Source organism: Shewanella basaltis (assembly GCF_023283885.1).
Taxonomy (GTDB): domain Bacteria; phylum Pseudomonadota; class Gammaproteobacteria; order Enterobacterales; family Shewanellaceae; genus Shewanella; species Shewanella basaltis.
This window is the reverse complement of the sequence record NZ_JAKILA010000011.1, coordinates 1-57,671: the sequence shown is the minus strand read 5'-3', so window position 1 is coordinate 57,671 and position 57,671 is coordinate 1. Positions and strand designations below refer to the sequence as shown.

General features: G+C 42.8%; 54 protein-coding genes, 8 tRNA genes and 1 pseudogene (1 of these 63 running past the window's edge). 35 read left to right on the top strand and 28 right to left on the bottom strand.

What is annotated here, in order from left to right; all coding sequences use genetic code 11:
• From L2703_RS09765 to L2703_RS09750, 4 genes are all read left to right on the top strand, one after another.
• A protein-coding gene (locus L2703_RS09765) for a heparinase II/III domain-containing protein (RefSeq protein ID WP_248970962.1) crosses the window boundary here: on the top strand, positions 1-2,200 show its 3' portion. The gene continues 14 nt to the left of window position 1, outside the view; 2,200 of the gene's 2,214 nt are visible here — the last part of the coding sequence; its start codon lies beyond the left edge, outside the window; it ends in the stop codon at positions 2,198-2,200.
• A 15-nt stretch (positions 2,201-2,215) separates the two neighbouring features.
• Positions 2,216-2,563 (top strand): cupin domain-containing protein, encoded by a 348-nt coding sequence (locus L2703_RS09760; protein ID WP_248970904.1) that lies wholly within the window; start codon positions 2,216-2,218, stop codon positions 2,561-2,563.
• Positions 2,560-3,846 carry an MFS transporter gene (locus L2703_RS09755; RefSeq protein WP_248970903.1) on the top strand — a complete coding sequence of 429 codons (1,287 nt, stop codon included), beginning with the start codon at positions 2,560-2,562 and terminating at the stop codon, positions 3,844-3,846. The genes L2703_RS09760 and L2703_RS09755 overlap by 4 nt, the downstream gene beginning before the upstream one ends.
• 134 nt (positions 3,847-3,980) lie before the next feature.
• Positions 3,981-4,751: a class I SAM-dependent methyltransferase gene (locus L2703_RS09750; RefSeq protein ID WP_248970902.1), complete on the top strand. Its 771-nt coding sequence runs from the start codon at positions 3,981-3,983 to the stop codon at positions 4,749-4,751.
• On the opposite strand, the gene L2703_RS09745 is transcribed toward L2703_RS09750, so the two are convergent.
• Positions 4,752-5,600, bottom strand: coding sequence for a sterol desaturase family protein (locus tag L2703_RS09745; protein ID WP_248970901.1), 849 nt, complete (start codon positions 5,598-5,600; stop codon positions 4,752-4,754). It lies immediately after the preceding gene.
• Positions 5,601-5,652: 52 nt separating this feature from the next.
• The gene (locus L2703_RS09740; protein WP_248970900.1) at positions 5,653-6,678 is read right to left on the bottom strand and encodes a DUF2804 domain-containing protein; all 1,026 of its coding nucleotides are present in this window, start codon (positions 6,676-6,678) and stop codon (positions 5,653-5,655) included.
• A 229-nt stretch (positions 6,679-6,907) separates the two neighbouring features.
• Here L2703_RS09740 and L2703_RS09735 point away from each other — a divergent pair, with 229 nt between their 5' ends.
• The 4 genes from L2703_RS09735 (at position 6,908) to L2703_RS09720 (ending at position 10,536) form a co-directional block, all read left to right on the top strand.
• Positions 6,908-7,474, top strand: coding sequence for a YajG family lipoprotein (locus tag L2703_RS09735; protein WP_248970899.1), 567 nt, complete (start codon positions 6,908-6,910; stop codon positions 7,472-7,474).
• 359 nt (positions 7,475-7,833) lie between these two features.
• Positions 7,834-8,418 carry a peptidylprolyl isomerase gene (locus L2703_RS09730; protein ID WP_248970898.1) on the top strand — a complete coding sequence of 195 codons (585 nt, stop codon included), beginning with the start codon at positions 7,834-7,836 and terminating at the stop codon, positions 8,416-8,418.
• Positions 8,419-8,693: 275 nt separating this feature from the next.
• Positions 8,694-9,020: a hypothetical protein gene (locus tag L2703_RS09725; protein WP_248970897.1), complete on the top strand. Its 327-nt coding sequence runs from the start codon at positions 8,694-8,696 to the stop codon at positions 9,018-9,020.
• A gap of 100 nt (positions 9,021-9,120) precedes the next feature.
• Complete coding sequence (locus L2703_RS09720; protein WP_248970896.1) at positions 9,121-10,536, top strand: AmpG family muropeptide MFS transporter; 1,416 nt, start codon at positions 9,121-9,123, stop codon at positions 10,534-10,536.
• 119 nt (positions 10,537-10,655) lie between these two features.
• Here the strand turns inward: L2703_RS09720 and L2703_RS09715 are convergent, their stop codons facing one another.
• Positions 10,656-11,141: a YajQ family cyclic di-GMP-binding protein gene (locus tag L2703_RS09715; protein ID WP_248970895.1), complete on the bottom strand. Its 486-nt coding sequence runs from the start codon at positions 11,139-11,141 to the stop codon at positions 10,656-10,658.
• Positions 11,142-11,701: 560 nt separating this feature from the next.
• Between L2703_RS09715 and L2703_RS09710 the strand changes: the two genes are divergently transcribed.
• Entirely contained in the window at positions 11,702-12,058 is a 357-nt protein-coding gene (locus L2703_RS09710) for a VanZ family protein (protein WP_248970894.1), read from the top strand.
• A gap of 28 nt (positions 12,059-12,086) precedes the next feature.
• Complete coding sequence (locus L2703_RS09705) at positions 12,087-13,055, top strand: ketopantoate reductase family protein (protein WP_248970893.1); 969 nt, start codon at positions 12,087-12,089, stop codon at positions 13,053-13,055.
• Between the two features lie 200 nt (positions 13,056-13,255).
• On the opposite strand, the gene L2703_RS09700 is transcribed toward L2703_RS09705, so the two are convergent.
• From L2703_RS09700 to hemA, 8 genes are all read right to left on the bottom strand, one after another.
• Positions 13,256-14,128 carry a DMT family transporter gene (locus tag L2703_RS09700; protein ID WP_248970892.1) on the bottom strand — a complete coding sequence of 291 codons (873 nt, stop codon included), beginning with the start codon at positions 14,126-14,128 and terminating at the stop codon, positions 13,256-13,258.
• Positions 14,129-14,288: 160 nt separating this feature from the next.
• Positions 14,289-15,140, bottom strand: coding sequence for a 3-deoxy-8-phosphooctulonate synthase (kdsA, locus tag L2703_RS09695; RefSeq protein ID WP_248970891.1), 852 nt, complete (start codon positions 15,138-15,140; stop codon positions 14,289-14,291).
• A gap of 17 nt (positions 15,141-15,157) precedes the next feature.
• The gene (locus L2703_RS09690; RefSeq protein ID WP_248970890.1) at positions 15,158-16,405 is read right to left on the bottom strand and encodes a DUF819 family protein; all 1,248 of its coding nucleotides are present in this window, start codon (positions 16,403-16,405) and stop codon (positions 15,158-15,160) included.
• A gap of 120 nt (positions 16,406-16,525) precedes the next feature.
• Positions 16,526-17,314, bottom strand: a complete 789-nt coding sequence (locus L2703_RS09685) for a transglutaminase family protein (RefSeq protein ID WP_248970889.1) — start codon at positions 17,312-17,314, stop codon at positions 16,526-16,528.
• Positions 17,315-17,323: 9 nt separating this feature from the next.
• Entirely contained in the window at positions 17,324-17,719 is a 396-nt protein-coding gene (locus L2703_RS09680; protein ID WP_238107267.1) for a SirB2 family protein, read from the bottom strand.
• Between the two features lie 118 nt (positions 17,720-17,837).
• Positions 17,838-18,692, bottom strand: a complete 855-nt coding sequence (gene prmC, locus L2703_RS09675) for a peptide chain release factor N(5)-glutamine methyltransferase (protein WP_248970888.1) — start codon at positions 18,690-18,692, stop codon at positions 17,838-17,840.
• Positions 18,693-18,701: 9 nt separating this feature from the next.
• A complete protein-coding gene (gene prfA / locus L2703_RS09670) occupies positions 18,702-19,787 on the bottom strand; it encodes a peptide chain release factor 1 (RefSeq protein WP_248970887.1) in 1,086 nt (361 codons plus the stop codon).
• A gap of 14 nt (positions 19,788-19,801) precedes the next feature.
• Positions 19,802-21,052 (bottom strand): glutamyl-tRNA reductase, encoded by a 1,251-nt coding sequence (gene hemA, locus L2703_RS09665; protein WP_248970886.1) that lies wholly within the window; start codon positions 21,050-21,052, stop codon positions 19,802-19,804.
• 235 nt (positions 21,053-21,287) lie between these two features.
• On the opposite strand from hemA, the gene lolB reads away from it, so the two are divergent.
• The 3 genes from lolB (at position 21,288) to L2703_RS09650 (ending at position 23,841) form a co-directional block, all read left to right on the top strand.
• Positions 21,288-21,893 (top strand): lipoprotein insertase outer membrane protein LolB, encoded by a 606-nt coding sequence (gene lolB / locus L2703_RS09660; RefSeq protein WP_248970885.1) that lies wholly within the window; start codon positions 21,288-21,290, stop codon positions 21,891-21,893.
• A gap of 36 nt (positions 21,894-21,929) precedes the next feature.
• Positions 21,930-22,802: a 4-(cytidine 5'-diphospho)-2-C-methyl-D-erythritol kinase gene (ispE, locus tag L2703_RS09655; protein WP_248970884.1), complete on the top strand. Its 873-nt coding sequence runs from the start codon at positions 21,930-21,932 to the stop codon at positions 22,800-22,802.
• A 91-nt stretch (positions 22,803-22,893) separates the two neighbouring features.
• Complete coding sequence (locus L2703_RS09650) at positions 22,894-23,841, top strand: ribose-phosphate pyrophosphokinase (RefSeq protein WP_160054061.1); 948 nt, start codon at positions 22,894-22,896, stop codon at positions 23,839-23,841.
• 67 nt (positions 23,842-23,908) lie between these two features.
• On the opposite strand, the gene L2703_RS09645 is transcribed toward L2703_RS09650, so the two are convergent.
• From L2703_RS09645 to L2703_RS09595, 11 genes are all read right to left on the bottom strand, one after another.
• Entirely contained in the window at positions 23,909-24,925 is a 1,017-nt protein-coding gene (locus tag L2703_RS09645) for a patatin-like phospholipase family protein (RefSeq protein ID WP_248970883.1), read from the bottom strand.
• 437 nt (positions 24,926-25,362) lie between these two features.
• Positions 25,363-25,437, bottom strand: a tRNA-Gln gene (locus L2703_RS09640).
• Positions 25,438-25,488: 51 nt separating this feature from the next.
• Positions 25,489-25,573 (bottom strand) — tRNA-Leu (locus tag L2703_RS09635).
• A gap of 106 nt (positions 25,574-25,679) precedes the next feature.
• A tRNA-Met gene (locus L2703_RS09630) sits at positions 25,680-25,756 on the bottom strand.
• Positions 25,757-25,761: 5 nt separating this feature from the next.
• A tRNA-Gln gene (locus L2703_RS09625) sits at positions 25,762-25,836 on the bottom strand.
• A gap of 23 nt (positions 25,837-25,859) precedes the next feature.
• A tRNA-Gln gene (locus L2703_RS09620) sits at positions 25,860-25,934 on the bottom strand.
• Positions 25,935-25,983: 49 nt separating this feature from the next.
• A tRNA-Leu gene (locus L2703_RS09615) sits at positions 25,984-26,068 on the bottom strand.
• A 43-nt stretch (positions 26,069-26,111) separates the two neighbouring features.
• Positions 26,112-26,188, bottom strand: a tRNA-Met gene (locus L2703_RS09610).
• A gap of 201 nt (positions 26,189-26,389) precedes the next feature.
• Positions 26,390-27,481 carry a redox-regulated ATPase YchF gene (gene ychF / locus L2703_RS09605; RefSeq protein WP_248970882.1) on the bottom strand — a complete coding sequence of 364 codons (1,092 nt, stop codon included), beginning with the start codon at positions 27,479-27,481 and terminating at the stop codon, positions 26,390-26,392.
• A gap of 78 nt (positions 27,482-27,559) precedes the next feature.
• Positions 27,560-28,147: an aminoacyl-tRNA hydrolase gene (pth, locus tag L2703_RS09600; RefSeq protein ID WP_248970881.1), complete on the bottom strand. Its 588-nt coding sequence runs from the start codon at positions 28,145-28,147 to the stop codon at positions 27,560-27,562.
• 334 nt (positions 28,148-28,481) lie between these two features.
• Positions 28,482-29,714, bottom strand: a complete 1,233-nt coding sequence (locus tag L2703_RS09595; protein WP_248970880.1) for an FAD-dependent monooxygenase — start codon at positions 29,712-29,714, stop codon at positions 28,482-28,484.
• A 455-nt stretch (positions 29,715-30,169) separates the two neighbouring features.
• Here L2703_RS09595 and miaB point away from each other — a divergent pair, with 455 nt between their 5' ends.
• The 6 genes from miaB (at position 30,170) to L2703_RS09565 (ending at position 36,208) form a co-directional block, all read left to right on the top strand.
• The gene (miaB, locus tag L2703_RS09590) at positions 30,170-31,594 is read left to right on the top strand and encodes a tRNA (N6-isopentenyl adenosine(37)-C2)-methylthiotransferase MiaB (RefSeq protein ID WP_248970879.1); all 1,425 of its coding nucleotides are present in this window, start codon (positions 30,170-30,172) and stop codon (positions 31,592-31,594) included.
• A 161-nt stretch (positions 31,595-31,755) separates the two neighbouring features.
• On the top strand, positions 31,756-32,820 hold the full coding sequence (locus tag L2703_RS09585; protein ID WP_248970878.1) for a PhoH family protein: 1,065 nt from the start codon (positions 31,756-31,758) through the stop codon (positions 32,818-32,820).
• Positions 32,817-33,284 carry an rRNA maturation RNase YbeY gene (ybeY, locus tag L2703_RS09580; protein WP_248970877.1) on the top strand — a complete coding sequence of 156 codons (468 nt, stop codon included), beginning with the start codon at positions 32,817-32,819 and terminating at the stop codon, positions 33,282-33,284. Before L2703_RS09585 ends, ybeY begins: the two co-directional genes overlap by 4 nt.
• 45 nt (positions 33,285-33,329) lie before the next feature.
• Entirely contained in the window at positions 33,330-34,208 is an 879-nt protein-coding gene (gene corC, locus L2703_RS09575; protein ID WP_248970876.1) for a CNNM family magnesium/cobalt transport protein CorC, read from the top strand.
• A 33-nt stretch (positions 34,209-34,241) separates the two neighbouring features.
• Complete coding sequence (gene lnt, locus L2703_RS09570; protein WP_248970961.1) at positions 34,242-35,774, top strand: apolipoprotein N-acyltransferase; 1,533 nt, start codon at positions 34,242-34,244, stop codon at positions 35,772-35,774.
• Positions 35,775-35,917: 143 nt separating this feature from the next.
• Positions 35,918-36,208 carry a DUF6482 family protein gene (locus tag L2703_RS09565; protein WP_248970875.1) on the top strand — a complete coding sequence of 97 codons (291 nt, stop codon included), beginning with the start codon at positions 35,918-35,920 and terminating at the stop codon, positions 36,206-36,208.
• Positions 36,209-36,223: 15 nt separating this feature from the next.
• Here the strand turns inward: L2703_RS09565 and L2703_RS09560 are convergent, their stop codons facing one another.
• Positions 36,224-36,724, bottom strand: coding sequence for a zinc ribbon-containing protein (locus L2703_RS09560; protein ID WP_248970874.1), 501 nt, complete (start codon positions 36,722-36,724; stop codon positions 36,224-36,226).
• A gap of 120 nt (positions 36,725-36,844) precedes the next feature.
• Here L2703_RS09560 and leuS point away from each other — a divergent pair, with 120 nt between their 5' ends.
• The 14 genes from leuS (at position 36,845) to lipA (ending at position 51,239) form a co-directional block, all read left to right on the top strand.
• Positions 36,845-39,436 (top strand): leucine--tRNA ligase, encoded by a 2,592-nt coding sequence (gene leuS, locus L2703_RS09555; protein WP_248970873.1) that lies wholly within the window; start codon positions 36,845-36,847, stop codon positions 39,434-39,436.
• A gap of 139 nt (positions 39,437-39,575) precedes the next feature.
• Entirely contained in the window at positions 39,576-40,070 is a 495-nt protein-coding gene (locus tag L2703_RS09550) for an LPS-assembly lipoprotein LptE (protein WP_248970872.1), read from the top strand.
• Positions 40,070-41,104: a DNA polymerase III subunit delta gene (gene holA / locus L2703_RS09545; RefSeq protein ID WP_248970871.1), complete on the top strand. Its 1,035-nt coding sequence runs from the start codon at positions 40,070-40,072 to the stop codon at positions 41,102-41,104. Before L2703_RS09550 ends, holA begins: the two co-directional genes overlap by 1 nt.
• A 26-nt stretch (positions 41,105-41,130) precedes the next feature.
• Entirely contained in the window at positions 41,131-41,757 is a 627-nt protein-coding gene (gene nadD / locus L2703_RS09540; RefSeq protein WP_248970870.1) for a nicotinate-nucleotide adenylyltransferase, read from the top strand.
• Positions 41,758-41,858: 101 nt separating this feature from the next.
• Positions 41,859-42,188, top strand: a complete 330-nt coding sequence (rsfS, locus tag L2703_RS09535) for a ribosome silencing factor (RefSeq protein WP_188739396.1) — start codon at positions 41,859-41,861, stop codon at positions 42,186-42,188.
• Positions 42,188-42,658 (top strand): 23S rRNA (pseudouridine(1915)-N(3))-methyltransferase RlmH, encoded by a 471-nt coding sequence (gene rlmH / locus L2703_RS09530; RefSeq protein WP_248970869.1) that lies wholly within the window; start codon positions 42,188-42,190, stop codon positions 42,656-42,658. Before rsfS ends, rlmH begins: the two co-directional genes overlap by 1 nt.
• A gap of 127 nt (positions 42,659-42,785) precedes the next feature.
• Positions 42,786-44,642, top strand: a complete 1,857-nt coding sequence (mrdA, locus tag L2703_RS09525) for a penicillin-binding protein 2 (protein WP_248970868.1) — start codon at positions 42,786-42,788, stop codon at positions 44,640-44,642.
• Entirely contained in the window at positions 44,624-45,745 is a 1,122-nt protein-coding gene (gene rodA / locus L2703_RS09520; protein ID WP_248970867.1) for a rod shape-determining protein RodA, read from the top strand. The genes mrdA and rodA overlap by 19 nt, the downstream gene beginning before the upstream one ends.
• A 13-nt stretch (positions 45,746-45,758) precedes the next feature.
• Positions 45,759-46,754, top strand: coding sequence for a lytic murein transglycosylase B (mltB, locus tag L2703_RS09515; RefSeq protein WP_248970866.1), 996 nt, complete (start codon positions 45,759-45,761; stop codon positions 46,752-46,754).
• A 10-nt stretch (positions 46,755-46,764) separates the two neighbouring features.
• A complete protein-coding gene (locus L2703_RS09510; RefSeq protein ID WP_248970865.1) occupies positions 46,765-47,580 on the top strand; it encodes a septal ring lytic transglycosylase RlpA family protein in 816 nt (271 codons plus the stop codon).
• A 343-nt stretch (positions 47,581-47,923) separates the two neighbouring features.
• Complete coding sequence (locus L2703_RS09505; protein ID WP_248970864.1) at positions 47,924-49,135, top strand: serine hydrolase; 1,212 nt, start codon at positions 47,924-47,926, stop codon at positions 49,133-49,135.
• Positions 49,136-49,273: 138 nt separating this feature from the next.
• Positions 49,274-49,540, top strand: coding sequence for a DUF493 family protein YbeD (gene ybeD, locus L2703_RS09500; protein WP_248970863.1), 267 nt, complete (start codon positions 49,274-49,276; stop codon positions 49,538-49,540).
• A gap of 83 nt (positions 49,541-49,623) precedes the next feature.
• On the top strand, positions 49,624-50,274 hold the full coding sequence (gene lipB, locus L2703_RS09495; protein WP_248970862.1) for a lipoyl(octanoyl) transferase LipB: 651 nt from the start codon (positions 49,624-49,626) through the stop codon (positions 50,272-50,274).
• Positions 50,274-51,239 carry a lipoyl synthase gene (lipA, locus tag L2703_RS09490; RefSeq protein WP_248970861.1) on the top strand — a complete coding sequence of 322 codons (966 nt, stop codon included), beginning with the start codon at positions 50,274-50,276 and terminating at the stop codon, positions 51,237-51,239. Before lipB ends, lipA begins: the two co-directional genes overlap by 1 nt.
• A gap of 66 nt (positions 51,240-51,305) precedes the next feature.
• Here lipA and rimI read toward each other — a convergent pair whose 3' ends face one another.
• The 3 genes from rimI to L2703_RS09475 all read right to left on the bottom strand — a co-directional run bounded on the left by rimI (position 51,306) and on the right by L2703_RS09475 (position 53,214).
• Positions 51,306-51,761, bottom strand: a complete 456-nt coding sequence (rimI, locus tag L2703_RS09485; RefSeq protein ID WP_248970860.1) for a ribosomal protein S18-alanine N-acetyltransferase — start codon at positions 51,759-51,761, stop codon at positions 51,306-51,308.
• The gene (locus L2703_RS09480) at positions 51,748-52,119 is read right to left on the bottom strand and encodes a DNA polymerase III subunit psi (protein ID WP_248970859.1); all 372 of its coding nucleotides are present in this window, start codon (positions 52,117-52,119) and stop codon (positions 51,748-51,750) included. Before L2703_RS09480 ends, rimI begins: the two co-directional genes overlap by 14 nt.
• Positions 52,120-52,215: 96 nt before the next feature.
• Entirely contained in the window at positions 52,216-53,214 is a 999-nt protein-coding gene (locus tag L2703_RS09475; protein ID WP_248970858.1) for a permease, read from the bottom strand.
• A gap of 670 nt (positions 53,215-53,884) precedes the next feature.
• On the opposite strand from L2703_RS09475, the gene L2703_RS09470 reads away from it, so the two are divergent.
• The gene (locus L2703_RS09470; protein WP_248970857.1) at positions 53,885-55,168 is read left to right on the top strand and encodes an arsenic transporter; all 1,284 of its coding nucleotides are present in this window, start codon (positions 53,885-53,887) and stop codon (positions 55,166-55,168) included.
• A 142-nt stretch (positions 55,169-55,310) separates the two neighbouring features.
• On the opposite strand, the gene L2703_RS09465 is transcribed toward L2703_RS09470, so the two are convergent.
• Entirely contained in the window at positions 55,311-55,550 is a 240-nt protein-coding gene (locus L2703_RS09465; RefSeq protein ID WP_248970856.1) for a thioredoxin family protein, read from the bottom strand.
• Positions 55,551-55,832: 282 nt separating this feature from the next.
• A tRNA-Trp gene (locus L2703_RS09460) sits at positions 55,833-55,909 on the bottom strand.
• Positions 55,910-56,144: 235 nt separating this feature from the next.
• Here L2703_RS09460 and L2703_RS09455 point away from each other — a divergent pair.
• Positions 56,145-57,247 (top strand): annotated as a pseudogene (locus L2703_RS09455) (IS3 family transposase).
• The last annotated feature ends 424 nt before the right edge of the window (positions 57,248-57,671 follow it).

The following is a 57,671-nucleotide window of genomic DNA, read 5'->3' as shown; positions in this document are numbered from 1 at the left end:
AATGGCGGCAAAACATCCAAACCTTGTTATTAATCAGCAAGATGTTGCCGATATGAAGCAAGCCATAGCGCAACCTGGTGCATTTCAAGATGCTTTTAACGCCACATTAAAGCGAGTGGACCAAGGGTTAACTCAAACTATTGAAGTGCCTGTTCCACAAGATGCCGGCGGCGGTTATACCCACGAAAAACATAAAAGCAATTATCAGCAAATGTACGACACAGGTATTATTTATCAGCTGACGGGTGAGCAAAAATATGCCCAATACGTTAAAAATATGCTGCTGCAATACGCCAAGCTTTACCCAACACTGCCGCTGCATCCAAAACGAAAAAGCAGTAACGAAGGTAAACTGTTTTGGCAAGGTCTTAACGAGGCGGTGTGGCTAGTTCACACCATTCAAGCATATGATTTTATTTATAATGCCCTCACCCCGGCAGAACGTAACAGCATTGAAACGGGCGCGATAATACCCGTGGCGTTGTTTTTATCTGAACAATCGCCGCGGACCTTTAACAAGGTTCATAACCACGGTACCTGGGCTACTGCCGCGGTTGGTATGAGCGGATATGTGTTAGACAAACCATTGTGGGTAGAACGTGCATTGTACGACCTAAACCTCGCTAAAAAAGGCGGCTTTATGCGCCAATTAGACGAGCTGTTTTCCCCTGACGGTTATTACAACGAAGGACCGTATTACCAACGCTACGCCTTAATGCCGTTTGTCACCTTTGCAAAAGCCATTGAACAAAACGAGCCACAACGTAAAATATTTCAGTATCGAGATGGTATCTTACTCAAAGCCATTACTAGTTCGGTTGAATTAAGTTACAACAAGCTTCTTTTCCCGCTAAACGATGCAATTAACAGCAAGGGCATTGACACCATTGAACTGGTCCACGGTATTGCCATTGCTTACGGTCAAAATCCCGATCCCCGTTTATTGGATATTGCGCAGCAGCAAGACAACATTTTACTCACCGGAGATGGTCTTAAAGTCGCACAAGGCTTAGATAAACAATTACGACAACCCTACCCGTTTGTGTCGTCTGTGTATCGTGATGGTCAACAAGGTGATCACGGTGCTTTGGTGGTAATGCGTCAAGGCGGAAAAACCGATCAGGCCATGGTATTTAAAGCTACAGCACAGGGCTTAGGTCACGGTCATTTTGACAAACTCACCTGGCAGTTTTACGACAAAGGCAATGAAATTGTATCGGACTACGGTGCAGCGCGCTTTTTGAATATTGAAGCGAAATTTGGGGGCGGCTACCTTCCCGAAAATAACTCATGGGCCAAACAAACCATTGCTCATAATACGTTGGTAGTTGATGAGCAAAGCCATTTTAACGGTAAGCTAAAAACCGCTAATCAACATCATCCTAAACTGGCTTTTTATGCTTCACAGCAAGACTTAACCATCGCGTCTGCCTCTATTGATACCGCCTATGACGATGTAGCGTTTGCACGCACATTGGCGTTAGTGAATATTAAACAGCGTAATGCCGTTATTGGTATTGATATTATGCGGGTGAGCGCCAACAAACCACACCAATATGATTTGCCAGTGCATTATCAAGGACAATTGATCGACACTAACTTTGAAAGACAAGCGTCACTCAATCAACTGTCGGCCCTAGGTCAGCACAACGGTTACCAACACCTATGGTTGTTAGCAACCGCTAACTTGGCAACGCTCAATACAGTAAATCCACTGGCAAAAGTCACCTGGCTTAATGACAATGGCCGCTTTTACACATTAAGCACGTTAGTCAACGCTAACTCAGTGCAAAACAGTCGCGAGAAAATGCTATTCACCCAATTAGGCGCCAACGATCCCAATATGAATTTACGCCAACAACAAGCGTTCATTCATCGCGTTAGCGCCACAAACCACACCTTTGTCAGCGTAATAGAACCTCATGGTGAATATAACCCGTCAAAAGAGTACACCCTCGGAGCCACCAGCATGGTTGCTGAACTGACACATCACCAACAAGCTGAGTTAGAAGCAATAGAGATTCGTTTCAGCGATGATCAGCAATACCTATTAGCAATTAACCACAGCAGTGACACGGTCACAGAACGGACCCAGAGTGTCATCAACATTAATGGTCAACAATATCAATTTAATGGTCGAGCACAGCTATTTGGGCCAATCAGTACTATCCAGACTAATGAATCCAACAATTCAAAATAAATTAGGAGCGACACAATGAAACAGAATCAACACTTTGGATTTGGTAATAAAACAGAGATCGTAGATATCGGCGGCGGACTAAAGCGCCAAATGCTCGGATACAACCACGAACTCATGGCCGTAAAAATATGGTTTGATAAAGGCGCAGAAGGATACGTGCATGCCCACCGTCACTCACAAGTATCTTATGTGGTAGAAGGCGAGTTTCATGTTAATGTCGACGGCGTTATTCAAATTTTGCATGCGGGCGACAGCTTCTTTGTTCCGCCTCATGTAGACCACGGTGCAGTGTGCCCAACTGGCGGCATTTTAATTGACACCTTTAGCCCACCACGTGAAGACTTTGTTGAGGACTTAGCATGAAAACCAGCCCTTTCAAACTAAACCATCTTCGCTGGTTAGTGGTTAGTTTAGTTGCGATTGCAACAGTCATAAACTATATCGACCGCTCTGCTCTGGCCATTATGTGGCCTGGCATTGCAGAAGACTTAGGCTTAGATAAAAGCGATTACGCTAATATTATTACCGTATTCATGATTTCTTATGCGATCGGTCAATCGTTATTTGGCAAAATATTTGATGCCATAGGCACTCGCCTAGGCTTTTTACTGTCAATTGTTGTGTGGTCGGTATCCATTGCGTTACACGCTATTGCTGCTACAGCCATGTCATTTGCCATATTCCGAGCCATTTTAGGCCTTGGTGAAGCAGGTAACTGGCCTGGGGCAACCAAGGCCAATGCCGAGTGGTTTCCAATTAAAGAGCGCGCCTTAGCTCAGGGTATTTTTAACTCGGGAGCCTCACTGGGCTCTATTATTGCCCCGCCACTCATCGCTTTTTTATATGCGTTTTTAGGCTGGCAAGCCACCTTTATCGTAATTGGTGCCCTCGGGATTATCTGGATTATCCCTTGGATGATTATTTACAAATCGGCTCCTGATGCTCACCCATGGATCACCGACACCGAACGTCAATATATTCTCACGGGGCAAAAGTGCTCAACACAAGAGCAACAAGCAAAAGAATATGTACCCTCGACAGGTCAACTACTGCGCCATCGTCAAGCCTGGGGCGTAATTGCCGCACGATTTTTTATCGACCCTATTTGGTGGCTATTCGTTGCTTGGCTACCACTGTACTTAAATGAAAAGTTTGGTTTTGATGTTAAAGAAATCGGTGCCTTTGCATGGCTTCCATATGTAGGCGCGGCAATTGGTGCCTTATTTGGTGGTTGGTTTAGTGGCCATTTATTAAACCGTGGTTGGACAGTGAATAAAGCTCGCCGTAGCGCGATTGTACTAGGATGTCTTGTAATGCTGCCCTCACTGTTATTAACCTCACAGGCGGCCACACCTTGGCTAGCAATGGGATTAATCGCAATCATTTTATTTGGCTTTCAAACTGCGATTGGCAATGTGCAAACCTTACCAAGTGATTACTTTTCGGGTAAAACCGTCGGTACGCTAGCAGGTATTAGCGGCACATCGGCGGTGTTAAGTGTCATCATTACCATTCAATTAGTGCCAATGATGACTCAAGGCGGCGACTATACTGCCTTCTTTATTTTAGGAGCGGCATTGGTGCCACTCGCCCTAATCTCATTATGGTTAGGCGGAAAGATAGAACCGGTAAAACCCAAGTCGTAATATCCAGCTAAAACGTAAACAGGCTTGTTTGCATTGCGTTAGCAAGCCTGTTTAATCTAGTCCCGACTCGCATACTTGCTTATCACCCTATAATATCATTAGCTATACCATTCCAATAACAAGACACCAACAAAATGGATTACTTAGCCACCAATAAACACGCATGGGATCAGCGAACTCGCCTTCATCTCAAGTCGTTATTTTATGAACTACAACCATTTATCGATGGTAAGTCATCTTTAAATCCCATTGAACTTGCACAAGTCGGCAATGTACAAGGCAAAAACCTGTTGCACCTACAATGTCACTTTGGTCAAGACAGCTTATCTTGGGCACGGCTTGGCGCCGCAGTAACCGGCGTAGACTTATCAAGCGAGTCTATAACAGCTGCAAAAAAACTGGCTAAACAGTTACATTTACCGGCAACCTTCATCAATTCTGACATCTATCATTTTGGTGAAAACAACACAACACAATATGACATTGTCTTTACCTCATACGGGGTACTTGCTTGGTTACCCGATTTAACTCGCTGGGCACAAACCATTGCGGGTGCTTTACGTCCTGGCGGTGAATTTCATTTAGTGGAGTTTCACCCGTTTAATGACGTGTTGACAGGTTATGGATACTTTGCACAGGCACAACCCGATGTTGAAGATGAAGTGACTTACACTGAAAACCACAATAACCAACTCACAAAGGTCGCAACCTGGCCGCATCCCATAAGCGAAGTCATTAGCGCACTTATATCTGCCGGATTAACGATACTAAAATTTAACGAACATCAATATAGCCCATATAACTGTATTGAAGGGTTAGAGTTTGTTAACGGGAAAGGGTATCAGCTTATACATAATAATCACCCTATCCCGCTGATTTACTCCATACACGCTAGGGCCTGTTAACTATTGATGAGTTTTAGGCGGTGAAAATAGTATTTTTATGCGTTGTTTTAACGGCAATTGAGGTTTAGTGGCATCACACCACATCTCGCGCCATTCGCTAAATGTCACCACTAACGGATTAAAGCTGTTTACGGGTTGAGTAATGCCGTATTGCACGGTTTCAATTTCAGGCTCAAAGGTGCCAAACATTTTATCCCAAATGATCAATACACCGGCATAGTTTTTGTCTATGTACTGCCGATTACGTCCATGGTGCACACGATGGTGAGAAGGCGTGTTAAAAATCCATTCAAAGGGCCCTAACGATTTAATCGCTTGAGTATGTACAAAAAATTGTAAGCCTAAATTAAGCAATACCGCAAACACCACCCAGTTAGGGTCAAAACCGACCACCACTAACGGTAACCAAAATAACCACATGCCTGCCAATGGGTACATTAAGCTTTGTCTAAAGGCTGTTGTAAAATTCATGTTTTCTGAGCTGTGATGCACCACATGGGCAGCCCACATCCAACGAATACGATGACTAGCACGATGAAACCAGTAATAACAAAAATCTTGAGCAATCAGTAATAAACCAAATGTGAATAACCTCATGTCAATGTCAAACAAGCGCCAACCAAAAAAGTGCAAATAAATTTTAGCAATCAATACACCTGCAATAATGTCGGCCACTTGATGCATAGCAGCCAACACAAAATTACACACCACTTCAACAGGACGATACTGAGCACTTGCAGGCAAGCGCCTGGTGCGCACACCAAACCACCACTCCAACAACATGCAGCAGAAAAAAATTGGGGCTAATACCAGCAATAGCCACTCAGGGTGATCAATCAATCTATCCATTTGATTATTATCCATTTATTATTATATTGAACACGTTATATTGCTTGGTTGATCACCATTTAGCAAAATGATCTTCTGTTAATCCAAGCTGGTTATGCAGGCGATATGAATGACCATTGTTATCGCAGATTACACCACTAAAATAACCAATATACTGCCTAAAGTTATTTTTCAGCCAAACTAAGTTAAGCTTTTCACTGCGCTGATTAAGCGGCCTAAAGTACAAATCAACTTGACCATCATTCGTGGTAATGTGCCACAAATGTTGTTGTGAATGGCGATTAAAATCAAACTGCGCACCGCCCAATAAATGCCGTTCTCCGTTAATCCACATCACATTTTCAGTTTGCCCCGTTTCATTAACCCCTGCGGCAAGGTTAAGCCCAATAATGCCCGCCTCTGTTTGGGCATTAATAGAGGCCCAGCGCCAACTTGTTTCACGGCGCATAAACCCCGCAGAAAAATCATAACCAGCTAGTGCATATTGTAGGGGTTGTGGTTCATCACGAATGGTTAATTGCCCAGTGACTGCTAAACCATTATGTTTTTGCGTATAAGTCCAGCCGTTATAGCCGGTTGGCGTACACATACTGATGGGTAAACTTAATGGCGCTGGCTGAATGTGTAAATTAGCCTGAATATCTGCCAAATTTATTGCTACATGCCAGTGACCGTCGACAATATCAATCACGACACCTTTTCGTTTACTGCCTATTGCGGCTCGCCCCTGCTTAGGGGAATCACTTAACTGGCAACCTATTCCTAATGGTGTCAGCCACTGAGTTTGGCTGAGCTTATTGGATTTAATGTCGTAAAGGTAACAAAAGCCATTGGCAACATAGCGAATATCGGCAATAGCCAGCCCAATAATATAATGTGGCGTAATAATGCTAACAAATTGAAACTGTTTAAAATGGAAGTGTTTCGACAGTGCAGATGCAGGGTTATCCATGTCATTGTAATAAGCAAATTGCTTTACATTAAATGAATCAACAATACCATCAAAAACACCAAAGACAGGTTGCCCATCTGTGGAGATCAATTTTTGTGGGGCTAATTGTAATTGAGCATGTTGCATTGGTTTTCCTGCTACGACGACAATATTCAATGAAATAGTATTTAACCAAACTAAACTGAATGAATGGCGGCTTCAAGTCAACACGTAAACTAACACCAGAACAATCGCTTGCAGAGTGTATTTGAGCAATCAGCACTTAGCATAATTGTTTAAACCATACCCTATAGCACTGGAATGGTGAACAATTTCTGGTATCCTTTAGCTACCTTTAGTTAAAGATTATTGCCTTATGAAGTCACTCATTTCTGTTTTACTGTCATCATTATTACTCACGGCTTGTGCCAGTTATGAACCTACTCAAATTGGGTTAAATCCAACACTTGGACCAGTTAACTTGCAAACCGAGTCAGATTTGCCTGTACAAGTCGACACCATTGACACCCGCGAAGCGAGCTTTGTTTTACGCATAACTGAAGACGACAAAGCGCCAAAATTGATAGGCACCACAGAGCCTGTTCGCCAACAGCTCGATAAATTATTTCGCAACGGCATGATTAGAGCAGGCTATGTTGTTGACCCTGCGGCAAGAAATTCAATCCAATTTCAGCTCAATTACTTACTAGCTGATGTCACTGACACTACATTCAGTTTTGAATCTAAAACGCGTTTAGTCATTAACGTGCTTGCAAAAAATGCTCAACAACAATTTACTAAATCGTACAGCGCCAATGGCTATCTTAAAGGCTCATTAAGCCCTGATTTTGCAACGCTAGAGTTAGACATTAACCAGTTAATAGATAAGCTTACAACCGAAATCCTTAACGATGATGAGCTGCATCAGTTTATTCAACGTTAACTGGGCATGTTGATCTTTGCTGGTTGAATGTTGTTCGAGTTAAAAACGTGTGAATCGAGGCGAATAGATTGATGCCGAATCATCTAAGCAGCGCTTTATTTACTAAGCCTTGTTCAACAAGGAGTAACGCGTTTTTAGCCGAACCTTTCAGGCAGCATTTGTTGGCTATTTTTACTGGATTATCGACGTTTTATGTAGAATAACCACACCTCAACGTCTCTGCCTTAAAGCCCATATTTAAGTGATGGCCAACAATTCGCTACAAAAACAACCTTGAAAAATCAACAGCCCTAACCAACACAAATTACTTTTTAGTAGAATGCACTACCTAATTTAAGCTCAGCAGAAGGATGCTTAACATGCTCAAATGGATCATCACTAGTTTGTTTATTATCACCAGTTTCACAACCACAGCTGCTGTTGATATTCAAAAAGATACCCTTTACCCACAAGTTGAGTTCGATACCTCAATGGGGAAAATCGTGGTTGAATTAGATCGAACCCGTGCGCCAATCACCATCGATAACTTTTTAACTTATGTGGTTAAAGGTGAATATGACAATACCATTTTTCATCGCGTGATTGCTGAGTTTGTGGTTCAAGGCGGTGGATTAACCACCAAACTAGAAGAACGCCCATCAATGGCGCCTATCGTAAACGAGTCTGGTAATGGGCTGTCTAATGCCATGGGCACGATTGCCATGGCGCGAGATAACGACCCTCACTCGGCCACAAGACAATTTTATTTTAATGTGGCTGACAACAAAAAATTGGACCCTTCAAAACGACGCTGGGGATACACTGTGTTTGGCGAAGTTACCCAAGGTATGGATGTACTTGAAGCCATCTCACTGGTAGAAACCGAACACAACAGCACATTAAATTGGCCAGACGTGCCAGTGAAAACGGTGCTGCTAAAAAAAGCGACACTATTACCTCGTTAACCCACCCTTAACGCGCTTAAACAGCATTCACAATTAAGCGCGTTATCGGCCGGGTGTTTATTTTCTGAACACTTAACGCTATTTTGTTTATAGCATTAGCATCCACTTATACTAAAAAAATCTCAACAAATTGATTTTATTGTTAATTATTTAAAAATTTAACATAAATTAATTTTGTCATATTTCATGTCATGGCTAAAATTTGGGTCTATACTCTAATTTTAATCAGTGTAGACGCTGTTTCATCGGGCATTCATCATCAAGGACATTCTTTTATGACAGCAAATGATTTTATCGAAACCAAGGCGCCGCAACTTGCTTACTACGGTAAAGCTTTCTTAGATAATCAGCTTGATTATAAAGAGATTCAACTTTATATGTGGGACGTGTTAGAAGAGTGGCAAGGTGTATCAGGCAAGCAACTTGACGATCAGCCAAGTGATACTGAAAAAGTATTTTGGCATTTACTCTATTGTTTTGATCATTGGTCAGGCTGGGCCATTAAAGGCAACCAGTATCTTCGCCAACAAATACATGACTGTTGCGATTACATCAATATCGGCGGCAATATCCCTCAAAGCTGTATTGGCATACGACCTTAACCCTTTTTAAGCCAAACTCATTGAATAAACTACCAGAATGGCTTGAACCAAAGCCCCTTGCAACATAAGCTAGAGCCATTCTCCTTTACCCTGTTGTCTTATGCCGGTTTTCATTTCTCAAATCCGTGAAGCCTTGTCGGTTTACTACCACAAACGTGTATTCATTTTACTCTTGCTGGGATTTTCTGCCGGCTTACCGCTTATGTTGGTCTTTTCAACATTAAGCTTTTGGCTTCGTGAAGCTGGCGTTGACCGTGCCGCCATTGGATATTTTAGCTGGATTGCCCTTACCTATGCCTTTAAATGGGCATGGTCACCATTAGTTGACCGCATGTCACTGCCTTTATTTACGCGCTTTTTGGGGCGACGACGAGGCTGGATGTTATTTGCACAGCTTTGTTTGGTCGGGGCTATTTTGGGCATGTCAATCAGCGATCCTGTGGTTAATCTTGAGCGCTTAGCATTATGTGCTTTATTGCTGGCATTCGCGTCTGCAACTCAGGATATTGTAATCGACGCATTTCGAATTGAATCTGCTCCCGAAAAAATGCAGGCGGCGCTGGCTGCGGCATATCAAGTGGGCTATCGCAGTGCCATGATTATTGCGACAGCTGGTGCATTAACCATTGCAGCATGGGTGTCACCAGGAGACGATACTTACCATCTCGAAGCATGGCAAACGGCTTATTTTGTGATGGCGCTATTAATGGGTGTTGGTATTTTAACGACCCTATTAAGCCAAGAACCACAAGTCGATACAAAAGATGCTGACAAAAAAGAGCGCCAACTACGGGATGACTTTGCCGCTAAATACCCAAAGAACATTGCCAACACAATGGCTTGGTTGTATAGCGCCAGTGTCTTACCCTTTATCGATTTTTTTAAGCGTTATGGTAAAAGTGCCATTTTAATTTTACTACTCATTTCCTGTTACCGGATCTCAGACATTGTTATGGGCATTATGGCTAACGTGTTTTACGTTGATATGGGCTTTAACAAAGAAGAAATCGCGTTTATTAGCAAAGTCTATGGCTTAATCATGACATTAGTAGGCGCAGCTTTTGGTGGCGTATTGTTGATGCGTTATGGCACCATGAAAATCTTATTTTTGGGCGCTTTGTTGGTTGCAATAACCAACTTATTATTCGCATGGCAGGCTTACATTGGCTATAACGTGCCCTTTTTAACCTTTGCCATTTCAGTCGACAACTTCAGCGCGGGGATTGCGACCGCTGCATTTATCGCTTATTTGTCCAGCTTAACTAGCAACGGCTACAGCGCGACACAATATGCATTGTTGTCATCCATTATGTTACTGTTCCCAAAGTTTATTGCCGGGTTCTCAGGCTTGTATGTTGATGCATTTGGCTATATCAACTTTTTTGTCGCGGCCAGTGTCATCGGCTTTCCGGTATTGCTGTTAGTTGTATTGGTCAATCGATCACAAAAGCCTTTGATGGTTGCCAATATGACCACAACAGACAACGCAATGGATGAAGGAAAGCCGCCACTCTAAATATAAAAAGTGCTACACCGCAAGATTTTCAGTGACCTAAAAGACAAAAACCGACAAGATTTTCCCCTGTCGGTTTTTTATGTCGCGGTTTAATAATAAGGCCTGTGTCGCATTAAAGATTAGTCTTTAAAGTTATCAAACTGAAAAGGCTGGCCTAGATCTGACTCTCTAGCTAATCTCATCACCGCTTGCAAATCATCGCGTTTTTTTCCGGTGACGCGAACTTTGTCGCCTTGAATCGCTGACTGCACTTTTAGCTTACTGTCTTTAATGGCTTTAACCAGTTTTTTAGCCACTAAGGCATCAATCCCTTGCTTAAAGCTCACTTTTAAACTGAAGGTTTTACCACTGTGTACCGACTTGTCGTCAACCTCCATAGCAGATGGGTCGACATTGCGCTTACTCAGTTGCATGCGCAATATGTCAACTAACTGCTTACAAATAAAGTCATCTTCCGCTTTTAAAGTGACAACATTATCTTTCAAGTCAATTTCAATGTCTTTACCACGTAAATCAAACCGGCTCGACACCTCGCGACGAGAATTTTCTACCGCGTTGCGTAGCTCTTCTTCATTGATTTCTGACACGATATCCATAGATGGCATGTTGCTTTCCTCTTCGATACTTCACGGGCTGTTCACCCAAGCGCTATTCGTTTAAGCCTATTTTACACTAAGTAACCTGAGCTCGGGATAATAAATGCCTTTCAAGCTTGTCCTTTGCCCTGCTCACTGCGTTGAATCGACTTACAATAGGCTAGCTATTGACGCGTCAATTCGCCTTGTTAGCAGAACAAATGACAAGCTTGAAAGTGAGAATAGGTAACATGTTGATTTTAAATAGTATAAGTTCATCCCTTATCCCGAGCTCAGGTTAGGTAGGTTTAACGGGATAGTAAAGCACTAATCTCAGCGGTTTACAGTTGCAAAACTGTGGCAAAGATTTACTTGATTAACAAAAAATAACTAAGTGGATGTTTTTGCCACAAAACTATCATTAAAGCCCAGTATCTTTGGATTTGACTAACCGTAGCTAGCCAGTCTTAAGCCCAAAAAACACGGTAAATGAACAATTATGAACTCGCTTAGAGGTTTATTCGTGACAATATCAAACAGGTTTCTTATTATTAAGCATATTCTCGTTTCACAAGGCTGATGTAACGCTCGTGATCACTTACAAAAATATGTTTAAACTTGCGTTAGTTGTCGCGGTACTTGTGACTAGCTATTTAGTTTTCTCTAAACCTAACTACCCACAAACTTTTTCTCACATGGATAAAGTGGGCCACTTGGGGAGCTTCTTTGCTCTGTCATATCTTGCTCATTATGCCTTTAAGCCAAAGTGGTATTTTTTATGTGCGGCATTAGGAAGCTATGCCATTTTGATTGAGCTTGTGCAATCTCGCTTACCTTATCGCAGTGCATCTGTTGCCGATGTCGCGGCAGACTTTGCTGGTATTGCATTATTTTACCTCCTTAATTTTTCAATATTGCAGTATCGAAAATTAAAAAACAAACCTTAATGACGCCTCAAAATAAGGCTTGCTACCAATGGAAAATACATTAGCCACCTCAGCCTACTTGCCCCACATCGCCATACTTGGTGCTGGCGCAATAGGGCAATTAATGTACCACCAACTTTGCCATGCAAACCAAGCTCAAGCGAAGCATGCGATAGCCTTAATCGGGCGTCAAAACCACACTCAGTTACAACCATTACAGTTTACGGACCATTGCGGTCTCACTCACAACACTAACGCATTAATATTGGCAACCACAGATACTCGTCTTGCTAAGATTCAATTATTACTGGTGTGTGTAAAGGCTTATCAAGTTGAAACCGCCCTGCTACCGCTGTTAAGTCAACTCTCACCCCAATGCCATATTGTGCTGTTACATAATGGTTTAGGCCCACATTTGCCGGTATCTAAAGCCATTGAGATCCATCCAGAGCAAGGTTTAACTCTTGGCACAACCTCTCAAGCGGCCTTAAAAATCAACCAGTGGCATATTAAGCACACAGGGCTTGGTGTCACGCAGCTCGGATATTATTGTGGTCATCAATTAGCCCCAAATTTACAGGCATCGATTCAGGCAATGCATCGCCAAGAGCAACCGCTTGAATGGCATCAGCCAGTATTAGCGGTGTTGTGGCAAAAATTGGCGGTAAATGCGGTCATCAATCCATTAACGGCATTGCATCAATGTAACAATGGCCAATTAGCGGCTGGCAAGTATCGGGAACAAATTAAGATGATTATTCAGGAAATTGTGACTGTTGCGCAATACGATGGGATTAAGCTAGACCCCAAATTACTCAGCACGAGAGTATACAAAGTGATTGAATTGACATCAGCCAATTTCTCTTCGATGTATCAAGATGTTGTTCATCATAGAGCGACCGAAATCGATTACATTAATGGCTATATTTGCCAGCGAGCTCAACATCACAATCTAAATGCCCCCATCAACCAATCACTTGCCGCAGCAGTTGCGGCATTAAACTGCACGCTAGCCTAACTAACCTGATCTCGGGATAAGGGATGAACTTATACTCTTTAAAATCAACATGTTACCCATTCTCACTTTCAAGCTTGTCATTTGTTCTGCTAACAAGGCGAATTGACGCGTTAATAGTTAGCCTATTGTAAGTCGATTCAACGCAGTGAGCAGAGCAAAGGACTGTTTGAAAGGCATTTATTATCCCGAGCTCAGGTTAACTAACTCCACATCACTAAAATTGCAGCGACTGCAATTAATACTAAGCCAGCAACATCGTTTATTTTAACTTTCTCTTTAAGCCAAAACGCTGCAATAACCAGCGTAAAAAACACTTCAACTTGGCCTAATGTTTTAACATAAGGCACGGCTTGCAGTGACATTGCGCTAAACCAGCCAATAGACCCAATACAACTGGTGACGCTAATGGCTAAGGTTAATTTTGGACGTTGCCACAAAGCTTGCAAAGTAGGCTTATCTTTTGCCATTAGGTAGGTGATCAGCACCGCAGTCTGAAGACTAATAACCCACAACAAAACCCAGGCTGCACGGTGAGTAAATGGTCCGTCCAGGGTTAAACTGGCCTCACGTACCCACAATGAGGTTAGCGCAAATGCACTGCCACACGCCAAGCCTAATAACACGGTTTTTATCGATAATTGCTTAAAACCTTGTTTACTGCTTAACAGCATGACGGCGATACCGCCAACCACAACCCCCACCCAGCCTAATAGTGACAATTGTGTACCGAAAAAAAACACCCCTAAAATAGCAGCCACAAGCGCTTCACTTTTTGCCAGCCCTGCGCCTATAGCAAAATTTTGCATTTTGAATAATTTAACCATTAAACCTGTGGCTAAGATTTGCATTGATGATGCGCCAATCACAAATCCCCAAAAAGAGGCACTAAATTGCGGTAAAGCGGTTGGTTGGTATTGATATAAACTGAATAAATACAGCGCTGCGATTGGGCCCGCCCAAATAAACCGTGCTAGGGTAACGCCTGCAACGCTGACCTCTTTACTCAGTTTACTTTGAAACGCATTGCGCCATGCCTGCATAAAAGCCGCGAGAAAGGTAAATAAAATCCACATTGCTACATCCAGAAATACAAAGCCCCGACTTTGTAAAAAGTCAGGGCTTATACACAAGGGATAACCAGATTACTGTTTCCGATAAATAAAAGACACTGATTGTGTGGCAAATTGATTAAAAATCAACTTACCTGCCATTTGGCATCTAATCACGCCATGTTTACTTACTGGTATCAATAAACTCAAATGACTTAACCAACTCATCGACAGCTTTCATTTGGGTTAAATACTTTTCTAGCAAGTGAAGTGGTAACGCACATGGGCCATCACATTTAGCATTATCAGGATCGGGGTGAGCTTCGATAAACAAGCCTGCTAAACCTAATGCCATCCCGCTGCGGGCAAGTTCAGTTGCTTGAGCGCGTCGACCACCAGCCGAGTCAGTACGTCCACCAGGGCGTTGCAGTGCATGAGTCGCATCAAAAATGACGGGATAACCACTTTGCTTCATCTCGTCCATGCCAAGCATGTCGACCACAAGGTTGTTATAACCAAAACAACTGCCACGCTCACATAAAATAATATTGTCGTTACCCGCCTCATTAAACTTAGTCACGATGTGACGCATTTCGTGTGGCGCTAAAAATTGTGGTTTTTTCACATTAATGACAGCGCCCGTTTTTGCCATGGCCACAACCAAGTCAGTTTGGCGGGCTAAAAAGGCTGGCAACTGAATCACATCAACAACTTCGGCCACAGGCGCACATTGATGAACCTCATGCACGTCGGTAATTAAAGGCACGTTGAAGGTAGATTTTATCTCTTCGAAAATACGCAATCCTTCTTCCATACCAGGACCACGGTACGAGTTAACAGACGATCGGTTGGCTTTATCAAATGATGCTTTAAATACATAGGGAATACCCAACTTTTGGGTCACTTCTACATAGTGTTCTGCAATTGACATGGCTAAGTCGCGAGACTCAAGCACGTTCATACCACCAAACAGCACGAAAGGCTTATCATTGGCCACGTTAATATTGTTAGCTAACTGAATAATTTTTTGATCCATTGGAACCTCTTTGCGCATTAACCTGCGACAACTTGTAATAACTGACCACATAGCCAAGCCATGTAAGTACCTAATGCATAACCAAATACGGCCAACAACACCCCAACTGGCGCAAGGGCTGGGTGGAATGCAGCTGCCACAACAGGAGCCGAAGCTGCACCACCAACGTTAGCCTGACTGCCCACCGCCATATAAAACAATGGCGCTTTAATCAGTTTAGCCACAAGCAACATTAACCCGGCATGCACTATCATCCACACAATACCGACGAGGAAATAAATCGGGGTATCCATAATTTTAGATACATCCATGTGTAAGCCAATCGTTGCCACTAAAATGTATAAAAATGCTGAAGCTATTTTAGACGCGCCAGCAGCCTCTAAATGACGAATTGGGCTAAACGATAAACCTAATCCTACCGTAGTCACTATCACCACTAACCAGAAAAATTTTGAGGTTAAGCTGTAATCCTCGGTCCATGGATAATTGGCTTCGAAAAACGGCCCTAAGAAATCGGCAGCAAAATGAGCAAAACCGGTAACCCCAAAACCCACCGCCACAATCATCATAATGTCGCGTAGCGACGGAATACGTGAGTTTTCAGCGTGGTATTTTTCTACTTTTTGTTTTAGCGATTCAATCGCACTGGTGTCGGCACCCGTTTTGGCATCAATCTCTTTGGCTTTTGAAGCCATAAACAGCAACACTGCCATCCAAATATTGGCCACAATCACATCAACTGTAACCATCACTGAGAAAATCTCGCCGCCTACTTCATAAATCTCTTTCATGGCGGCTTGGTTTGCTCCTCCGCCAATCCAGCTACCAGCAAGCGTTGTCATTCCACGCCAAACCGCATCAGGGCCATTATTACCAATTAAGCTTGGGTCAATCATCGACACCAGCAATAAAGCAATAGGGCCGCCAATAACAATACCAAGCGTGCCAGTTAAAAACATGATCACGGCTTTAGGCCCTAGGCCTAAAATGGCTTTTAAATCGACACTTAAAATCAGTAAAACTAAACAGGCTGGCAATAAATAACGTGACGCAACATAGTATAATTGTGATGCATGACCATCAATCACACCGAAGGTGTTCAGTAATGAAGGTAAGAAATAGCACAATAGTAACGCAGGAATGTATTTATAAAACTTTTGCCAAAATGGATGTGGCGATGAACTGGTATAAAACACAAAACCTAAAATAATGGCGAGTAAACCCAGTGCGGTGGCATCGTTGCTCACCATTGCTGACGTGGTCATGCAGTATTCTCCCTTGCAAATGCAATATTTATAATAGTTATAGGTGCGGACTCAAACTGGCTTTTACAGCCTATTATATTGTTTCGCTGCTTAACTTACGTAAAACAGCGCCTTGTAAACTTAATGGTATACCTGTGTATGTTGACTTAATTCTTTTAATTGAATCTTAACCAGCTCAATCACAGGATCATGTGGGCTTAAATCAATAAAATGCTGTAAATCCGAAATAGCCACTTTAATGCAACCTAATTGCTGGGCAATAAATGCCCGTTCGCGATTTAAGTGCACATCATCTGGATGCCATTGCAGCAACAAATTACAACACTCCATTGCCGACTCAAACTTTTGGTTAACAATGCAACCCGCTTTAAGCTCATGCAGCATACGACTAATTAGGCGCTTTAAAGTGGCGGGTTTTAAATGGCTTGGCTTTAACTTGGCCGCATTGCCCATTTCGCCGCGCACTAGGGCGTGTAATTGGTGGCGATTGAGTTCGCTACCCGTTAAAGGATCGTGATACTTAACGACACCATTAACCTGACTTTTCAGTACGGTATTACCTGGAAGTAAGATGGCCTCAAGCGTTAAATCGAGTTGCTTTGCTAATAAAATCAGCAATATTGACAATGTGGTGCTATTGCCTTGACGCTTTAAGACGCAATAACTTAAATCAGCAGCTTCAATGCTAAAATAATTATCTCGGGCACAAAAACCTAAGTCGTTATAAAACCAATTAAACAGGCCTTGTAAACGCGCTTGTTGGTCAACCACATAATGGCTAAGTACTGCCCCGGCCATTTCGTACCATGCCCACATTGCAGGCTTGGATGCTGAAAAACCAAGGTGTTCAGAAAGTTCAAATGCAGTTTCTGGAATAGAAACTGCATCATTAAGAAGATATTTTGCCATTAAAACCAATTAACCCATTAAGACGACTTGTTTAAAATGAGCCAGCTTGGCCGCTAACACTACCCAACCAATTGCGCCGATAAATGCAAAAAACTTAAACAGCTTATTACGATTAGATTTGAGTGCCATAATCCCTAAAGCAATGTATGCCACCACACAGATGATTTTTTCGGTCATCCACGGGTCAACAAACGGATACTGCTTGATCATAAAGCAAAGCGTGAAGCCAGACAGTAGTAAAAAAGTATCAATAACGTGAGGCGCCACTTTAACAAACTTTTTCTCCATAATCGGAGACTGACGTAAATGCAGCACAAAACGCACAATAAAAAATGTCACACTTAACGCGACGAACAACATGTGAGTGTGTTTTAACGCTGGATATAAACTGTAAAATGTTTCCATTACTAAGTCTCTTAAGATAAATAATAAAAAGGCGGCTAGTGTACTCGAACAGCTTAACGTATACCAATATCATGGTGGTTAAAGGTGTGTGGGGAGAGTTTACCGCAAATGTTGATAATCAATCGATCCATTGACCTAAGGTGCAACGGTCGTTACTGCCAAAATCACGCACGGTTGCCACGTTTTGGTAACCCAACTCAATGAGCTTTTCTCTTACTTTAATAGCTTGCTGATAACCATGTTCTAGCAATAAGTACCCACCAGCGAGTAAGTGCGAACGTGCACTGTCGGCGATGTGAAATAAATCCGCATAACCTTCATCTGCAGCAGTTAACGCGCTTTGTGGTTCAAAGCGGACATCACCCATATTAAGGTGTTCATCGGTTTCATCGATGTAAGGTGGATTTGAGACAATTAAGTCAAAGTCACGGTGTTCAACAGCAGAAAACCAGTCAGATTGAATAATCTCAACATCGGGGAGGTTTAAATTCGCTCTATTGGCTTTAGCCAATTCAACCGCGCCAGGCACTTTATCAATCGCAGTAATGCGCCACTTTGGTCGCTCTGACGCCAAAGATAAGGCAATTGCGCCTGTCCCTGTTCCCAAGTCCAATACTTTAGCATTATGACGCAAGGTTAAATTCAGCGCCGTTTCGACTAAAATTTCAGTGTCAGGCCTGGGAATAAGTGTCGAATCATTAACGATAAAAGGTAATGACCAGAATTCGCGCTCACCGATAATGTGCGCCACTGGCAAGCCAGATTGACGCTTAGACACCATTTGGCTGAACGCTTTAAACTGTTCACTTGTGAGTTGCCTTTCAGGCCAGGTATATAAAAAGCTGCGGTTTTTATTCAAACAATGCAATAACAACACCTCAGCATCTACGTGTGCAGATTCTGAGGTGGCCGCTAATTGCGAGTAAGCCCATTGCAGGGCTTCAGCGATAGTTGAATACGAAGACTGAGGCAAAGTCACTCCTTATTCGTCAGCAAGGGCTGCAAGCATGTCAGCTTGGTGTTCTTGCATGATAGGGTCAAGCAACGCATTTAAGTCACCTTCCATCACTTCGTTTAAGCGATATAAGGTTAAGTTAATACGATGATCACTCACACGACCTTGCGGGTAGTTATACGTTCTGATGCGCTCTGAACGATCACCACTAGCAACTAGGCTGCGGCGCGTTGATTCTTCTGCACTACGACGTTTTTCATCTTCAACTGCTTGAATACGCGCGGCCAATACACTCATCGCTTGAGCACGGTTTTTATGCTGTGAACGTTGATCCTGACACTCAACAATAATCCCTGAAGGAATATGGGTAATACGAATGGCAGAGTCGGTTTTGTTTACGTGCTGACCACCCGCACCTGACGCACGGAAAGTATCGACTTTAAGATCTGCTGGGTTGATTGAAATCGCTTCAGCTTCTGGCACTTCATGTAGCACAACCACAGTACATGCTGATGTATGAACACGGCCTTGTGATTCGGTTTCTGGTACACGTTGTACCCTGTGTCCGCCTGACTCAAATTTTAGTTTACCGTAAGCACCATCGCCACTGACTTTAACAATAATTTCTTTAAAACCGCCATGCTCACCTTCATTGAGGTTCATCACTTCCATTTGCCAACGGTTAGCTTCACAAAAGCGCGAATACATACGGTATAAATCGCCAGCAAAAATAGCGGCTTCATCGCCACCAGCACCGGCACGGATCTCAAGAAACGCGTTAGTATCGTCGTTAGGATCTTTTGGCAATAATAAAATTTGTAACTCTTCTTCAAGCTTTTCTAGCGTTTGCTTTGACTGTTTATACTCTTCTTGCGCCATTTCGCGCATGTCAGCATCGTCTTCTTCAAGCATCTCTTTGGCGTACTCAAAATCTTTCTGCGCTTGTTGAAATGCCTTAAAACTACTGACAACGTCTTCAAGTTGTGAGTATTCTTTTGATAACGCACGGAAGCGGTCTTGATCCGCAATCACGCTAGCATCACTGAGTAACGCTAATACTTCTTCATTACGCTCAAGCAAGCCTTCTAGCTTGCGGATAACGGATTCTTTCATTTAGCTCGCTAACCTTAGTTTTTATCTAAACCAAGCGCAGTTCTTAATAAGCCCAACGTATTCAAATCGCCTTGACGACTAGCAGCAGTTAGTGATTGCGTAGGAGAGTGAATTAAGCGGTTAGTTAGCCTATTGGCTAACTCAACGATGACTTCCTCACTATTACCGCCTTGAGACAACTTGTTCAAGGCTCGTTCAACTAACTCATCTTTAATCGCCAAGCTCTGGCTGCGATATTCGCGAATACTGTCGACTGACTCTAAAGAACGGATCCACTCCATAAATAAGTGCGATTGCTCTTCAGTAATTAATTCTGCTTGCTCGGCGGCTTCCTTACGTGAAGCCATATTCTGTTCAATTATGCTATGCAGATCATCGACAGTATAAAGGAATGCGTCGTCTAACTCACCGACTTCTGCTTCAATATCTCTCGGAACTGCAATATCAACTAACAACATCGGTTGGTGACGACGTTGTTTTAACGCTTTTTCAACCATTCCTTTACCTAAAATGGGTAAAGGACTTGCAGTAGAGGATATCACGATATCAGCTTTAGCGAGAAAATCTGGTATTTGTTGTAAGGTAATTGCAGTCGCATTAAATTCCTCACACATCGCTTGAGCGCGCTCAATGGTTCTGTTTGCCACCACCATTGCCGCCACGCCATTGTCTTTTAGATGTTTAGCAACCAGCTCTATGGTTTCACCAGCACCAATTAGCAGCACCTTAGTTGTGCTTAACGACGAGAAAATATGCTTCGCCATACTGACAGCTGCAAATGCTACCGACACAGCAGCAGCGCCAATCTCGGTATCGGTTCGAACTTTTTTAGCCACCGAAAACGTGTTTTGAAATAAGCGATCGATTGTTGCTGCTGTTGTTCCGGCCTCTTTTGCTTTTACAAAAGCTTGCTTAACTTGACCTAAAATTTGTGGTTCACCCAACACTAATGAGTCCAACCCTGAAGCGACGCGCATTAAATGCTTCACTGCAACTTGATCTTCATAAGCATAAATGCACGGTATTAAATCATCGTGATTGAGCTGATGATAGTCTTCTAGCCACTCTATAATGTCTTTTTTATCAGCATTATTACAGTAAAGTTCTGTGCGGTTACAGGTAGACACAATAACAGCCTCACCCGAACGAGTGCGGCTCGCCAAGCTTTTCATGGCATCATGAATGCGGTCTGGAGAGAAAGCGACTTTTTCGCGTAGATCTACCGTGGCAGTTTTATGGTTTATCCCGATTGCTACTAGGCTCATGTGACTGTATCAAGTTCTTTTCGGTGACGTTAATTAGGCTATTCTACTGAATTGAACCAACTAAAAACACAATTGGCTTAACAAAACCGAATAAATGTCTAATTTTTTATTTCTTAGATATAAACGCATTGCCTTATTCATTCGATTAAATCACATTAATTTTGGAAAAGCTTTTTTACATCCCCCCCTAAGCCCAGTATCATAACGCTATCTTAAACAACTGTTAGGCAAGCCATTGCGTTTATCCGTACTCCACTGTGCCACCATAATTACTCTGCTATTATTAACTGGCTGTACTATCACGCCTTCAGAGCAGATCACACCTATCAAGGTTAGCCAAGCTGCACAAGCTCAAGCGTGGGAACTGCAAGGTAAAATTGCCGTTAAAACAGCAGACGACAAATTCAGCACCAATTTATATTGGCTACATCAGCAACAAGCCAATGATTTACGCTTAACCACGGTATTAGGTACCACTGTTTTGCTATTAACAACAAATGAAGGGCTTGCCACACTAGAGGTTGACGGTAAGACCTATCATGACCGCAGCGCCCAAGACCTGTTAACCGGTATCAGTGGCTGGTCAATTCCATTAGACAGCTTACCACTGTGGATTACAGGTCAAATTGGCGTAAATGATCACGTGGTGAGCTATCATTCTGATGGTACGGTAAAACAGTTACTGAGCCACGACTCGCAAGCAGATTGGCATGTCACGTTTATGAGCTGGCAGCAACAAGGTGGTGCCTTGGTGCCCAAGTTATTAAAAATTGAACGTGATGATGTTCAAATAAAACTTCAAACTAATCAATGGACAGCGGTCAAAATCAGCCACAACTAATGCAGGTAAATGACCGTTTAACAAGGAAGTAAAACCATGAAATCAGTCAGCTCACTTAATTCTGTTGCTTCTAAAAGTTGGCCTGCACCTGCAAAACTTAATTTGTTTTTACATATTACAGGTCAGCGCTCTAATGGTTATCACGACTTGCAAACGTTATTTCAGTTCATTGACCATTGTGATTATCTCGATTTCCATGTCACTGAATCTCCGGATTTAGTCTTACATTCTAATCTGGGTGATGCTGTCGCTGACAGCGATAACTTAATTCTAAAAGCCGCAAAATCATTAAAACGTTACACTCAATATAGCGGTGGAGCCCATATTTGGTTAAACAAACTACTGCCTATGGGCGGCGGATTAGGGGGCGGCTCATCTGATGCTGCAACGACATTAGTGGCATTAAATGCACTTTGGAACACCAATGTGTCACGTGCAAAGCTGGCAGAAATAGGCCTAGCGTTAGGTGCGGATGTACCTGTTTTTATTAATGGTTTATCTGCATTTGCCGAAGGCGTTGGCGAGCAGCTCATTCCTGTTCAACCTCATGAGCCTTGGTATCTTGTTATTGTGCCCAATGTGCATGTGTCGACCAAAGACATCTTCCAAGATCCTGACTTACCTCGTAACACCCCTAAATTAGACATGAACAGTTTATTGACACAAAAATGGACAAATGATTGTCAAAAACTCGTCACAACCAAGTACCCTCAAGTTGCCAATGCCTTAAGCTGGCTGGTAGAATATGCGCCGTCGAGAATGACTGGGACAGGCGCATGCGTGTTCGGGGAATTTACACATTCGCAGCAAGCCCTAGATGCATTAGCCCAATTACCGGCCAATATGCAAGGGTTTGTCGCAAAAGGGATGAATAAGTCACCGTTATTAACGCGGCTTGAGCAACTCTAACAACATATTTTTCTTCTGGGTCAGTTTTGAGTGACAACACGTAAAATTGATCTAGCCTTTAATAGTAAAGCAAACACCTGAGGTTCATAAAGTGCCCGACATCAAGCTCTTTGCTGGTAACGCTACCCCAAATCTTGCCAATAAGATTGCAGAACGTTTATTTTGTAAACTTGGCGACGCAGTTGTAGGCCGTTTCAGCGACGGTGAAATCAGTGTTCAAATCAACGAAAATGTACGTGGTGCGGATGTATTCATCATTCAATCTACTTGCGCACCAACTAACGATAACCTCATGGAGCTTATTGTAATGGTTGATGCCCTTCGTCGTGCATCTGCTGGTCGTATTACTGCCGTTATCCCGTATTTTGGTTATGCTCGTCAAGACCGTCGCGTTCGCAGTGCCCGTGTACCTATTACCGCGAAAGTGGTTGCAGACTTCTTATCTAGCGTTGGCGTTGATCGTGTATTAACGTGCGATCTCCACGCAGAGCAAATCCAAGGATTCTTCGACGTACCAGTAGATAACGTATTCGGTAGCCCAGTGTTACTCGAAGACATGCTGGCTAAAAAGCTTGAAAACCCTGTCGTGGTTTCGCCAGACATTGGCGGTGTAGTACGTGCCCGTGCGGTTGCTAAGTTATTAGATGATTCAGATCTTGCGATTATCGATAAACGTCGTCCACAAGCAAACGTAGCCCAAGTGATGCACATTATTGGTGACGTACAAGGTCGTGACTGCATTATCGTTGATGACATGATCGATACTGGCGGCACATTATGTAAAGCAGCTGAAGCCTTAAAAGAGCATGGTGCTAACCGCGTATTCGCGTATGCCACTCACCCAGTATTTTCTGGTAACGCGGCAGAAAACATAGCAAACTCAGTGATTGATGAAGTTATTGTGACCGACACAGTCCCGTTAAGCCCAGAAATGCTTAAAGTCGCTAAAGTCACTCAATTAACGATGTCAGCAGTACTTGCTGAAGCCATTCGTCGTGTGAGCAATGAAGAATCAATCTCTGCGATGTTCCGCCACTAATTATTTGCTTTAAACTTAGTTGCATACCAAAACGCACTCATTGAGTGCGTTTTTTGTTTCTACTAGGCTAAGCAGACATTGCTTGATGTGCAAAATTGGGTTTAAGCGAAACAGGCGCAATATAGGTGTCTGCTTGCTGCAAAAAACCTTTACCGGCGGATAAACCAACATGGTAATCATGCAGTAAATTAGCGTCAGTACTGCCGAGCAATTTACTTTGTAAAAGCTCATCAGCAAAAATTTGAGTAATTTCTACGTCATCGGGCGGGTTAGCGATAAAGGCTAATTCCTCTTGATACGCTTGCTCGTGCTGAACAAGATAATCAATCGTTTTAGGACAATAACCCGACACACAAATCCACGATTTAAGCTTATGCACCCAAGCAGATTGCGCTTGAAAATCAGCGTTTACCGTGCGGATCACCACAATTTTGCGCGCACCACGCTGATAGGCCTCCCGCACCGGTAATGGCGCTGCCAAGCCACCGTCTAAAAAGAAATCTTCTTGTAATGAAGAAGTCTGCTCTGCTGATTGATTAGCTGCATCTGATGCCAACCAGGGCGTTAACTTAACACCTTGCTTATAAAGAAACGGTAATGCACTTGATGCCTTTAACAGCTCACGCCAGTGGTTGTTATCGTCGCTAGGGCTTAAAAAGTAGCCTTGGCGATCTCTTGCATTGGTTGCAGTAATTAACAATTGTCGCTGCCCGAGGGTTTTAGTGGCAGTTTCAAAGTCTAATGCGAAGCTGCCGCGAGTGGTTTTTTCAAAGTACCAATCTAAATCCACCACATGGCCTCCTACTAAACCTCGGCCAAGCTGATAAAAACGTTTGTGACGCGACAAGCCGCGGATTAAACGTTTTGCATAGCCTTTTTGTCTGGCTAAAAAGCTGGTGAGATTTTGCGATCCGGCAGAGGTGCCAATAAATAAATCAAATGGGTCAAATTTAGCCTCTAGCCACGCATCAAGTACCCCAGCAGTAAAAATACCACGCTGCCCACCACCTTCAGCAATTAAGGCTGTCATGGGCTGTGATGTTTGCACAGAAGAGATGAATGGCGTTGTGGCTTGGCTGTTCATATTAACCTGAAACTTGATAAAGGACTGAATAAGACAAGTCTAAAGAACTGTTGCAAAGATAGATAATGGATAGAATCAATCGTGTTAATAGAAAAATACCATTGCGCGTTAAAATGTGCTTTCTAACTCATCCCAATCAGGATACATAAGCGATCAGTGAGGTATTCGAGGCAGCCTTTTGAGAGCAAAATGCATTTGGTTACAGCGCATTTAGTTACAGTGCACTAGGTAAAGAAAGACTAACAAAATACCACTTGATAATTCTCGCTAAAAGAGCACATTTTTATGCAAATTGGTTTAACCGATAACGGCATGGACACTGAAGATAGAGCTATTATGTCTGCAAGCCTAGAAGGTACAGAACGCCAGCTGAATAACCAGATGGAATGGTATAATAACAAGCAAAAAGCCCGTCATCATGACAGGCTTTTTAAATATGGCTGGGGTACCAGGATTCGAACCTGGGGATGCCGAGATCAAAACCCGGTGCCTTACCGCTTGGCGATACCCCAATTGAATTTTTTATTGTAAATCAGAAGATAACACTATTTGACTAAATTTGATGGTACGGGAAGAGAGACTTGAACTCTCACACCTTGCGGCACCAGAACCTAAATCTGGCGTGTCTACCAATTTCACCATTCCCGCATCAAATTTTAACTTTGAGTATACTCTATTTTTTTCAACAGTAAACTTTGACTTCTTACAAGCAATAGACTGTCACTTTTGTTTAGCCCTGCTCTACCTGTAAAAATGGTAGCAATAGCGGGACTTGAACCTGCGACCCCAGCATTATGAGTGCTGTGCTCTAACCAACTGAGCTATATTGCCAAAGATGGCTGGGATACAAGGATTCGAACCTTGGAATGCCGAGATCAAAACCCGGTGCCTTACCGCTTGGCGATATCCCAATAATCTTTTTCTAACTAATAATTGGCTGGGATACAAGGATTCGAACCTTGGAATGCCGAGATCAAAACCCGGTGCCTTACCGCTTGGCGATATCCCAATCAAACTTGTTGAAATTCCCGCTTAATGAAGCCAGCCTTTCGAATAAATGGTACGGGAAGAGAGACTTGAACTCTCACACCTTGCGGCACCAGAACCTAAATCTGGCGTGTCTACCAATTTCACCATTCCCGCACTACGCTCTAGTTTTACATCTTGAGTAAGATGAGCAAAGTAATGGTAGCAATAGCGGGACTTGAACCTGCGACCCCAGCATTATGAGTGCTGTGCTCTAACCAACTGAGCTATATTGCCACTACTTTTTGCAATCCCTCTTGGTGAGGAACGGGGCGTATTATGCTTATTCAGCTTATCGAGGTCAACTGGTTTTTTTCGCTATTTTCATCAATTCGTATTGTTCGGCTATAACTTCACCAAACTGGATACCGAATCGACAAAAAATCCCAATTAATCCGACTAAATAAACCTTACACCCCTTCATTTCATCAAAAACGCTTACACGTTAAATAAGAAATGCATCACATCGCCGTCTTTAACGATATAAGTTTTACCTTCAACACGCAACTTGCCCGCTTCTTTTGCGCCAGCCTCGCCTTTGTAGGTAATAAAATCATTGTACGCCATAACTTGAGCACGAATAAAGCCGCGTTCAAAGTCGGTGTGAATCACCCCAGCAGCCTGTGGTGCCGATGCCCCAACAGGAACAGTCCAAGCACGTACTTCTTTGACGCCCGCAGTGAAGTAAGTTTGCAAGTTGAGTAGTTGGTAACCGGCACGGATCACTCTATCTAAACCAGATTCTTCTAAACCTAAATCTGCCATAAATTCGGCACGTTCTTCAACATCCATTTCTGCAAGTTCCGACTCAATAGCGGCACAAACAGGCACAACAATTGCGTTTTCGGTAGCAGCAATGTTGCGTACCACATCAAGATGAGGGTTATTTTCAAACCCATCTTCTGCAACGTTGGCGATATACATTGTTGGCTTCATGGTTAAGAAGTTTAAATAAGCAACTGCCGCTTTCTCTTCTTTGGTTAAGTCCATTGAGCGTAACATTTTGCCTTCATCTAAAATTGGGCGCATTTTTTCAAGTACGCTCACTTCAAACTTGGCGTCTGCATCGCCACCTTTCGCGCGCTTGGCTTGGCGTAAAATAGCACGCTCGCAAGAGTCTAAATCGGCTAGTGCCAGTTCAGTGTTAATCACTTCGATATCGCCTGCTGGGTCAATCTTGTTTGCAACGTGAACGATATTTGGGTCTTCAAAACAACGCACTACGTGACCAATGGCATCAGTTTCACGAATGTTAGCTAAAAACTTGTTACCTAACCCTTCGCCTTTAGAGGCACCTGCCACTAAACCTGCAATGTCAACGAACTCCATTGAGGTAGGCAATATGCGCTGTGGTTTTACGATTTCAGCTAACGCGTCAAGACGAGAGTCTGGTACAGGTACCACACCAGTGTTTGGCTCAATAGTACAAAACGGAAAGTTTGCCGCTTCAATACCCGCTTGTGTTAACGCATTAAACAACGTTGATTTACCTACGTTTGGCAGACCAACAATGCCGCATTTAAAACCCATATGCTTACCTTTATGTATGTAGAATTATCCCACTGGATAATGATGTCGAATAAGGTGTTAAAACAAAATTTGCTGTGCTTATTCTGCTTTAAACGAATGTAATCTGTGCATGGCTTTCACCATGTCTTGTTTAAATAAAATTTCGGTTGAACGAACGGCTTCATCAATCGCAGCATTTATACGCTCTTGCTCAACCAAAGGAGCTTTGCCCAATACATAGCCACTGACTTTATTTTTATCGCCCGGATGACCAATGCCAATACGCAAGCGATGGAAATTTTTATCATTACCTAAACTGGCGATAATGTCTTTTAAACCATTGTGCCCGCCATGCCCGCCGCCTAATTTAAATTTGGCAACCCCAGGTTCCATGTCTAATTCATCATGGGCCACTAAAATTTCTTCAGGCAAAATACGGAAAAAATTAGCTAATGCAGCAACAGACTTGCCGCTTAAATTCATGAATGTTGTTGGGATTAATAATCGAACGTCTCTGCCGTGCAAAATAGCGCGCGCTGTGACACCAAAATATTTACTCTCAGCAACCAAAGGGGTATTACAAATACGCGCGAGTTCTTGCACATACCACGCTCCCGCATTATGGCGAGTTTGAGCATATTCGGCACCCGGGTTTGCTAACCCAACAATCAATTTAATGTTACTCATTACGACCTAATCAGTTTATTTGCCAGTGTTCCACATGGTTATCGAAACGGCTTGTTAAAAGGCTATGAAGATACATATGGTGCAAAACGCGGCATTTTAGCACTCAAATGGCTTGTCAACAAACCACAAGTTTAGCTCGTTATATTTGATTGTTATGAGATGAATAAATAACCTTGATTCTACCAATAACCCATACGATACATTCAAACTTGAAATTTGCGCTGATAACTAGGCAAATTTACGCGTAATAGCGTTTTTGTTACCAGTAAAGTTATCAAGGTTATCGGTATAAACAACTGTTTAAAATGCATTTATTATCCAGGGCTGAGGTTACTTAATTTAACCCAAGAGCATACTTTAGCACTTTACGTTTTATCGGTGAGTCGATATTAGCCAGTTTTAATGCGCCATTTCGCAACAACTTCAGTGGCAATAGGTCATTACTAAAGCTGGCATAAAAGGCATCCATTGCCGTCATCATCAGTTGATTGTCGTAATAACGTGCTTGTTGATAGCGCTTTAACACTCGGGTGTCCCACCATGTTTCTCCACGGCCCATGGCATTGGCTACCTGAGCCACCAGCACATCAACATCTTTAAAACCAATATTAACCCCCTGACCTGCGAGGGGGTTGATGGTGTGGGCTGCATCACCAATAATCACCAAATTGTCTTGGTAATAACGCTGCGCATGACGACGGGTCAAGGTAAAACTGCCACTATGTTGTACGCTAAAATTGGGGTCTAACCTTGATGGAAAGTGTTGTCTAATTTGTTCGGCTAACTGCAACGGGGTTAATTGCGATAACTGCTTTATGCGATTGGCGTCGTCATACCACACCAGTGATGCATGATTGCCGGGCAGCGGTAATAAACTTCTTGGGCCAGCAGGGGTAAACTGTTGCCAAGTAACAGATTGCTGCTCTGTTTGGGTGTGGATATTGATTAACATTGCTGATTGAGCATAATCCCACCCCGTCACCCCTATACCAGCCCATTGGCGCACTTGCGAATGAGCACCGTCAGCACCAACGAGTAGGCGCGTAGACAGTTGACTGCCATCCTCTAACGTCACCTCAATGGAATTCAACTCAGCACGACGAGTTAATTGACTGACCTTGTTTGGGCACAAAAGGTCTATATTTGCCATACCGCGTATTTGTAGCCAAAGGCTCAACTGGATAAGACGATTCTCAAAAAAATAACCAAGATGTGATTGCCCCACTTGCTCAGCGGTAAAAGCGGTTAAACAGCCATCCATTTCCCAAGTTTCTAAACCATCATACGGCGCATGGCGCATGGTTAATAACGCTTCCATAGCGCCTAAACGCATAAGCAGCTGCTCAGATGCCACACTAATGGCAGAAACCCGCACATCTAATTGCTGCAAAGGGTCATAGTCTTGTGGTGCACGGGCTTCAATCACGGCGATCTTTAACCCAAGCTGCCCAAGTCCAATGGCGGCAGCAGCGCCCACCATGCCACCACCGACAATCACGGCATCGTAAGCTGTTGAAGATTGAGTATCCATTGTGTCTGGAATGTCTTGCATGGTGTCAATATCCATAAAAAGTAACTGAGTGGCATAATGCCGACGATGTAAATGACTTGGGCTGTCAGCCGTTTATTTTGCTGCCTATCATATAAATAACCTGACCGCTAAAGCGTGGCAAACTCAATAAGGATATAAAATTATGTCGCAGGCTTAGGCCACCCATCTACAAATGCGTTTGATTATGCCCTATATCTTTAAATCACGGAAAGGCTGCGCTGCATTAATCGTGATTTAGCCCATAAGCATGCGGTTAATTCCCCCACAATAACGCCCAAATAGAACGATTACATAACGCTATTTATCAGTATAATCAGAATGTTTTACCGAGGTGCTTAAAACACTACATATTTTATGGGTATAAAAAACTTTCATAGAAAACGAGCGAAACTTGCACTAGTGCTAGCCAGAGCGTCCGACAACAGGTAAAATATCGCGCTATTTTTACTGTTGTTTACCGGCGAGCACTGATGAGTAAAAAACTTCATATTAAAACCTGGGGCTGTCAAATGAATGAGTACGACTCATCTAAGATGGCTGATTTATTAGACGACTATCAAGGGTATACCTTGACCGAAGATGCAAGCGAAGCAGACGTACTGCTGCTCAATACTTGCTCTATTCGTGAAAAAGCGCAGGAGAAGGTTTTCCATCAACTAGGGCGTTGGAAAACTTTAAAAGACAAAAATCCAAATTTGATTATTGGTGTGGGTGGTTGTGTGGCTTCGCAAGAAGGTAAAGCCATTAAAGATCGCGCGCAATGCGTTGACATTATTTTTGGCCCACAAACCTTACATCGCCTACCGGATATGATCGAGCAGATCCAGCGTGGCGAAAAAGCCGTTATCGATATCAGTTTCCCTGAAATTGAAAAATTTGACCGTTTACCAGAACCGCGTGCTGACGGTCCTACGGCATTTGTATCGATTATGGAAGGCTGCAGCAAATACTGTTCTTTTTGTGTCGTGCCATACACTCGCGGTGAAGAAGTCAGCCGTCCATTAGATGACATTATTCTTGAAGTTGCCCAACTAGCAGAGCAAGGCGTACGTGAAGTCAATTTACTCGGCCAAAACGTTAATGCTTACCGTGGTGCAACCCACGATGACCAAATATGTACCTTTGCAGAATTGTTGCGCTTAATCGCCTCAATCGACGGTATCGATCGTTTGCGCTTTACCACCAGCCATCCGATTGAATTCACTCAAGATATTATCGATGTATATGAAGATACGCCTGAATTAGTCAGCTTCTTGCATTTACCGGTTCAATCCGGTTCTGATCGTATTTTAACCCAAATGAAGCGTGGCCATATGGCGATTGAATATAAGTCAATTATTCGTCGTTTACGCAAAGCGCGTCCAGATATTCAAATTAGCTCCGACTTTATCATCGGCTTTCCAGGTGAAACGGCAGAAGATTTTGCCGACACCATGAAACTAATTGAAGATGTCGCCTTTGATCACAGCTTTAGCTTTATTTACAGCGCCCGTCCTGGCACGCCTGCGGCTGATTTGCCAGATGATGTGAGCGACGACGAAAAGAAACAGCGTTTAGCTATTTTACAAGACCGTATTACCCAACAAGCCATGCGTTATAGCCGCCAAATGTTAGGCACAGTACAACGTATTTTAGTAGAAGGTCCGTCGGTTAAGAATCCAATGGAGCTTCGCGGTCGTACTGAAAACAATCGCGTGGTGAACTTTGAAGCACCACACACTCATATTGGCAGTTTTGTTGATGTGAAAATTGTTGACGTATATACCAACTCATTACGCGGCGAATTTATTCGTGGTGAAAATGAAATGGATCTACGCCGCAGCTTACGTCCGTCTGACATTTTAGCTAAACGTAAACAAGATGATGTTTTGGGTGTAACACAATACACACCATAAATGACTCGAGTTTGAGTGTACGTTAAAGGCGGCTAGTCCGCCTTTAATTTTGCCTAAAATAGGTCATATTATGGTAATTCAATAAAGACACTCGTAAACTGTGGACATGACGTCCTGTTTTTGAATTTATTGTTGTTACCGACTCAACACTGGAGCCTTATTTGACCACTAAAGTCACCACCATGAACTTGTATCTAGAACCGTCAGATACTCGCCGTTTAGCCTCACTATGTGGCCCATTTGATGACAACATCAAGCAACTAGAACGTCGTTTAGGCGTTGAAATTATCCATAAAAATAATCACTTTACCATTGTAGGCTTGCCCCGCAACGCACTAAATGCCAATAACTTGTTACGTCAGTTATACATAGAAACTCAAACCGTCAAAGGCAGTACTCCAGATTTAGAACCCGAAGTGGTTCATTTGGCTATTCAAGAAGCCATCAATCTTGAAGCTGAACAAGACAACGATGACAGCAGTGTACACATTAAAACCAAGCGTGGTGTGATAAAGCCGCGCACACCAAATCAAAGCGTATACATGCACAATATTACCCGCCACGACATCAGCTTTGGTATTGGGCCTGCCGGTACCGGTAAAACCTACCTTGCCGTTGCAGCCGCAGTAGATGCTTATGAACGCCAAGAAGTACGCCGTATTTTACTGACCCGCCCTGCGGTTGAAGCCGGTGAAAAACTGGGTTTTTTACCAGGGGATTTAAGCCAAAAAGTCGACCCTTATTTACGCCCGCTTTACGATGCATTGTTCGAAATGATGGGCTTTGAGAAAGTTGAAAAACTGATTGAACGTAGCGTCATTGAAGTGGCCCCACTTGCTTATATGCGCGGCCGCACACTCAATGATGCATTTATTATTTTGGATGAAAGCCAAAACACCACAGTAGAACAAATGAAAATGTTCTTAACTCGTATTGGTTTTAATTCACGCGCGGTGATCACAGGTGACATCACCCAAATCGATTTACCTCGCAGCCAAAAATCAGGGCTTCGCCATGCAATTGAAGTCCTAAGTGAAGTCCCAGAAATCAGCTTTAACTTCTTTATCGCACAAGATGTGGTACGTCACCCTGTGGTTGCCCGTATTGTTGAGGCGTATGAAGCATTTGAGCAGCAAGAGCAAATCGAAAAGGCAGCAAAAGAACAAGCCTACCGCGAACGTGAGCAAAAACGTCTTCAGCAAGAAACACAGGACCCGGCCCAATGAGCCAAGCAATCAAATTAGATCTCGATCTGCAAATTGCAATCCAAGCCCCAAACTTGCCATCACAAGCAGAGTTTGAAACCTGGGTACGCACAGCCATTGGCCAAACCATGCCTGAGGTTGAGCTCACCATACGAGTGGTTGATGTTGCTGAAAGCCAACAACTGAACAAGACTTATCGCGGCAAAGACAAACCCACAAATGTTTTATCGTTTCCGTTTGAAGCGCCACCTGAAGTTGAACTACCACTTTTAGGTGATTTAGTCATTTGTGCAAGCGTGGTTGAACAAGAGGCAATTGAACAAAATAAACCGTTAAATGCCCATTGGGCACACATGGTCATTCACGGCTGCTTGCATTTGCTGGGCTATGACCATATTATCGATGAGGAAGCCGATGAGATGGAGTCATTAGAGACCCAACTTGTTGAAGGCTTAGGTTTTTCAGACCCCTATAAGGAAGCATAAATAAACACGGTAAATCTGATAGATAGCTGTGTTTAGAAAAATATTATGAGTGACGATATCCCCCCGAGTACAAACGCCCATAAGAGAAGCTGGTTCGATAAAATCAACCAATTATTTCAGGGCGAACCTCAAAATCGCGAAGACCTAGTCGACGTCATTGCAGGTGCAGAAATGCGCGACCTGATAACCGAAGACACTCGCGAAATGATTAAAGGTGTATTAGAGGTTTCAGACCTGCGTGTGCGCGACATTATGATCCCGCGGTCACAAATAGTAACCATTCAAATCGACTGCAGTGTCGAGCAACTGTTAGAAACAGTTATCGATTCTGGTCATTCTCGTTTTCCTGTTGTCAATGAAGATAAAGATCATATCGAAGGCATTTTACTTGCCAAAGATTTGATTAAATACGGCTTCAAGCATTCAGAGGAACCCTTCACACTGACTCAAGTGATCCGCCCGGCGGTTGTGGTACCTGAAAGCAAACGGGTTGATGTACTGCTTAAAGAATTCCGTTCGCAACGCTACCACATGGCGATTGTTGTTGATGAATACGGTGGCGTATCAGGCTTAGTCACCATTGAAGATATTTTGGAAGAAATCGTTGGCGAAATTGAAGACGAATTTGACCACAACTCGGTAGAAGACACTGAAATCAAAAAACTCAGTAATACCGTGTTTATGGTAAAAGCCTTAACTGAAATTGACGACTTTAACGAAGCATGTGGCACCCACTTTAGTGACGAAGAATTCGACACAGTCGGTGGCTTGGTATCACACGCATTTGGTCACTTACCAGAGCGAAATGAGAGTATTGTCATCGACAATATTGAATTTAAAGTCATCAATGCAGATAACCGCAGATTAGTGCAACTTCGTGTTAAGCTACCTGACCCTAACATCAGCGAAGAATTCGACGACTAAATCGTGTTAACAAAACAATCTATATACTCAACCATGAGTATTGTCAGTCTGGTGACAGCATTTATTGCTGGCGCCAGTACGGCATTATCTTTTGCGCCCTATGAAATCTGGGCGGCCTTCCCATTAGCACTCGCATTTGCACTATGGCAAAGCCAAACATTGAATGCAAAACAGAGCCTACTTTATTGGCTTAGTTTTGGCTTTGGTTGCTTTGTTGTCGGCATTAGTTGGGTGCATGTCAGCATAGATACTTTTGGCGGAATGCCTATTTTTGTGTCTATGGCTCTCATGGCCATTTTGGCACTTTATTTGGCCATTTACCCTGCTATATGTGGTTATTTGCTTAATAAGTTATCCCAAACACGTAAACATCCCTTATCACCTTACTTGGTCTACTTGGGCTTGTTCCCTGCGTTATGGGTACTCACAGAGTGGTTAAGGGGCTGGATACTTACAGGGTTTCCGTGGCTATGGGCAGGTTACAGCCAAACCGTAGGGCCATTAAGTGAATTAGCCAGTTTTATTGGTGCACTTGGGCTTAGCTTTATTGTGGCACTGGTCGCAGGTGCGTTACTGTTATTGACGCAAAAGCGCATTTTGCCAGTGTTAATCATTATCCCAATACTGGCGTTAAGTGCATGGGCAGCACCACAGTTAAACCCTATCGCACCAAGTGGAAAATCAGTTAAAGTTGCTTTGGTACAAGGCAATATTCCCCAAAGTATGAAATGGGAGCCCGATGCATTATGGCCAACCATGCTCAAATACATGGATCTCACTCGTGCTCAGTTTGATGAAACTTCCAGCGTTGATATAGTCATTTGGCCAGAAGCTGCAATTCCTGCACCAGAAGCCATGGTAGAAGACTTTTTAGCCAATGCGAACCAAGTTGCCAACATCAATAATATGGCCATCATTACTGGCATTATTAGCCACCAGCAAGATGACTTCTATAATTCACTGATTGTATTAGGCAACCATAATCAAAAGCAGCAACAAGGTGCTGATTACCTTGGTAATGGCACAAATGAATTTAAAAAGCATCATTTGTTACCTATAGGTGAATTTGTGCCATTTGGTGACTTACTGCGCCCCATTGCACCATTTTTTAATTTGCCCATGTCATCATTTCAACGTGGCGATTACACGCAAAAAAATCTCGCGGCGGTGGGTTACCATATTGCACCAGCTATTTGTTACGAAATAGTCTTTCCTGAGCAGGTTAGAGCCAGTGTGACCAATCAAACAGACATGCTGCTTACGGTGTCTAACGACGCTTGGTTTGGCGCATCAAACGGGCCATTGCAGCACATGGAAATTGCTCAGATGCGAGCAATTGAGATGGGTAAACCACTGCTGCGCGGCACTAATAACGGCGTCACCGCAGTTGTCGATCCACATGGGCGTATAACCGATGCCATTGCACAATTTGAAACCGGTGTACTCGTGGCAAACGTCGCGCTTTACAAAGGCGAAACCTGGTTTAGAAAAATAGGTCAATTGCCACTACTGATATTGTGTGGCTTACTGTTATTGATGGGCGTAGTCAATTATCTGCGCAAGTAATCAACAAAAATAAACAGCTACGATAAATAGGTTATCTTATTGAGGTAACCTATTTTTTTACCCTTCACATGAATTGTTGATTAAATATTGAACTATAACGACCTGGCCACCGTAATATATCTTACTCAGCAACGGAGGCGATCATGCAATTATCAGAAATAAAGTCAGCCATTAACCAACACAGTCAACATCCAACCATTATCAGTTACGCCGATTCAAATCATTACTTACTTGGAATAGAAGATGAGCAAGGTAATTTTAAAAGTGCTCGCGATAAAGCGGGTAAGTTAATGAGCCTGAACTCGATTACACAGGCTGAAGCGTTGCTTAAGCAACATGGAATACATTACGCAATAATAGAGATACAAACCGCTTACGATGAAATGATCGGTAACAGCAGCACAAAGCATTGCCGTTACCGAGTCGAGTTTTAAGTGAACTATTAGTGTTTATGGTGTCAATGGCTCGCGTGAAAACTCATCATAATCGCATTTAGGACAGTCGGGGATGACTCCAGGAAAATCGATTTGCATTTGATGACCACACTTATTGCACGTCAATTTACCTTGGTTAATGATTTCCCCAGACTTATAAACGCCATGATGCTTGAAATCTTGTAAAAGTTCATGCCATTCAACTTGGCTACGGTCTGTTATTTCACTAAGCCATTGCCATAATGTGTTCTCAATACCAATAACCGTTGGGCTGAGACTCAAATTATCTGCGTTTTGTTCACTTAAAAAGGCTGCAATGTCTCGCTTTAAAAATTCTTCTACTAAGGCTAATTCTTCTTCATCGGCATTTGATTTAAGTTGTAAATAGGCTTTCCCTTGGGTAACAGACTTAAACAAACTTTTAGCAGTCAATGAGTTATCTTCATCGAACTTGGTTTTCACCTGTTCAAATAGTGATTGATATAAGGCTAATAGTGCTGAACTTTTTCCACTCATAGGTAATACTCCTTAATACGCACCTTTTTAATAGATCACTTCTGGTTTATTCTATGCAGTTATAAATCGCGCTGTTGAGCGTTAGATCAAACAATAGGCGGCATGGCCGGAAATAGATTGATGCAAGAGCAATATAATCCCTCAGAAATTGAAGCCTTAGTGCAAAAGCACTGGCAAGAACATAAAACCTTTGAAGTCACTGAAGATGAAAGCAAAGAAAAATTCTATTGTCTTTCTATGTTCCCGTATCCTTCAGGCCGTCTTCACATGGGCCACGTCCGTAACTACACCATAGGTGATGTTGTGGCACGATATCAACGTTTGCAAGGTAAAAATGTGTTGCAACCGATTGGTTGGGACTCTTTTGGTCTGCCTGCAGAGAATGCCGCGATCAATAACAAGACCTCTCCAGCACCGTGGACATACGAAAATATCAACTACATGAAAAACCAGCTTAAATTATTAGGTTTTGGTTATGATTGGAGCCGTGAAATTGCCACCTGTACCCCTGAGTATTATCGTTGGGAGCAATGGTTTTTCACTAAGCTATATGAAAAAGGCTTAGTGTACAAAAAAACCTCATCAGTAAACTGGTGTCCAAACGACGAAACCGTACTGGCAAACGAGCAAGTTCAAGACGGTTGTTGCTGGCGTTGTGACACTGAAGTGGTACAAAAAGAAATTCCACAGTGGTTCATTAAAATTACTGACTACGCTGAAGAACTGCTTAACGACATCGATACATTAGATGGCTGGCCTGAACAGGTTAAAGCCATGCAACGTAACTGGATTGGCCGTAGCGAAGGTATCGAAATGACCTTTGCGGTAGCAGACAGTGATGCAAGCTTTGATATCTATACCACGCGCCCTGATACCTTAATGGGTGTGACCTATGTTGCCATTGCAGCCGGTCACCCGCTGGCAATACAAGCTGCGCAAGACAACCCGCAATTAGCTGAGTTTTTAGAAGAATGTAAAAACGCTGACACCACCGAAGCCGCCATGGCTTCGATGGAGAAAAAAGGCGTTGCAACAGGCTTAAACGCCGTACACCCTATTACCGGCAAACTGGTGCCAATTTGGGTTGCTAACTTTGTATTGATGAATTATGGCACTGGTGCCGTAATGTCGGTTCCTGCACATGATCAACGCGATTATGAATTTGCCACTAAATATAATTTAGCCATTGAAGCGGTTATTAAGCCACTTGACGGCGAGTTAGACATCAGCAAAGAAGCGTTCACCGACAAAGGGGTGGTATTTAACTCTGGCGATGCGTTCCCAGAATTAGACGGCCTAGCGTTTCAAGCGGCGTTTGACGCAATCGACGCTCGTTTAACCGCTGAAGGAAAAGGTAAACGTCAGGTGAATTACCGCCTGCGTGATTGGGGGGTGTCTCGTCAACGTTACTGGGGTGCACCTATCCCAATGGTAACCTTAGCTGACGGCACTGTTATCCCTACACCTGAAGATCAATTACCCGTAATTCTGCCAGAAGATGTGGTAATGGACGGTATCCAAAGCCCAATCAAAGCCGATAAAGCTTGGGCAGAAACCACTGTCAATGGTCAGGCCGCACTGCGCGAAACCGATACCTTTGATACCTTTATGGAATCGTCTTGGTATTATGCGCGTTACTGTAGCCCGCATGCAGATGAAATGTTAGATCCGGCTAAAGCAAACTACTGGCTACCTGTCGATCAATACATTGGTGGTATTGAACACGCGTGTATGCATTTGCTTTACTTCCGTTTCTTCCACAAGTTATTGCGTGATGCTGGTTTAGTAAACAGTAACGAGCCGGCTAAACAGCTATTAACACAAGGCATGGTATTAGCCGATGCTTACTACTACACCAACGACAAAGGTGCCCGTGTATGGGTATCACCTTTAGACGTAACCGTACAAGAAAAAGACGATAAAGGCCGTATCCTTAAAGCGGTAGACAATCAAGGCAACGAACTGGTTTACACCGGTATGAGCAAGATGTCTAAGTCAAAAAATAACGGTATCGACCCACAAGTCATGGTTGAAAAATACGGTGCTGACACCGTCCGTTTATTTATGATGTTTGCATCACCACCAGAACTAACACTTGAGTGGCAAGAGTCTGGCGTTGAAGGGGCACATCGTTTTATTAAACGTTTCTGGAAACTGGCCAGCGACCATGTTGCTGCAGGCCCAACAGAAGCACTTGATGCCAGCAAATTAAATGCTGATCAAAAAGCACTGCGCCGTGAACTACACAAAACGATTGCGAAAGTCAGTGATGACATTAGCCGCCGCCAAATGTTTAACACTGCTGTGGCATCGATAATGGAATTGATGAATCACTTATTAAAAGCACCACAAGAAAGCGCACAAGACCGTGCATTACTTGCTGAAGCGCTGTCAGCAGTGACTCGCCTACTTTACCCAATCGTTCCGCACATTGCCTTTACCGTGTGGAAAGAGCTCGGTAACCAAAGCAACATCGAAGACAGCCGCTGGCCTGAAGTTGACGAGTCTGCATTAGTTGAAGACAGTAAACTGATTGTGGTTCAAGTTAACGGTAAAGTGCGTGCAAAAATCACCGTAGCTGCTGATGCGTCAAAAGAAGATGTTGAAGCACTCGGCATGAGCGATGAGCATGTACAAAAGCACACTGAAGGCTTAAACATACGTAAAGTGATTTACGTGCCAGGCAAACTGTTAAGCATTGTGGCTAACTAGTCGTTACCACAACGGCAATCCCCTGTGGGAGTGAGTCACTCTCACAGGGGATAATATTATTAGCAATAAAATAACTCATCCAAGGGCGATAAGTTATTTATGTTAACCACGTCAATACATAAGGATGCCGCCCCTCACTATGCTAGCCAAAAAAATCTGTTTAGCCATAATGACAATGGTGTTATTCACAAGTGCCGGCTGCGGCTTTAAACTGCAACGCAGTTACTCAATTCCTGCAGAATTAGCCGAGTTACATTTAAGTAGCAATGATGAGTACAGCGAATTAACCCGCTTAGTACGCGACAGATTACGTATCAACCGTATCAGCCTTGTTGATGCCACTGAAAAAACACCAACATTAAGGCTAATTAACGACTCACTAGAACGAGCCACATTATCACTCTACCCTACAGGTAACGTAGCAGAATACGAATTAATCTATTTAGTTCACTATTCTGTGAGTTTTCCAGGCGAAGAAGCACAAGAATTTGACACCGAAATTCGTCGCGACTATCAAGACGATCCACGAACAGCTTTGGCCAAAAGCCGTGAGATGGAACTGCTAGTAAAAGAGATGCGTGTCCAGGCTGCTGACTACATTATTCAAACCCTGGCATCGATTGGAGCGCAATAATGCGGGTGTACCCCGATCAACTAAAACAACACCTTAAAAACTTACCCGATTGTTTTTTATTATTTGGTGATGACCCTTGGTTGATTGAAAATAGCAAACAGCAAATTCTTGCGGCAGCTAAAAAACAAGGTTTTGAAGAGCGAGTGCAACTCAGCCAAGAAACTGGCTTCAATTGGGGCGATTTAACCCAAGAATGGCAAGCCATGAGTTTATTTGCCAGTCGACGCATCATCGAATTAACCTTGCCACAAGGTAAGCCAGGTACAGATGGCGCAGCAGCATTTCAAATGCTGTTACAACATCCCAATCCAGACATGTTGTTAATTGTACAAGGCCCCAAAGCCAGTGCAGAACAAACCAATAGTAAGTGGTTTAAGTCTCTTGACGCTAAAGGGATCTACTTACCCTGCACCACGCCCGAAGGCAAACAATTTGAGCGTTGGCTCGACAGCAGAATTAATCACTATAGCCTTAGCGTAAACCACGATGCCAAAGCCATGCTGTTTACCTTGTTCGAAGGTAATCTATTAGCTGCAGAACAAGCCATGCAAATGTTGCAACTATTGAGTCCCAAGCAACAAATCACGCCAGAACAACTCAACGACTATTTTGAAGATCAATCGCGTTTTAGCGTGTTCCAACTTTGTGATGCCATACTGGCTAACCATCAAAAGCAAGCTCAACACATGTTGGCACAATTACAAGCAGAGGGCACAGCAATGCCAATATTGATGTGGGCATTATTCAAAGAAATTAATCTGCTGCTAACACTAAAACTTGCTCAGCTCAATGGCGAACATTTAAATCAACTCTGGGCAAAGCATCGTATCTGGGACAAGCGCAAGCCCCTTTATCAAGCGGCACTGACACGTCTAGACCTAGATCAAATTGAGCACATGCTAGCCTTTGCCTCAAAGCTTGAATTAAATCTAAAACAAAAAGGCATTGAAGACTGGATTGGCATAAGCCATTTTTGCATTTTATTTGATCCACGCGCCCATAATAGATTGGCTCATATAGAATTAACCGACTAGATTTGCTCCAAGATAAAGGACTTCACATGCGAATTGGTATATTGGGTGGTACTTTTGATCCCATTCACCTAGGACACATCAATCCAGCCCTAGACGTCAAACAACAATTAAACTTAGATCAAGTATGGTTAATGCCAAACCATATTCCACCACATAAAAATACCACTATGGTAAGCAGCTTACATCGCCTTGAGATGGTTAAACTGGTGTGTGAGCATTACCCTGAATTCCAATTGTGCGACATCGAAATCAACCGTGACACCACGTCCTATAGTGTCACCACACTGACCTTATTGACTCAACAATACCCACAATATGAATTCTTTTTTATTATGGGCATGGACTCCTTTATTCAGTTACCCTTGTGGTATCAATGGCAGTCACTGTTTTCACTTTGTCATATCGCCTTGTGTCAGCGCCCTGGCTGGACGATAGACACACACAGTGAAATGGCTAAACAACTGTTACTTAGGCAAGCTTATGTTAGCGATAACGACCAAAGCAAACACGGTAAAATATACCGTATAGATAGTCAGCTCATTGATATTTCATCAACAGAAATACGTCAAAGATTACATCAACATACAGATACACAATCAGTATTACACCCTTCTACGCGAGCCTATATAGAACAACATCAACTTTACCGTTAACGCTAAAGATTAATTTGCCTCTGATTAAATAAGCTTAATTGCGCATTAGTAGTGAATTTGAGTATAATACTCCGTTAATTTTTACTAATGAGGTACTTCGCGTGCAAGGCACCGAGCTAAAAGATTTTGTCATCGATAAAATTGATGATTTAAAAGCAAAAAACATTACTGTTTTAGATGTCACTAAACAGTCAACCATCACAGACACAATGATCATCTGTACAGGAACGTCTAAAACTCACGTTCGTTCAATCGCAGAGCACGTTATCGTATCTGCTAAAGAAGCTGGCGAGCAGCCTCTTGGCGTTGAAGGTCGTGACAGTAGCGAATGGGTACTGGTTGATTTGGGTTCAGTTATTTTGCACGTAATGCAAGAGCAAACTCGTGACTACTACGAGCTTGAAAAACTGTGGTCTGAACATAGCGCCTAATGAAGCTACAGCTTATTGCCGTTGGCACAAAAATGCCTGACTGGGTTACCCGAGGTTTCGAAGAATATCAACGCCGTTTCCCGAGAGACATGGCCTTGGAACTTGTCGAAATCCCTGCGGGTAAACGCGGAAAAAACGCAGACATCGCCCGAATTTTACATAAGGAAGGCGAATTAATGCTAGCGGCGGTAGCCAAAGGTAATCATATTGTCAGCCTAGATTTACCCGGCAAAAACTGGACAACACCAGATCTTGCTGAACAAATGACAAAATGGCAATTAGACGGAAGAGATGTCAGCTTACTCATTGGTGGCCCAGAAGGACTCTCACCTGCTTGTAAAGAGGCGGCCAACCAAAGCTGGTGTTTATCAGCCCTCACCTTACCTCACCCATTGGTTAGGGTTATTGTCGCCGAAAGCCTCTATCGTGCTTGGAGCATTAACAACAACCACCCGTATCACAGAGAATAAATAGGTGTCATCGATAATTAAGCTAATTGGTAATGATTATCATGTAACTCTTTTTTTCATATTCATCAACTGATACAGTGATTTTTTTTATTCAACCTTCCATTTGATAACGACGGGGATAGCATAAGTGCCGCCAAAAAAGCGCATTACCATGCATGATCACGCCGCAGAAGCAGCGCTATTTAAACGCCGTGCATTATTTACGTTTATTTGCGTGTTTGTTCTGCTAAGCGTGCTATTTTCCAATCTATATCATTTACAGGTAGTGTCTTATAAAGACTACGAAACACGTTCAAATGATAATAGGATCCGTGTTGTACCAACGGCACCAAGTCGAGGGTTAATTTATGACCGCCACGGAGTATTACTTGCTGAAAACCAACCCTATTATTCGCTCGAGTTAATTCCAGAGAAAGTAAACGACATCGATGCTACGCTCGATGAGTTAAACACACTAATATCAATCACTCCTGAAGAACGTGAAAACATAAACGAATTACTTAAATTCCATCGCCGGTTTAAGCCATTAACCATCAAAAACAAACTGACAGAAGAGCAAGTGGCGACCTTCAGTGTTAACCAATATAAATTCCCGGGGTTATATGTAGAAGCGGGCTTAAAACGTCATTATCCATATAACGAACTCATGACCCATGTACTTGGTTATGTTGGAAAAATTAACACCCGCGATAAAGCCCAGCTTGAAAAAAGCCAGCAATGGAAAAATTACGCCGCCACCAAAGACATTGGTAAACAAGGCATTGAAAAATATTATGAAGGGTTGCTTCATGGTATTCCTGGTCATCTTGAAGAAGAAGTCAATAACCGCGGCCGCGTCATTCGCACCTTAAAAGTGACACCGCCACTTCCTGGCCAAGATATTTATTTAACTCTAGACTTAAAACTACAACAAAAAGCGATGGAGTTACTCGCTGGCCGTCGTGGTTCAGTGGTAGCACTCGACCCCCGGGATGGCGGAGTATTGGCCATGGTATCTAGCCCATCTTATGACCCAAATCCGTTTGTGCATGGCATTAGCGGAAAAGCCTATGCCGATTTATTAAATGATAAATCACGCCCGTTGATTAATCGCTCAACTCAGGGTCAATACTCGCCAGCCTCCACCGTTAAGCCACATGTTGCCTTGCTCGGTTTAGAAGAGAAAATCATTAACGAACGCACAAGAGTTTGGGACCCTGGATATTGGCAAATGCCTGGAGTTGACCGTAAATGGCGCGACTGGAAAAAATGGGGCCACGGCTGGGTTGATATTTATCATGCCATTGTAGATTCGTGCGACATCTACTTTTATGACCTGGTATATAAAGTGGGTATCGACAAGATGGCCGTCTTTATGGAACCATTTGGATTTGGTAAAAGTACCGGAATTGATATATTTGAAGAGTCCGACGGTGTAATGCCATCGCGAGATTGGAAACGCATGCGTTACAATCAGCCCTGGTACAATGGCGACACCATTTCTGTTGGGATAGGCCAAGGTTATTGGACGACAACCCCATTACAACTGGCAAATGCCGCTGCTATTATGGCAAACAAAGGCAAGCGTTTCACTCCACATTTATTAAAGTCTTTTAAAAACAATACCGTAAAAATAGACACTCCCATTGATGAACAATCCCCAATTGTGCTTAAAAATGAACGTAATTGGGACATTATCAATGAGGCTATGCGCCAAACGGCAGATAAATCTCGTTTTACTGACGCCACATATACCGCCGCAATGAAAACAGGTACCGCACAGGTATTCAGTGTCGCTAAAGACCAAAAGTATGACGCTGATAAAATTGCCGAACACTTGCGCGATAATGCATTAATCATTGCTTACGCCCCCTACGAAAACCCGCGCATTGTATTGGCAGTAGTACTAGAAAATGCGGGCTGGGGTGGTGCTAATGCAGGTCCATTAGCAAGGGCATTACTCGATGAGTATATTTTACGTGACGAATGGGCAATCAAACCTTGAATAATCATCCACATCAACAGTCATTTTGGCAAAAAATACACATAGATTTACCGCTACTTTGCGGTATTTTAGCGTTAATGCTATTTGGTTTATTTGTGATTTATTCTGCCAGTGGTGAAGACCCTGCGATGATGGAACGCCAGTTAGTACGCATGACATTATCACTTGGCGTAATGTTTTGTTTTGCACAAATAAACCCTGAAATATTAAGACGTTGGGCATTACCCATTTATTTAGCTGGAGTCATGTTACTGGTTGGCGTTGAGTTATTTGGTACAATAAACAAAGGAGCACAACGTTGGTTAAACCTCGGGTTTATGGAATTTCAACCATCTGAACTCATCAAACTTGCCTTCCCAATCACCATGGCTTGGTACATCAGTAAGTTTCCGTTACCACCTAAAAAACGCTATCTCGCTGGCGGCGTGGTAATACTGCTTATCCCCACCCTTCTTATTGCCAAGCAGCCTGATTTAGGAACATCTATCCTAGTGGCGTCCTCTGGTGTATTTGTGTTGTTTATGTCGGGTATGAGTTGGCTCATCGTTGGTGGTGCGCTTGCAGCAGTCCTTTTGTTTTTACCCATATTGTGGTTTTTCTTAATGCACGACTACCAACGAACCCGAGTATTAACCTTATTTAATCCTGAGCAAGATCCGCTTGGCGCAGGTTATCATATTATCCAGTCAAAAATTGGTATTGGTTCAGGCGGTATATGGGGAAAGGGTTGGCTCCATGGTACACAGTCACAATTAGAATTTTTACCAGAACGACATACTGACTTCATCTTTGCCGTGATTGGTGAAGAGTTTGGTTTAATGGGCAGTTTACTATTACTGTCGATGTATTTATTTGTTATCGGTCGAGGCCTTGTTATTGCCTCACAAGCGCAAACTAGCTTTGCACGCCTGTTAGCGGGCAGTATTACGCTAACATTTTTTGTATACGTTTTTGTAAATATTGGTATGGTATCGGGTATTCTGCCCGTAGTTGGCGTGCCTCTCCCACTGATTAGTTATGGCGGAACCTCCATGCTAACCTTAATGACAGGGTTTGGTATTTTAATGAGCATTCAAACACATAGACGATTTGTCGATAGATAGGGACACAGTTAACATGGCAAAAATAACGTTACAAATCGCCAGCCTGACATTGCTTTGCAGTGTCTTTTTACATGCTAATGCCGCAACAGATAATGACCCAGAGGCATTGAAAAAGGCCTTTGTGAAGGAGCAAGTCAGTCAAGGGGCCAACCAAGCCGATGTAGAACAATTTTTGGCAACATCAACATTTGAACAAAGCATCATAGATGCAATAACAAAGCCTTGGGAAGCCAAACCTTGGCATCAATATTATCCTATTTTCCTTACCGATAAGCGTTTAGAAAAAGGCTTAGCGTTTTGGAAAGAAAACCACGTATTGATCAGCAAAGCCGCAGAAAAATTTAACGTCGATCCACAAATTATTGTGGCCATTATTGGTATTGAGACCTTTTATGGCGGCTACATGGGGAATCACAGAGTACAAGATGCTTTGTATACCCTCGGTTTTTATTACCCACCTCGTGCCAGTTTTTTTCGTAGCGAATATGCCAATCTAATGGCATTAATCAAAGAAGAAAAACTCGATAACAGTACCCTCAAAGGCTCCTATGCAGGTGCCATGGGGTACGGTCAGTTTATTCCGTCTAGCTATCGTCATTATGCTGTCGACTTCGACGGAGACGGCAGAAGAGATTTACTCACCAGTAAAGCAGATGCAATAGGCAGCGTAGCAAACTACTTCCATCAACATGGGTGGAAAAAAGGCCAGCCTGTCGCATTGCTGTTAAACCACACGTCAAGCCAGGCACCAAAAGCCAAAGTGTGGACCAAAGAAAGACTGCATTACAAAGTGTCAGATATTCTTAGCCCAACCCTTAGTTTAGCCAACAACCAAGATATCGACGCTTCTCAAAAAGCATTACTAGTTAAATTAGATCAACCAAACAATGCAGAATACTGGTTAGGGCTTAACAACTTTTATGTGATCACCCGATATAATCGAAGCCCACTTTACGCCATGGCGGTTTATCAGTTTAGCCAGCAACTTAATGCTCACTATCAACGCTAGGTAATCCAGTATGCCAATGACTATACGCACGTTTATGCTTGTTGTTTTTTGCTGCGCATTAACAAACTGCTCGTCTAATGACGGAAATAGTGCAGTAAAAAAGCCTGCCAGTAAAAGCAGGTATCAAATGGAGCATGACCGTTACCCAGATGACGCGCCAGATGTCAGCTTAGTAAGAAATGCCCAACCCAAATTTGAGCCATACAGTCGTCAAGGTAATCGTGATTACACTGTATTGGGTAAACACTATAAAGTACTGGATACTGGCAAAGGGTTTAAAGAGCGTGGGCACGCATCATGGTATGGTTCAAAATTTCATGGTCATCTCACTTCAAACGGCGAAAGGTACGACATGTATACCATGTCTGCTGCGCACAAAAACTTGCCTTTACCGAGTTATGTCAAAGTCACAAACTTAGACAACAACAAACAAATTATTGTACGAGTAAATGATAGAGGCCCATTTCATGAAGGCCGTGTTATCGATCTCTCTTATGCCGGTGCCTACCATTTAGGAATGTTAGCAAAAGGTACCGCGAGAGTTGAAATAGAAACCATATACGTACCATCACCAGAGCAACGAGTGATAAGCGACCTAAAAGATAACGACAATCACTTTATTCAAGTCGTTGCCTCTCAGGACAAACTTCGCATTAACATGCTTGCAAAGCAGTTGGAAACAAAATACTCCGTATCTTCTCGAGTCAGTTCCTCTAATGGCTTGCATAGATTGCAACTTGGGCCAATTAAACAAATACATTTAACCAATAAGTTGCTCGACAAACTACAGTCAGAGGGTTACCCGCAAAGTTTTATTGTGCCGTAACACAGTGGGCTGTGATCTCTTAAGCTTATATTGCAGCAAATTGCTGGCCATGACCCACATATACAACTGCGGTAGAGGCTTTAAGGGGAGTGATTCTATATAAAAAGACGATAACGCGTTTAAAATGGCCAACAATCGCTGTCTAAAGGTTCAGCTAAAAAGGTTCCACATTCTGTTGAATGATGCTTACGAATAAAGCGCTGTTTAGACTACATGCGCCAATGATTTACAGAGAATGAAAGAACCTTAATGCGAAATGATTGTCTACTCATGTATAATCATTAACAATTATTAAAATTGATTTTTTGTCTTTTCTTCGACTAACTAGAGACGTGCCGAATTCATGATGACTTATAAGACAGTTCAACTCACTTCTATGCTTTTTGCATCAGTAGTATCTTTCGCTTCACTTGCTGAAACGCCACAACCAGACCCTCGTCCAACACCAAACCGTGCACCTATGGTTACCCCTGATGCGCCAAGCGTTGCAGCTAAAGCTTATGTGTTAATGGATTATCATTCTGGCCGAGTTATCGCCGAAGAAAACGCCTATGATAGCCTCAACCCAGCTAGCTTAACGAAAATGATGACCAGCTATGTGATTGGTCACGAAATTCGTGAAGGTAATATTTCATTAGATGACGATGTCACCATCACTAAAAATGCTTGGTCAAAAAACTTTCCTGATTCTTCTAAAATGTTTATTGAAGTGGGCAAAACGGTCAAAGTACACGACTTAAACCGCGGTATTGTTATTCAGTCAGGCAATGATGCCTGTGTTGCAATGGCAGAGCACATTGCCGGCACGGAAGGCGCATTTGTTGATTTAATGAACTCATGGGCCAAACAATTGGGCATGAAAGACAGTTACTTCGAAAACTCGCATGGACTGGATTCAGAAAACCACAAAACCACTGCATATGATATGGCATTGTTAGGTGCTGCACTTATTCGTGACGTACCAGAAGAGTACCGCGTTTACTCTGAAAAATCATTCACTTACAATGGAATCAAACAATACAACCGTAATGGGTTGTTATGGGATAAAAGCTTAAATGTTGACGGTATTAAAACCGGTCATACATCTGGTGCAGGTTATAACTTAGTTGCGTCGGGTACCAGTGAGGGCATGCGTTTAATCACTGTGGTAATGGGTACCGCAAGTGAATCTGCTCGTAAAGCTGAAAGCAAAAAGTTACTCAACTATGGTTTTCGCTTTTTTGAAACCATTACCCCATACAAAGCAGGCGATACCTTCATCACCCAAAAAATTTGGTACGGTGACAGAGAAACCGTTGACCTTGGCGTGATGACAGACACCCCAATCACCATTAATCGCGGCAAAGCAAAAGACCTACAAGCTAACTTTGAACTCACTAAAGAGTTAACAGCACCGTTAGCGAAAGGTGAAACTGTCGGCCGTGTTTATTTCCAACTTGATGGCCAAGATATTGCTCAGTATCCATTAGTGACATTAAATGCTGTCGAAGAAGGCAGCTGGTTTAGCAAGCTAATGGACTACTTTAAACAAATGTTTTCAAGCTGGTTCGAATAAACTTATTTAGTAAACTACATTTGAATCAACCAATTAAAGCCGCATAAATGCGGCTTTAATTTTTTAAGCCCTAACAGGCTTGAATCGGGTATAATCACCACCATATTTAAGAGATAGCCAACCTAATTGAGTAAACCAATGTTAGATACAACTTTTGACCAAGTGATGGAATTTCCAAATTCATGCCCATTCAAAGTGATTGGTGATGCCGATGACACACTTGCCGATCGCGTTGTTGCGGTTGCCCAACAACTTGCGCCTGGTGATTATGTACCAACCGTAAAAGCATCGAGTAAAGGCAGTTACTATTCGGTCACGATTCGCATTACCGTTACCAGTAAAGAGCACATTGAAAAAGCGTATATCGATCTTGCCGCTATTGAAGGTGTAAAACGCGTCCTGTAACTCAAAAGAGTCAGCATTTGCGTAAAACTTGAGTATAATACTCAAGAATTAATCACACCACTTACCTAGGGGAGACGTTGCCCTTGCAAGCAAACACACTGCACATTCGCCACCTAGGCATGCAAGACTACGAGTCTATTTGGCATGCCATGCAGGGCTATACTGACACCCGTGACAACGACAGCCAAGACGAATTGTGGATTGTTGAGCACTCACCAGTATTCACCCAAGGCCAAGCAGGTAAAAGTGAGCATATTCTCAACCCCGGCAACATCCCCGTTATCCAGGTAGATCGTGGTGGTCAAGTCACTTATCACGGCCCAGGCCAACTAGTGGTATATCCACTCATTGATATCAAACGTAATAAACTAGGCGTGCGCCAATTGGTTAATCATATTGAGCAAAGTATTGTTGATATGTTAGCGCAATACGACATCAAGGCCTATGCCAAAGCCGACGCACCTGGCGTGTATATCGACGAAAGAAAAGTCGCTTCATTAGGGCTACGTATTCGTAAAGGTTGTTCGTTTCATGGTTTAGCACTCAATGTCGACATGGACCTAGCCCCGTTTCAGCGTATTAACCCTTGTGGCTATGCCGGATTAGAAATGGTGCAATGTAAAGCCTTAGGTGGACCGCAAACCGTGCAAGAAGCCGGCGATAAATTAATCCAAACCTTTAGCCAAATTATGGGTTATCAACAACTTGTACATCATCAAGGATTAGCAGAATAATGAATAGGCCTGAAAGATTACAACCAGGTGTAAAACTACGCGATGCTGAAAAAGTCGCGCGTATTCCTGTCAAAGTGGTGCCTTCTGAGCGTGAAACCATGTTGCGTAAGCCTGACTGGTTGCGTGTTAAGCTACCGGCATCTAACCAGCGTATATTGGATATTAAATCTGCTTTACGCAAAAATGGCCTACACTCAGTTTGTGAAGAGGCGTCATGCCCTAACCTTGCAGAGTGCTTTAATCACGGCACAGCAACGTTCATGATTTTAGGTGCCATTTGTACTCGTCGCTGTCCATTTTGTGACGTTGCCCACGGCCGCCCACTCAAGCCTGATGCACAAGAGCCAATTAAGCTTGCGCAAACCATCAAAGACATGAAACTTAAATATGTGGTTATCACTTCTGTTGACCGTGATGATTTACGTGATGGTGGGGCACAACATTTCGCCGATTGTATTCGTGAAATCCGCCTGTTAAACCCAGAAATTAAAATCGAAATTCTGGTACCTGATTTCCGTGGCCGTATTGATGCCGCACTCGACATTTTAGCCACCGAGCCACCTGATGTATTTAACCACAACCTAGAAACAGCGCCTGCTCACTACCGCAAAGCCCGTCCAGGTGCTAACTATCAATGGTCGTTAGATTTATTAAAGCGTTTTAAAGATCGCCATCCAAATGTACCGACTAAGTCGGGACTCATGATGGGCTTAGGTGAAACTAACGAAGAGATCGCTCAAGTGCTGCGTGATTTACGTGCGCACAACGTAGAGATGCTCACGCTAGGTCAGTACTTACAACCTTCTAAATTCCATTTACCAGTAGAACGGTATGTACCGCCAGCAGAATTTGATGAATTAAAAGCACTTGCCGACGAGCTTGGTTTTACTCATGCCGCCTGTGGACCTTTGGTTCGCTCAAGTTATCATGCAGACCTACAAGCTCAAGGTAAAGAAGTTAAGTAAACAAAACTTACATAAAAAAACAGCGCCAAGCGCTGTTTTTTTATGTCTGCAATATCGAAGTAAAGCCTAAAATGGTTTATCCATCAAAATAGCATCTTCATTACCGTTGTTAGTTTGATAATAATTTTTGCGTCTACCTGACTCACTAAAACCCACTTTCTCGTACAAACCTTTAGCAGAAGTATTTGACTCACGCACCTCAAGCATCATCACAACGGCCTGGGCTTGTTTTGCTTCGCTCAAAATATGTCGCATCAGTAATAAACCTAATCCCTGGCCTTGATAGGCTGGCACAACGCAGATATCAAGCAAAGTGGCTTCGTCAATAATCTGCTGCACGATCGCAAAACCAAGCAACTCACCATGCTGCATCACTCCAATTGTACGATAGAGAGGGCCAAAGCAGTCGGCTAAGCCCGCTTCAGTCCACGGATGACTATGGGCTTGGTTTTCTATGGTGGCCATCGCAGGCAGGTTATCAGGACTAAGTACACAAACAGAATACGCTTCAGTGTTGTGCATTACGCTCTTCCTTATCTGTTTGTTGCTTATCAATATGTAAAATGATTTGCTGCCAAAGCTGACGCTTCTCTTGTGGATTAATGGGTAACTCACTTAAAGGTGCACTGACAATCCACGCCACACGTGGTCTGACTTTCACTTTACGCATATCCCAAATAACTTGAGGGCCTTTGACCATTTCGCAATCAAATTCACACTCTGCTATCTTCACGTTCAATAGCCGCAATACATCATTGATTAGCGATTCATCAGAAAGATCCGCGTCAAGATCGTGTAACACAAGATAGGGTTTTATCGGCTTATCAGCACTACGCCAACGCGTAATATTCATTGCATCTAAAAAAGCAGATTGGTCCATGAGGCTCTCATCATTAGCATTTCATTCATCGCTAAGCATAGCAGCTAAGCGCTTAGGTAAAAAGAGACACATCCCCCACAACCAACCGATGTAAGATTACAGCATCGGGGTGATAAAATTAAATATCCATCCAATTAGGGTAAATGAAATCAGTAAAATACTAAACACGATGATCAGTAAGCGCCATTGCATCACTTGCTTCAGTAAGATGAACTCCGGAAAGCTGGCAGCAACTGTCGCCATACAAAAGGCCAATGTGGTGCCAATGGGCAAGCCATTGATAATAAGGCTTTCCATAATAGGGATAACCCCTGTGGCATTGGAATACAACGGAATACCCACCAATACAGCAGCAGGAACAGACCACCATTGACCATGACCTAAGTGAGTTTCAATCCAGCCGTCGGGAACAAAGCCATGAAGGGCTGCGCCCAACCCAACCCCAATAATGACCCACCGCCATACCCGGCCAAATATCTCGAGCATCTCATTCTTCGCAAATTGATGGCGCTCAGCTAATGTCAACGAGATAGATGTTACCTCATTAGGCTGACCCGTATTCGTTTGTGCTTGGCCCCTCTCTAGTGCTTTAGCCGCAAAAGATTGCAACCAGCGCTCTGCGTGAATCGCATCTAAAAATGCCCCGGCCAGTATGCCAACCGACATACCAACAACCACGTAAATCACGGTGAATTTCCAACCAAGGAGGCTAATTAGCAACAAAATCGCCACTTCGTTGATCAATGGTGAGGTAATCAAAAAAGCCATGGTGATCCCAACCGGGATCCCTGCTGAGGTGAAACCTAAAAAAACAGGAATACTCGAACAAGAGCAGAAAGGAGTGACAGCTCCAAAAACCGACCCCATAAAATAGCCGACAAATCGATTTTTACCGGCCAAATAGTCTCTCACTCGTTCAACATTTAGCGAGGCTCTTACCACAGCGATGACATAAATCATCAGCACAAGCAGTGCAAAAATCTTAGTGGTATCTTCAATAAAGAAATGAACCGCATCGGCAAGCTTAGTATTGGGATCTAAGTTAAATATCCCGTAAGTGAGCCACGTTGCTAAATCAGAAAAAATTTGCAACATCGTTTGACCGCCTTAAATATAAGCACAACGTGATTAAAATGCTTATACATTAGAACCATTGGGTGACACTATTATCAAGGTTATATATGAAAATTCATATGTTCTAGATCAAATTTTTACAATTAACAACTCACTCCAACGAGATAAATGCGCTCCTTGGTTACGCCATTACGTACAAAAAAGGGATCATTCTTACTGCTGAACATCGCTTATAACGCGGTTACAAATGTTGAAGGTAAAATACTCGCTCACTGAAATCTCTGATCGCTTATTTATCCTGTTTGGTATTATTACTTCATATTGGTTTTGCCAAACTTAAAACCCAAAATAATTCATAGCAGTCAATACACAGCATCAAACCATTAACCGCAAAACAGTTGAAGTTAACTGAGCAACCCACCCCGCCTATCACTTGGTCAAGTAAACAGTTAACCAATTAAACAAACTCTGTATCCACTAACACCTTAATCATTAACATGTTGAACAAACAAAAAAGCTGCAACACATTTGACTATATTGATTTCAGGCGTATAGTATATGCGAAATTTCATATATGCTATCTACGGTGAAATATATTGCTCACATACTGAAATAAACACTCAGTAGCAAACCATTATCAACACTGTTTTTATGATTCACGGTAGTAATAACTACCAGTTTAGGAGGTTATATGTGGTTGGCCGGAGCAATTTTTGTTCTTACCATAGTGTTAGTCATTTGGCAGCCTAAGGGTTTAGGGATTGGCTGGAGTGCCTCATTAGGAGCAATACTCGCCTTACTTTTAGGTGTGGTGCATTTAGGCGATATCCCCGTTGTATGGGATATTGTTTGGAATGCGACCGCCACATTTATCGCTGTTATTATTATCAGTTTATTATTAGATGAATCAGGCTTTTTCGAATGGGCAGCACTTCACGTTGCACGTTGGGGCAACGGCCGCGGACGGTTATTATTTAGCTATATTGTGCTATTAGGTGCCAGTGTAGCAGCGTTGTTTGCCAATGATGGAGCCGCGCTCATCTTAACCCCTATCGTCATCGCGATGTTATTAGCATTAGGCTTTAGCAAAGGGGCAACGCTCGCCTTTGTCATGGCCGCGGGCTTTATTGCTGATACCGCAAGCCTGCCTTTAATTGTCTCTAACCTGGTTAATATCGTGTCAGCTGACTTTTTTGATATTGGGTTTAATCAGTATGCCGCTGTTATGGTTCCTGTTGATATAGCAGCCATTATTGCCACCCTAGTCATGTTGCATTGGTTTTTCCGCAAAGATATTCCGGTCACTTATGACATACAAAAGCTGCGCGCCCCCAAAGAGGCAATTAACGATTTGCACACCTTTAAAACCGGTTGGGGCGTATTAGCGCTGCTCTTGGTTGGTTTTTTTGGTCTAGAACCGCTTGGCGTGCCGGTCAGTTTAGTTGCAGCGGCTGGAGCCCTGATACTCTATATAATTGCGAGACAAGGGAATATCATCAACACCAGCAAAGTCATAAAAGAAGCACCATGGCAAATTGTAGTGTTTTCGCTTGGCATGTATTTAGTTGTTTATGGTCTGCGTAATGCCGGTTTAACTGACTACTTATCGAGTATATTAAATGGATTTGCTCAGCAAGGGCTTTGGGTGTCAACAATAGGTACAGGCTTTTTAATCGCTCTTTTATCTTCAATCATGAATAACCTCCCAACTGTACTTGTTGGGGCATTAGCCATTGATGGTAGTACTGCGACAGGGGTAATTAAAGAAGCTATGATTTACGCTAACATAATCGGCAGCGATTTGGGTCCTAAAATTACCCCAATAGGGAGCTTAGCCACCTTGTTATGGCTGCATGTATTGGCTAAAAAAGACATTAAAATCACCTGGGGATACTATTTCAGAGTTGGTATTGTAATGACCTTACCCGTGTTATTTGTCACGCTCGCGGCACTTGCACTGCGCCTCACTATGTAACACTGCTAACAGGCACTAAATCTGTTTTAGTGCCTGCTATAAAAAAGCATCTCAAGTTTGATAACGATAGTATTTTTGCTGTTATAACTAAGCAGACTCATTATTCAACACACTTCGGCCATACATTATAAGCATGAATCAATTAAATATACGCTTTTAGTAATGATACAACTTCATCTACGCTTGCAAGCCTACCGCTTAATACAACCTTATCATCAACCACCAGAGCCGGAGTAGACATCACATTATATTCCATGATTTTAGCAACATCTGTTACTTTCAACACCTCCACATCAACACCCAAAGCTTTCACAGCTTCAACCGTTGTTTCGGTCAGTTTTTGACATTTGGTGCAACCTGTTCCGAGTATTTTGATTTCCATACATACCCCACCTTATAATTAAACAAAATAGCATTGTCCGTTGCTATAAAATAAGATATCCATCGGTGTATTAATGTGATCAAATACCATATTGAAAGATCCGGCTACGCATATCCGTTGAATTTTAAACAGATAATGCTTATAGACAATTCAATATTTTCGGTTAAAAGGTGGGGAAAATAAGAAAAGTTTGGATGTATCCATAGGAATGAAAATAGAGAAAACTCATTCATCAAATGCAAAAAGACAAAGACCTAGCATTTCTGCTAGGCCTTCTAAATTTGGCAGGGGTGGCAGGACTCGAACCCGCAACCATCGGTTTTGGAGACCGCTGTTCTACCAATTGGAACTACACCCCTGTTGACGAGGGGCATTATGCTAAAACCCCTTCCAAAGGTAAAGTACTTTTTTAATATATCAGTTCAATTGCAGTTTTTTCAGGCAGTTCAATAAGCGTATTGGGAGTGAGTAAAATAAAAGACGTAATAATGCCATTGCGCTAAAAAACATGACTAATTGAATTGTAACCCTCCCTTAAAATCAGAATGTTTTAAATAGAGTTTTCCATTTACACTAAACCAAATAGATAATCACATGGAAAAGACACGTTTTACTGAAAGCCAAATTATCAACATACTCAAAGAAGGCGATTCTAGCGCACTGACGGTGCCTGAGTTATGCCGCAAACATAATGTGGGTCAAAGCACCTATTACAAATAGAAATCTAAATATGGTGGTATGCAAGCATCTGATTTAACTCGTATGCGTGAATTAGAAGCTGAGAATGCCAAACTTAAAAAGATGTTTGCAGATGTCAGTTTGCAAAACATGGCACTCAGCGATATTGTTGAAAAAAAGCTATAAAGCCAGCAGAGCGGACGGTGTTAGCCCACTATGCCATTCATGAGTTTGGCCTAGGAGTTGTGTTGGCTTGTGATGCGTTACGGATCAGTCGTTGCACATTTTATTATCAACGTAAACGTATCGATGATAATAGCATCATTGAGGCCGTATCAGATGTTGCAGAGAAGCATAGAGGTTATGGATTTAGGAAGATATTCTGACACCTACGGCTCCTAGGTCATAAATGGAACCATAAACGCGTGTACCGTGTTTATGGTGGTTTATAGCTTAACGTACGACGTAAAGGGGAAAAACGCTTACCTTCTCGTGAGCCAGAGCCGTTATCAGTTCCAGCAAAGGCAAATGAATGCTGGTCGATGGATTTTATGAGTGACAACTTATTCTCAGGAAAGTCGTTTAGAACATTTAATGTCATTGATGACTACCATCGTGAAGCTTTAGCTATCGAAGTTGATTCGAGTTTGCCAGCGCAGCAAGTGATACGCGTGCTTGACCGGATTGCCGCCTATCGAGGTTATCCAAAGCGCTTAAGGCAAGATAATGGACCGGAGTTTATTTCAAACGCGCTTGAGGTTTGGGCAGAATAACATGGCATTAAGTTAGATTTTATTAAGCCAGGGAAACCGACGCAGAATGCGTATATTGAACAATTTAATCGGACTTATCGAAATGAAGTATTAGGCTTTTATTTGTTCAATAGCTTGACTGAAGTTAGCGAAATCACAGATAGTTGGATTGAAGAATATAATTATGATCGGACACATGAATCACTGAACGATCTACCGCCCAAGATGTATGAGCGATTAAATGAGGAAAACTCTCTTAAAATATGATCTATATAAGGGATGGTTACAGAAGGTTACGAGTCAATAGTCGATGCCTGTAGTGAGGCATGGAGTGCATTCATTGAAGATAAAGAGCGTGTGAAAAAATTATGCCATCGACAGTGGGCAACAATGATCACTTAGTTATGCGGAATGGTATAATCGTAAACGCATCCGAGCATCTGCTGTTTGCTTGGATAGCCTGATTAATTCGAAACTGGTGTGTTGTTTCATTGCTAAAAAAGGTGAGTAACAGATATAGCAATTAGATCACAATTTTTCGCGGAATGGTATTATTTACAGACGGATAAATATTTACAGATAGATAAACGAAAAAATCCCCAACACGCAGTGCTGGGGATTTTTCGTATATTAGGCGCCTGGAAATGACCTACTCTCACATGGGGAGACCCCACACTACCATCGGCGATAC

Excerpts from the sequence above, each read along its gene's own strand:
- L2703_RS09715 (WP_248970895.1), bottom strand. The coding sequence starts at position 11,141 with ATGCCATCTATGGATATCGTGTCAGAAATCAATGAAGAAGAGCTACGC.
- L2703_RS09720 (WP_248970896.1), top strand. The coding sequence starts at position 9,121 with ATGCCGGTTTTCATTTCTCAAATCCGTGAAGCCTTGTCGGTTTACTAC.
- holA (WP_248970871.1), top strand. The coding sequence starts at position 40,070 with ATGCGGGTGTACCCCGATCAACTAAAACAACACCTTAAAAACTTACCC.
- L2703_RS09725 (WP_248970897.1), top strand. The coding sequence starts at position 8,694 with ATGACAGCAAATGATTTTATCGAAACCAAGGCGCCGCAACTTGCTTAC.
- L2703_RS09685 (WP_248970889.1), bottom strand. The coding sequence starts at position 17,314 with ATGGCAAAATATCTTCTTAATGATGCAGTTTCTATTCCAGAAACTGCA.
- kdsA (WP_248970891.1), bottom strand. The coding sequence starts at position 15,140 with ATGGATCAAAAAATTATTCAGTTAGCTAACAATATTAACGTGGCCAAT.
- ispE (WP_248970884.1), top strand. The coding sequence starts at position 21,930 with ATGAAATCAGTCAGCTCACTTAATTCTGTTGCTTCTAAAAGTTGGCCT.
- hemA (WP_248970886.1), bottom strand. The coding sequence starts at position 21,052 with ATGAGCCTAGTAGCAATCGGGATAAACCATAAAACTGCCACGGTAGAT.
- L2703_RS09750 (WP_248970902.1), top strand. The coding sequence starts at position 3,981 with ATGGATTACTTAGCCACCAATAAACACGCATGGGATCAGCGAACTCGC.
- prfA (WP_248970887.1), bottom strand. The coding sequence starts at position 19,787 with ATGAAAGAATCCGTTATCCGCAAGCTAGAAGGCTTGCTTGAGCGTAAT.
- L2703_RS09475 (WP_248970858.1), bottom strand. The coding sequence starts at position 53,214 with ATGTTGCAAATTTTTTCTGATTTAGCAACGTGGCTCACTTACGGGATA.
- rlmH (WP_248970869.1), top strand. The coding sequence starts at position 42,188 with ATGAAGCTACAGCTTATTGCCGTTGGCACAAAAATGCCTGACTGGGTT.
- L2703_RS09760 (WP_248970904.1), top strand. The coding sequence starts at position 2,216 with ATGAAACAGAATCAACACTTTGGATTTGGTAATAAAACAGAGATCGTA.
- leuS (WP_248970873.1), top strand. The coding sequence starts at position 36,845 with ATGCAAGAGCAATATAATCCCTCAGAAATTGAAGCCTTAGTGCAAAAG.
- L2703_RS09560 (WP_248970874.1), bottom strand. The coding sequence starts at position 36,724 with ATGAGTGGAAAAAGTTCAGCACTATTAGCCTTATATCAATCACTATTT.
- L2703_RS09730 (WP_248970898.1), top strand. The coding sequence starts at position 7,834 with ATGCTCAAATGGATCATCACTAGTTTGTTTATTATCACCAGTTTCACA.
- miaB (WP_248970879.1), top strand. The coding sequence starts at position 30,170 with ATGAGTAAAAAACTTCATATTAAAACCTGGGGCTGTCAAATGAATGAG.
- corC (WP_248970876.1), top strand. The coding sequence starts at position 33,330 with ATGAGTGACGATATCCCCCCGAGTACAAACGCCCATAAGAGAAGCTGG.
- rodA (WP_248970867.1), top strand. The coding sequence starts at position 44,624 with ATGGGCAATCAAACCTTGAATAATCATCCACATCAACAGTCATTTTGG.
- rimI (WP_248970860.1), bottom strand. The coding sequence starts at position 51,761 with ATGCACAACACTGAAGCGTATTCTGTTTGTGTACTTAGTCCTGATAAC.
- L2703_RS09745 (WP_248970901.1), bottom strand. The coding sequence starts at position 5,600 with ATGGATAGATTGATTGATCACCCTGAGTGGCTATTGCTGGTATTAGCC.
- L2703_RS09700 (WP_248970892.1), bottom strand. The coding sequence starts at position 14,128 with ATGTGGATTTTATTTACCTTTCTCGCGGCTTTTATGCAGGCATGGCGC.
- L2703_RS09505 (WP_248970864.1), top strand. The coding sequence starts at position 47,924 with ATGATGACTTATAAGACAGTTCAACTCACTTCTATGCTTTTTGCATCA.
- L2703_RS09565 (WP_248970875.1), top strand. The coding sequence starts at position 35,918 with ATGCAATTATCAGAAATAAAGTCAGCCATTAACCAACACAGTCAACAT.
- lnt (WP_248970961.1), top strand. The coding sequence starts at position 34,242 with ATGAGTATTGTCAGTCTGGTGACAGCATTTATTGCTGGCGCCAGTACG.
- L2703_RS09465 (WP_248970856.1), bottom strand. The coding sequence starts at position 55,550 with ATGGAAATCAAAATACTCGGAACAGGTTGCACCAAATGTCAAAAACTG.
- L2703_RS09595 (WP_248970880.1), bottom strand. The coding sequence starts at position 29,714 with ATGGATATTGACACCATGCAAGACATTCCAGACACAATGGATACTCAA.
- L2703_RS09740 (WP_248970900.1), bottom strand. The coding sequence starts at position 6,678 with ATGCAACATGCTCAATTACAATTAGCCCCACAAAAATTGATCTCCACA.
- L2703_RS09680 (WP_238107267.1), bottom strand. The coding sequence starts at position 17,719 with ATGGAAACATTTTACAGTTTATATCCAGCGTTAAAACACACTCACATG.
- L2703_RS09755 (WP_248970903.1), top strand. The coding sequence starts at position 2,560 with ATGAAAACCAGCCCTTTCAAACTAAACCATCTTCGCTGGTTAGTGGTT.
- L2703_RS09705 (WP_248970893.1), top strand. The coding sequence starts at position 12,087 with ATGGAAAATACATTAGCCACCTCAGCCTACTTGCCCCACATCGCCATA.
- nadD (WP_248970870.1), top strand. The coding sequence starts at position 41,131 with ATGCGAATTGGTATATTGGGTGGTACTTTTGATCCCATTCACCTAGGA.
- pth (WP_248970881.1), bottom strand. The coding sequence starts at position 28,147 with ATGAGTAACATTAAATTGATTGTTGGGTTAGCAAACCCGGGTGCCGAA.
- L2703_RS09735 (WP_248970899.1), top strand. The coding sequence starts at position 6,908 with ATGAAGTCACTCATTTCTGTTTTACTGTCATCATTATTACTCACGGCT.
- L2703_RS09690 (WP_248970890.1), bottom strand. The coding sequence starts at position 16,405 with ATGACCACGTCAGCAATGGTGAGCAACGATGCCACCGCACTGGGTTTA.
- mltB (WP_248970866.1), top strand. The coding sequence starts at position 45,759 with ATGGCAAAAATAACGTTACAAATCGCCAGCCTGACATTGCTTTGCAGT.
- L2703_RS09470 (WP_248970857.1), top strand. The coding sequence starts at position 53,885 with ATGTGGTTGGCCGGAGCAATTTTTGTTCTTACCATAGTGTTAGTCATT.
- ychF (WP_248970882.1), bottom strand. The coding sequence starts at position 27,481 with ATGGGTTTTAAATGCGGCATTGTTGGTCTGCCAAACGTAGGTAAATCA.
- L2703_RS09645 (WP_248970883.1), bottom strand. The coding sequence starts at position 24,925 with ATGAACAGCCAAGCCACAACGCCATTCATCTCTTCTGTGCAAACATCA.
- L2703_RS09510 (WP_248970865.1), top strand. The coding sequence starts at position 46,765 with ATGCCAATGACTATACGCACGTTTATGCTTGTTGTTTTTTGCTGCGCA.
- ybeD (WP_248970863.1), top strand. The coding sequence starts at position 49,274 with ATGTTAGATACAACTTTTGACCAAGTGATGGAATTTCCAAATTCATGC.
- lipA (WP_248970861.1), top strand. The coding sequence starts at position 50,274 with ATGAATAGGCCTGAAAGATTACAACCAGGTGTAAAACTACGCGATGCT.
- ybeY (WP_248970877.1), top strand. The coding sequence starts at position 32,817 with ATGAGCCAAGCAATCAAATTAGATCTCGATCTGCAAATTGCAATCCAA.
- L2703_RS09550 (WP_248970872.1), top strand. The coding sequence starts at position 39,576 with ATGCTAGCCAAAAAAATCTGTTTAGCCATAATGACAATGGTGTTATTC.
- L2703_RS09480 (WP_248970859.1), bottom strand. The coding sequence starts at position 52,119 with ATGGACCAATCTGCTTTTTTAGATGCAATGAATATTACGCGTTGGCGT.